This is a genomic window from Oribacterium sinus (genome assembly GCF_014202695.1).
GTDB lineage: Bacteria > Bacillota > Clostridia > Lachnospirales > Lachnospiraceae > Oribacterium > Oribacterium sinus.
This window is the reverse complement of sequence record NZ_JACHHH010000001.1, coordinates 57,672-115,342: the sequence shown is the minus strand read 5'-3', so window position 1 is coordinate 115,342 and position 57,671 is coordinate 57,672. Positions and strand designations below refer to the sequence as shown.

Annotated in this window: 57 protein-coding genes and 1 tRNA gene (2 of these 58 cut by a window edge); 15 read left to right on the top strand and 43 right to left on the bottom strand. The window is 42.5% G+C overall.

The window, feature by feature from the left end; genetic code table 11:
* The 4 genes from HNQ46_RS00475 to HNQ46_RS00465 all read right to left on the bottom strand — a co-directional run.
* A protein-coding gene (locus HNQ46_RS00475) for a hypothetical protein (protein ID WP_183681516.1) crosses the window boundary here: on the bottom strand, window positions 1–66 show its beginning. It extends 75 nt beyond the left edge of the window; 66 of the gene's 141 nt are visible here — the first part of the coding sequence; the start codon lies at window positions 64–66; its stop codon lies beyond the left edge, outside the window.
* Between the two features lie 233 nt (window positions 67–299).
* On the bottom strand, window positions 300–824 hold the full coding sequence (locus HNQ46_RS00470; RefSeq protein WP_183681513.1) for a GNAT family N-acetyltransferase: 525 nt from the start codon (window positions 822–824) through the stop codon (window positions 300–302).
* Between the two features lie 321 nt (window positions 825–1,145).
* Window positions 1,146–1,319, bottom strand: coding sequence for a hypothetical protein (locus HNQ46_RS11990; RefSeq protein ID WP_243155789.1), 174 nt, complete (start codon window positions 1,317–1,319; stop codon window positions 1,146–1,148).
* Between the two features lie 17 nt (window positions 1,320–1,336).
* Window positions 1,337–1,693 (bottom strand): alpha/beta fold hydrolase, encoded by a 357-nt coding sequence (locus tag HNQ46_RS00465; RefSeq protein ID WP_243155788.1) that lies wholly within the window; start codon window positions 1,691–1,693, stop codon window positions 1,337–1,339.
* Window positions 1,694–1,938: 245 nt separating this feature from the next.
* On the opposite strand from HNQ46_RS00465, the gene HNQ46_RS00460 reads away from it, so the two are divergent.
* Window positions 1,939–2,481 (top strand): type IV toxin-antitoxin system AbiEi family antitoxin domain-containing protein, encoded by a 543-nt coding sequence (locus HNQ46_RS00460; RefSeq protein ID WP_207719918.1) that lies wholly within the window; start codon window positions 1,939–1,941, stop codon window positions 2,479–2,481.
* Between the two features lies 1 nt (window position 2,482).
* The gene (locus tag HNQ46_RS00455; RefSeq protein ID WP_183681507.1) at window positions 2,483–3,283 is read left to right on the top strand and encodes a nucleotidyl transferase AbiEii/AbiGii toxin family protein; all 801 of its coding nucleotides are present in this window, start codon (window positions 2,483–2,485) and stop codon (window positions 3,281–3,283) included.
* Window positions 3,284–3,506: 223 nt separating this feature from the next.
* Here the strand turns inward: HNQ46_RS00455 and lysS are convergent, their stop codons facing one another.
* The 11 genes from lysS to HNQ46_RS00405 form a co-directional block, all read right to left on the bottom strand.
* A complete protein-coding gene (gene lysS, locus HNQ46_RS00450; protein ID WP_183681504.1) occupies window positions 3,507–5,462 on the bottom strand; it encodes a lysine--tRNA ligase in 1,956 nt (651 codons plus the stop codon).
* A 130-nt stretch (window positions 5,463–5,592) separates the two neighbouring features.
* Window positions 5,593–6,078: a transcription elongation factor GreA gene (gene greA, locus HNQ46_RS00445; RefSeq protein WP_007156635.1), complete on the bottom strand. Its 486-nt coding sequence runs from the start codon at window positions 6,076–6,078 to the stop codon at window positions 5,593–5,595.
* Between the two features lie 61 nt (window positions 6,079–6,139).
* Complete coding sequence (locus tag HNQ46_RS12145) at window positions 6,140–6,265, bottom strand: hypothetical protein (RefSeq protein WP_279287694.1); 126 nt, start codon at window positions 6,263–6,265, stop codon at window positions 6,140–6,142.
* A 107-nt stretch (window positions 6,266–6,372) separates the two neighbouring features.
* Window positions 6,373–7,521 (bottom strand): lactaldehyde reductase, encoded by a 1,149-nt coding sequence (fucO, locus tag HNQ46_RS00440; protein ID WP_183681501.1) that lies wholly within the window; start codon window positions 7,519–7,521, stop codon window positions 6,373–6,375.
* 31 nt (window positions 7,522–7,552) lie between these two features.
* A complete protein-coding gene (locus HNQ46_RS00435; protein WP_183681498.1) occupies window positions 7,553–7,984 on the bottom strand; it encodes an RbsD/FucU family protein in 432 nt (143 codons plus the stop codon).
* 164 nt (window positions 7,985–8,148) lie between these two features.
* The gene (locus HNQ46_RS00430; RefSeq protein ID WP_183681495.1) at window positions 8,149–9,267 is read right to left on the bottom strand and encodes an ABC transporter substrate-binding protein; all 1,119 of its coding nucleotides are present in this window, start codon (window positions 9,265–9,267) and stop codon (window positions 8,149–8,151) included.
* 13 nt (window positions 9,268–9,280) lie between these two features.
* Entirely contained in the window at window positions 9,281–10,255 is a 975-nt protein-coding gene (locus HNQ46_RS00425) for an ABC transporter permease (RefSeq protein WP_183681492.1), read from the bottom strand.
* Window positions 10,256–10,257: 2 nt separating this feature from the next.
* The gene (locus HNQ46_RS00420; RefSeq protein ID WP_183681490.1) at window positions 10,258–11,754 is read right to left on the bottom strand and encodes a sugar ABC transporter ATP-binding protein; all 1,497 of its coding nucleotides are present in this window, start codon (window positions 11,752–11,754) and stop codon (window positions 10,258–10,260) included.
* Between the two features lie 12 nt (window positions 11,755–11,766).
* The gene (locus HNQ46_RS00415) at window positions 11,767–12,426 is read right to left on the bottom strand and encodes an L-fuculose-phosphate aldolase (RefSeq protein ID WP_183681487.1); all 660 of its coding nucleotides are present in this window, start codon (window positions 12,424–12,426) and stop codon (window positions 11,767–11,769) included.
* A gap of 123 nt (window positions 12,427–12,549) precedes the next feature.
* On the bottom strand, window positions 12,550–14,331 hold the full coding sequence (locus HNQ46_RS00410) for an L-fucose isomerase (RefSeq protein ID WP_183681484.1): 1,782 nt from the start codon (window positions 14,329–14,331) through the stop codon (window positions 12,550–12,552).
* 47 nt (window positions 14,332–14,378) lie between these two features.
* On the bottom strand, window positions 14,379–15,788 hold the full coding sequence (locus tag HNQ46_RS00405; RefSeq protein WP_183681480.1) for a rhamnulokinase: 1,410 nt from the start codon (window positions 15,786–15,788) through the stop codon (window positions 14,379–14,381).
* Between the two features lie 225 nt (window positions 15,789–16,013).
* On the opposite strand from HNQ46_RS00405, the gene HNQ46_RS00400 reads away from it, so the two are divergent.
* Complete coding sequence (locus HNQ46_RS00400; protein ID WP_007156644.1) at window positions 16,014–16,772, top strand: DeoR/GlpR family DNA-binding transcription regulator; 759 nt, start codon at window positions 16,014–16,016, stop codon at window positions 16,770–16,772.
* Window positions 16,773–16,995: 223 nt separating this feature from the next.
* Here HNQ46_RS00400 and dusB read toward each other — a convergent pair whose 3' ends face one another.
* The 9 genes from dusB to hprK form a co-directional block, all read right to left on the bottom strand.
* Window positions 16,996–18,030 carry a tRNA dihydrouridine synthase DusB gene (gene dusB / locus HNQ46_RS00395; RefSeq protein WP_183681478.1) on the bottom strand — a complete coding sequence of 345 codons (1,035 nt, stop codon included), beginning with the start codon at window positions 18,028–18,030 and terminating at the stop codon, window positions 16,996–16,998.
* Window positions 18,031–18,186: 156 nt separating this feature from the next.
* The gene (locus tag HNQ46_RS00390) at window positions 18,187–18,549 is read right to left on the bottom strand and encodes a DUF6145 family protein (protein ID WP_183681475.1); all 363 of its coding nucleotides are present in this window, start codon (window positions 18,547–18,549) and stop codon (window positions 18,187–18,189) included.
* A 148-nt stretch (window positions 18,550–18,697) separates the two neighbouring features.
* A complete protein-coding gene (gene pfkA / locus HNQ46_RS00385) occupies window positions 18,698–19,675 on the bottom strand; it encodes a 6-phosphofructokinase (protein WP_183681471.1) in 978 nt (325 codons plus the stop codon).
* Window positions 19,676–19,893: 218 nt separating this feature from the next.
* Window positions 19,894–23,364: a DNA polymerase III subunit alpha gene (locus tag HNQ46_RS00380; protein WP_183681469.1), complete on the bottom strand. Its 3,471-nt coding sequence runs from the start codon at window positions 23,362–23,364 to the stop codon at window positions 19,894–19,896.
* A gap of 129 nt (window positions 23,365–23,493) precedes the next feature.
* Window positions 23,494–23,754 carry an HPr family phosphocarrier protein gene (locus HNQ46_RS00375; RefSeq protein WP_183681466.1) on the bottom strand — a complete coding sequence of 87 codons (261 nt, stop codon included), beginning with the start codon at window positions 23,752–23,754 and terminating at the stop codon, window positions 23,494–23,496.
* Window positions 23,755–23,915: 161 nt separating this feature from the next.
* Entirely contained in the window at window positions 23,916–24,617 is a 702-nt protein-coding gene (gene whiA, locus HNQ46_RS00370; RefSeq protein ID WP_183681462.1) for a DNA-binding protein WhiA, read from the bottom strand.
* A gap of 86 nt (window positions 24,618–24,703) precedes the next feature.
* Complete coding sequence (gene rapZ, locus HNQ46_RS00365) at window positions 24,704–25,540, bottom strand: RNase adapter RapZ (protein WP_207719930.1); 837 nt, start codon at window positions 25,538–25,540, stop codon at window positions 24,704–24,706.
* An 11-nt stretch (window positions 25,541–25,551) separates the two neighbouring features.
* Window positions 25,552–26,430, bottom strand: coding sequence for a UDP-N-acetylmuramate dehydrogenase (murB, locus tag HNQ46_RS00360; protein ID WP_183681457.1), 879 nt, complete (start codon window positions 26,428–26,430; stop codon window positions 25,552–25,554).
* Window positions 26,431–26,445: 15 nt separating this feature from the next.
* A complete protein-coding gene (hprK, locus tag HNQ46_RS00355; protein WP_040648658.1) occupies window positions 26,446–27,393 on the bottom strand; it encodes an HPr(Ser) kinase/phosphatase in 948 nt (315 codons plus the stop codon).
* Window positions 27,394–27,620: 227 nt separating this feature from the next.
* On the opposite strand from hprK, the gene murI reads away from it, so the two are divergent.
* The 6 genes from murI to HNQ46_RS00325 all read left to right on the top strand — a co-directional run bounded on the left by murI (window position 27,621) and on the right by HNQ46_RS00325 (window position 33,636).
* A complete protein-coding gene (gene murI / locus HNQ46_RS00350) occupies window positions 27,621–28,424 on the top strand; it encodes a glutamate racemase (protein ID WP_183681454.1) in 804 nt (267 codons plus the stop codon).
* 82 nt (window positions 28,425–28,506) lie between these two features.
* Window positions 28,507–28,579, top strand: a tRNA-Lys gene (locus HNQ46_RS00345).
* A 131-nt stretch (window positions 28,580–28,710) separates the two neighbouring features.
* Window positions 28,711–29,424, top strand: a complete 714-nt coding sequence (locus HNQ46_RS00340; RefSeq protein WP_007156657.1) for a response regulator transcription factor — start codon at window positions 28,711–28,713, stop codon at window positions 29,422–29,424.
* 2 nt (window positions 29,425–29,426) lie between these two features.
* Window positions 29,427–31,571, top strand: coding sequence for a sensor histidine kinase (locus HNQ46_RS00335; protein WP_183681452.1), 2,145 nt, complete (start codon window positions 29,427–29,429; stop codon window positions 31,569–31,571).
* Between the two features lie 7 nt (window positions 31,572–31,578).
* Window positions 31,579–33,156: a D-alanyl-D-alanine carboxypeptidase family protein gene (locus HNQ46_RS00330; protein WP_183681449.1), complete on the top strand. Its 1,578-nt coding sequence runs from the start codon at window positions 31,579–31,581 to the stop codon at window positions 33,154–33,156.
* A gap of 246 nt (window positions 33,157–33,402) precedes the next feature.
* Window positions 33,403–33,636: an HPr family phosphocarrier protein gene (locus HNQ46_RS00325; RefSeq protein WP_183681446.1), complete on the top strand. Its 234-nt coding sequence runs from the start codon at window positions 33,403–33,405 to the stop codon at window positions 33,634–33,636.
* Window positions 33,637–33,922: 286 nt separating this feature from the next.
* Here the strand turns inward: HNQ46_RS00325 and HNQ46_RS00320 are convergent, their stop codons facing one another.
* The 8 genes from HNQ46_RS00320 to pth all read right to left on the bottom strand — a co-directional run bounded on the left by HNQ46_RS00320 (window position 33,923) and on the right by pth (window position 42,800).
* Window positions 33,923–35,986 carry a glycoside hydrolase family 13 protein gene (locus HNQ46_RS00320; protein WP_183681443.1) on the bottom strand — a complete coding sequence of 688 codons (2,064 nt, stop codon included), beginning with the start codon at window positions 35,984–35,986 and terminating at the stop codon, window positions 33,923–33,925.
* A gap of 80 nt (window positions 35,987–36,066) precedes the next feature.
* A complete protein-coding gene (gene hpt / locus HNQ46_RS00315) occupies window positions 36,067–36,597 on the bottom strand; it encodes a hypoxanthine phosphoribosyltransferase (protein WP_183681441.1) in 531 nt (176 codons plus the stop codon).
* A 50-nt stretch (window positions 36,598–36,647) separates the two neighbouring features.
* On the bottom strand, window positions 36,648–37,676 hold the full coding sequence (gene tilS, locus HNQ46_RS00310; protein WP_183681439.1) for a tRNA lysidine(34) synthetase TilS: 1,029 nt from the start codon (window positions 37,674–37,676) through the stop codon (window positions 36,648–36,650).
* A 119-nt stretch (window positions 37,677–37,795) separates the two neighbouring features.
* Window positions 37,796–38,074 (bottom strand): septum formation initiator, encoded by a 279-nt coding sequence (locus HNQ46_RS00305; RefSeq protein ID WP_242650879.1) that lies wholly within the window; start codon window positions 38,072–38,074, stop codon window positions 37,796–37,798.
* A 26-nt stretch (window positions 38,075–38,100) separates the two neighbouring features.
* Entirely contained in the window at window positions 38,101–38,340 is a 240-nt protein-coding gene (locus HNQ46_RS00300) for an RNA-binding S4 domain-containing protein (protein ID WP_007156667.1), read from the bottom strand.
* A 4-nt stretch (window positions 38,341–38,344) separates the two neighbouring features.
* Window positions 38,345–38,617: an HU family DNA-binding protein gene (locus HNQ46_RS00295; RefSeq protein ID WP_007156668.1), complete on the bottom strand. Its 273-nt coding sequence runs from the start codon at window positions 38,615–38,617 to the stop codon at window positions 38,345–38,347.
* 180 nt (window positions 38,618–38,797) lie between these two features.
* Window positions 38,798–42,214 carry a transcription-repair coupling factor gene (gene mfd / locus HNQ46_RS00290; RefSeq protein WP_183681435.1) on the bottom strand — a complete coding sequence of 1,139 codons (3,417 nt, stop codon included), beginning with the start codon at window positions 42,212–42,214 and terminating at the stop codon, window positions 38,798–38,800.
* Window positions 42,207–42,800 (bottom strand): aminoacyl-tRNA hydrolase, encoded by a 594-nt coding sequence (pth, locus tag HNQ46_RS00285; RefSeq protein WP_183681432.1) that lies wholly within the window; start codon window positions 42,798–42,800, stop codon window positions 42,207–42,209. The genes mfd and pth overlap by 8 nt, the downstream gene beginning before the upstream one ends.
* Before the next feature lie 469 nt (window positions 42,801–43,269).
* Between pth and HNQ46_RS00280 the strand changes: the two genes are divergently transcribed.
* From HNQ46_RS00280 to HNQ46_RS00270, 3 genes are all read left to right on the top strand, one after another.
* Complete coding sequence (locus HNQ46_RS00280) at window positions 43,270–43,482, top strand: helix-turn-helix domain-containing protein (RefSeq protein ID WP_007156672.1); 213 nt, start codon at window positions 43,270–43,272, stop codon at window positions 43,480–43,482.
* 54 nt (window positions 43,483–43,536) lie between these two features.
* Window positions 43,537–44,040: a Csac_0668 family 2Fe-2S cluster-binding (seleno)protein gene (locus HNQ46_RS00275; protein WP_278183776.1), complete on the top strand. Its 504-nt coding sequence runs from the start codon at window positions 43,537–43,539 to the stop codon at window positions 44,038–44,040.
* A gap of 120 nt (window positions 44,041–44,160) precedes the next feature.
* The gene (locus HNQ46_RS00270) at window positions 44,161–44,478 is read left to right on the top strand and encodes a hypothetical protein (RefSeq protein ID WP_183682207.1); all 318 of its coding nucleotides are present in this window, start codon (window positions 44,161–44,163) and stop codon (window positions 44,476–44,478) included.
* Window positions 44,479–44,586: 108 nt separating this feature from the next.
* Here the strand turns inward: HNQ46_RS00270 and HNQ46_RS00265 are convergent, their stop codons facing one another.
* Window positions 44,587–44,943: a cupin domain-containing protein gene (locus HNQ46_RS00265; protein WP_040457867.1), complete on the bottom strand. Its 357-nt coding sequence runs from the start codon at window positions 44,941–44,943 to the stop codon at window positions 44,587–44,589.
* A gap of 28 nt (window positions 44,944–44,971) precedes the next feature.
* Entirely contained in the window at window positions 44,972–45,151 is a 180-nt protein-coding gene (locus HNQ46_RS00260; protein WP_207719916.1) for a DUF4261 domain-containing protein, read from the bottom strand.
* Between the two features lie 95 nt (window positions 45,152–45,246).
* Between HNQ46_RS00260 and HNQ46_RS00255 the strand changes: the two genes are divergently transcribed.
* Window positions 45,247–45,636 (top strand): hypothetical protein, encoded by a 390-nt coding sequence (locus HNQ46_RS00255; protein WP_207719914.1) that lies wholly within the window; start codon window positions 45,247–45,249, stop codon window positions 45,634–45,636.
* Between the two features lie 489 nt (window positions 45,637–46,125).
* On the opposite strand, the gene HNQ46_RS00250 is transcribed toward HNQ46_RS00255, so the two are convergent.
* The 3 genes from HNQ46_RS00250 to HNQ46_RS00240 all read right to left on the bottom strand — a co-directional run bounded on the left by HNQ46_RS00250 (window position 46,126) and on the right by HNQ46_RS00240 (window position 51,578).
* Window positions 46,126–46,965 carry a DUF6892 domain-containing protein gene (locus tag HNQ46_RS00250; RefSeq protein ID WP_183681426.1) on the bottom strand — a complete coding sequence of 280 codons (840 nt, stop codon included), beginning with the start codon at window positions 46,963–46,965 and terminating at the stop codon, window positions 46,126–46,128.
* 452 nt (window positions 46,966–47,417) lie between these two features.
* On the bottom strand, window positions 47,418–49,523 hold the full coding sequence (locus HNQ46_RS00245) for an efflux RND transporter permease subunit (RefSeq protein WP_183681423.1): 2,106 nt from the start codon (window positions 49,521–49,523) through the stop codon (window positions 47,418–47,420).
* Window positions 49,524–51,578: a coiled-coil domain-containing protein gene (locus tag HNQ46_RS00240; protein WP_183681420.1), complete on the bottom strand. Its 2,055-nt coding sequence runs from the start codon at window positions 51,576–51,578 to the stop codon at window positions 49,524–49,526.
* 229 nt (window positions 51,579–51,807) lie between these two features.
* Between HNQ46_RS00240 and HNQ46_RS00235 the strand changes: the two genes are divergently transcribed.
* Both HNQ46_RS00235 and HNQ46_RS00230 read left to right on the top strand, forming a co-directional pair.
* Window positions 51,808–52,422 carry a TetR family transcriptional regulator gene (locus tag HNQ46_RS00235; protein WP_183681418.1) on the top strand — a complete coding sequence of 205 codons (615 nt, stop codon included), beginning with the start codon at window positions 51,808–51,810 and terminating at the stop codon, window positions 52,420–52,422.
* A gap of 218 nt (window positions 52,423–52,640) precedes the next feature.
* On the top strand, window positions 52,641–53,165 hold the full coding sequence (locus HNQ46_RS00230) for a hypothetical protein (RefSeq protein WP_007156680.1): 525 nt from the start codon (window positions 52,641–52,643) through the stop codon (window positions 53,163–53,165).
* Window positions 53,166–53,262: 97 nt separating this feature from the next.
* Here the strand turns inward: HNQ46_RS00230 and HNQ46_RS00225 are convergent, their stop codons facing one another.
* From HNQ46_RS00225 to HNQ46_RS00200, 6 genes are all read right to left on the bottom strand, one after another.
* Window positions 53,263–54,201: a diacylglycerol/lipid kinase family protein gene (locus tag HNQ46_RS00225; protein ID WP_183681415.1), complete on the bottom strand. Its 939-nt coding sequence runs from the start codon at window positions 54,199–54,201 to the stop codon at window positions 53,263–53,265.
* A 236-nt stretch (window positions 54,202–54,437) separates the two neighbouring features.
* Complete coding sequence (locus HNQ46_RS00220) at window positions 54,438–54,971, bottom strand: hypothetical protein (RefSeq protein WP_183681412.1); 534 nt, start codon at window positions 54,969–54,971, stop codon at window positions 54,438–54,440.
* 193 nt (window positions 54,972–55,164) lie between these two features.
* Window positions 55,165–55,692 carry a VanZ family protein gene (locus tag HNQ46_RS00215; protein WP_183681409.1) on the bottom strand — a complete coding sequence of 176 codons (528 nt, stop codon included), beginning with the start codon at window positions 55,690–55,692 and terminating at the stop codon, window positions 55,165–55,167.
* A 376-nt stretch (window positions 55,693–56,068) separates the two neighbouring features.
* Entirely contained in the window at window positions 56,069–56,653 is a 585-nt protein-coding gene (locus HNQ46_RS00210; protein WP_183681405.1) for an MptD family putative ECF transporter S component, read from the bottom strand.
* A gap of 10 nt (window positions 56,654–56,663) precedes the next feature.
* Entirely contained in the window at window positions 56,664–57,368 is a 705-nt protein-coding gene (locus HNQ46_RS00205; protein WP_183681403.1) for an energy-coupling factor transporter transmembrane component T, read from the bottom strand.
* Window positions 57,358–57,671 carry the 3' portion of an ABC transporter ATP-binding protein gene (locus tag HNQ46_RS00200; RefSeq protein ID WP_183681400.1) on the bottom strand. It continues 1,204 nt past the right edge of the window, so the window shows 314 of its 1,518 coding nt (coding positions 1,205–1,518); its start codon lies off the right edge, out of view; it ends in the stop codon at window positions 57,358–57,360. Before HNQ46_RS00200 ends, HNQ46_RS00205 begins: the two co-directional genes overlap by 11 nt.

Sequence of the window (57,671 nt, the reverse complement as noted above, 5' to 3'; positions counted from 1 at the left end):
TCCCATTGATCCGAGAAGCTCAACAATATTTCCCTTTCCGTTAAGGTCTTCCATAACCTTCTTCATTAATGCAGCACCTGTAGATTCATTATCTGCTCCAACACCGGAACGAATTGTCGAAAACATTCTCGGTCAAGCAGTTTTCTTCTGCTGACGAAGAATGAAGTTCCGCAGGACGCACATACTCCCGATAGGAGAGTATAGAAGTGCACCCTTTAGTTCCTAAAGGGATTTTATCAGTTCGACAAACTGGAATTTGTTTGTACAATGTTCAAGATATAACTGTTATTATGTCTTGATTAGAGTACAAACTCATATAAGAGGAACTTCCTCGGTACTCCAATATCAACATATGTGATTTCAACCTTATCCACATACTTAAATCCAAATGACATATACATTTTCTGTGGAATATCATTTCCCTCTATGCAATCAAGACGAATTGATTTAAGCTTTCTTTCCCTTGCTGTGTCTATTGCGTGTTGAACTAACTGCTTCGAGTATCCACGACCTCCATATTCCGGAAGGACACGCAAGGCATGAAGAACTACTGTCTCATTATCATTTGCATCAATAAGCCATTTAACTGCGTGATACGCCTCATCACGATCATGATTCATAATATACGCCGCAACAATTCGACCATCTTCAATACCGATAAACTGATTTTTCTCTTTGATTGCATCTTTGATCATTTCATCCGGAGGGAAACCACCTTTATCTCCCTCCGGCAGAAAATCTTTTCCGCTCAAAACTTTACACATACCGTCATAAAACTGTCGCAATTCTATAAAATTTTTCTCTTCTGCATATCTGATAATCATAGAAATCTATCCCTCCAACTTCCGATTTGTTGCACAATTATCGTATTCAAATTATACTATAAACCTTGTGAACAATTCTACCGCAGCTTTGGACTATGATGGAGTAAACTTACTGTCAGTTAGCGAGCTTCAAAAATACACCTTGATAAAGGTCCTCAACTTTTCAATTATCTTATTATCATTTTTATGTCATATCAAAATTTTATAATAAACAGTAAGAATATTTTATTTTCTCCCATAAAAAAGGTTCTGCACCTCATTGCAATCACCTCTGTAATTATACTTTCTATTCATTGAAAATTTCTGTCCATTACAGCAGATTTACCTCAATGTTTGCAACATTAAAGACTTCTTTTTCCCTATCAAAATTGCGATCAAAGGGATAATGAAAACAGGTAAGAACATAATCTCCTCTTCTTCAAACATGGAGGACATCTTCTTCATACTAAGCTCCGGATCTGCAACAGCTTTCTTATGTTTATGCAGAAACACCATCCAGAGAATCCCCTCCATCAGCTTTGCGTTAGTGTAGAAACTGGTTCCCTCAAAAAATAGATGGTTGAATGCAATATCATCATATTTGAGAAGCTGTAGAAGAACCCCCCACCCAGTGAAGCTCCGTATTCGAAAGAGAGCTCCGTGATATTTTTTTCAGCCAAATACTCATGGATCTGTTTTGCCTCGTCAGCAGCACTTTTATAAGTATCCTTATCGGCATCGCCGTGCGCTGAGAGATCCGGTGCGAGATAACGGTATTCCTCTCCAATGATGTCAGCAATAAATGTCTTCATACCGTTTGCTGACGAAAGCATCGGATGAATCAGAAGAATCACGTCCTCTTTTTCGTTATTCCAATCATGCATTATCATTTTCGAAATACCTCACAAGGAATCCCATAGTTATTTGAATTCATTTCTGTATTATATTCCAATATCATACTGTTTTACATTAACAAATTCATTTTCTTGGTTTTACAGTAAAAATACATACAACAATTATTAGTGTGTATTTTTACTGTAATTAGTTCTTTATTTTTCCTTTGAATGAAGCTATAATTAAAGCTAAACTATACATAAAACAATATTGTGTGTATATATACTTTAAGGAGTTTATCATGATACTTTCCTATCAAGAATGCCTCGATAAATATGGCAGTGATTACAAGTTAAAAAAAGAACTTTCCGACGGAAAACTTTTCATGGAAGAAAAAGGATTGTACTCCACTAAGCGAAATGCCACCGAGCTGGATCTTATTATGAAAAAATATCCTAGAGCAGTCTGTACCGGATATAGTGCATTTTATTATCATGCTTTAACAGATGTTATTCCGGAGCATTATTATCTTGCAACAATTAGAACAGACACACGAATCCGAGATACTCGTATAAAACAATCCTATGTTAAAGAAGAACTCTTTAGAGCAGGTATCGATACGCTTAAATACAACAGTTCAACAATACGAATTTATAACTGTGAACGAATGTTAATTGAGCTCCTTCGATTCCGCTCCAAATTACCTATGGATTATTATAAGGAGATTATTCGAAATTATAGAAAGTTATCCTCAAAAATGGATTTTAACCTAGTGGAAGACTATGCCTTAAACTTCCGAAATACTTCAAGTCTGATGGATATGGTACAAAGGGAGGTGCTTTAAATTGAATTTGTACAACGAAATCAAGAAGATAAAAGAACGGGGTTACAACGAAGCCAGTGCTCAATCAAAGCTGGGACAAGATATTATTTTAAAGGCTATCCATGACAGCGGAATGGCCAAAAGTACTACCATCAAGGGTGGAGTAGTCATGAGAAGCCTCTCAAACAATTCTCGAAGAGCAACCCAAGATCTCGACCTTGATTTTATTTGCTATTCTATCGGCGAAGAATCTATACGGAAATTTGTAGAACAATTAAATTGCATTAAAGGACTTACAATTAAACTTACCGGCAATATCACAGAATTAAATCATCAAGATTATAAGGGAAAGCGTATCACCATTTCTCTTGTAGATACCGAAGAAACAACCATATCCTTAAAGATGGATATCGGTGTACAGAGGGATCTCTCCATGAAACAGGACGAGTATACCTTTGTACTTGATTTTCAGGAGGATACTATAAAACTACTGGTTAATTCTCCTACACAAATATTTTTAGAAAAGCTTAAATCTATACTGCGTTTTGGAAGCCAAAATACTCGATATAAGGATATATTTGATATTTGCTATTTAAGTGATTTTATTAAAATAGAGCAGTTAAATAGTTTTATGCCCAAATACATTTATGATGATCCTACATTACATATATCTTCTAAAGACGATATATTAAATCGTATCCATCGTATATTCCATAACTCACAATATTTAAACAATTTACAAAAATCCGAAAAGAACTGGCTTGATATAACCACCGAAGATGCTATAGATAAAATTCTAAAATGTCTTCAAAAATTAGATTAACGAAGAGGAAATGCAAATCTTTCTGTCTCTCTTCTTAATTCTGATTTCTTGATTTTTTTAATAATATCTAATATGCTAAAACAATCTTTATAGAATATTTTTGCCAAGTTTATACATTAAGGGATTGAGGTTGGCTATGAAAAAGATTGAACCACCCTACAGCCTTGATTTACAAGGGGTGTAGGGCGGTTTTTATCAATACGTTTTTCCTATAAGCCAACTCTTAATATAACTTCGCTCCTGCCGGAATATGGTTATCTACCATCAGCAAGTGCAACTCTTCCTCATCACTATCCTTCTTCTGGTTAATGGCGGAAAGTAGCATACCGCAGGACTCTACTCCCATCATTGCTCTTGGGGGAAGATTGGTGATGGCAATCAAGGTCTTTCCAACCAGCTCTTCCGGCTCGTAGTATGCATGAATTCCGGAAAGGATCGTTCTGTCGCTTCCGCTTCCGTCATCCAAGGTAAACTGTAAAAGCTTCTTACTCTTTGGAACAGGAACACAATCCTTTACCTTTACCGCACGGAAGTCAGATTTACTGAAGGTCTCGAAATCCACAGTCTCTTCAAACAATGGCTCGATTTTCACATTGCTGAAATCAATCTTATTATTTGGAGTAAAGAAACCGGTGTTGGCATTTCCTGCCTCGCCCTCTTCTCCCTTCTTTCCCTCATCCTTCTTCTCTAAGGACTTCATTGTGGGGAAGAGCAGTACGTCACGGATAGATGCCGCATCGGTAAGAAGCATTACCAGACGGTCAATACCGTAACCAATTCCTCCAGTAGGAGGCATTCCGATTTCCATAGCGTGTAAGAAATCTTCGTCGGTGTGGTTTGCTTCTTCATCTCCCGCATCCGCCAGAGCATCCTGCGCCTTGAAACGTTCTCTCTGGTCGATAGGATCGTTTAGCTCGGAATAAGCATTGGCCATCTCTCTTCCGTAGATAAAGAGCTCAAAACGCTCTACCTTGGATGGGTCAGATGGCTTCTTCTTGGTAAGGGGAGAAATCTCCACCGGATGATCCATAATAAAGGTTGGCTGTACCAGCTTCTCCTCACAGTACTCCTCGAAGAAAAGGTTTTCAATGTCTCCGATACCATGATGCTCTTCGTAGGCAATTTCCTTTTCCTTCGCAAGGGCTCTTGCCTCTTCTAAAGTCTTAATCTGATCAAAGTCAATGCCTGCATATTCCTTGATTGCCTCTGTCATGGTCAAGCGACGGAAAGGACTCTCCAAATCAATGGGAGTTCCCTGATAACTGATGTGCAGAGTCCCGCAAACCTTTTCTGCAAGATAACGGAACATGGACTCGGTCAGCTCCATCATTCCTTCGTAGTCTGTATATGCCTGATACAGCTCCATTAAGGTAAATTCCGGATTATGTCTGGTGTCAATTCCCTCATTACGGAATACTCTTCCGATCTCATAAACTCTTTCCATGCCGCCGATGATCAGACGTTTTAGATAAAGCTCTAAGGAAATACGAAGCTTTACGTCTTCATTTAAGGCATTGTAGTGGGTTTCGAAGGGACGAGCTGCTGCACCGCCGGCATTTTCCACCAGCATCGGTGTCTCCACCTCCAAGAAATCTCTTCCGGCAAGGAAGTTACGGATTTCCCGAAGAATCTGAGAACGCTTCATGAAAACGGTACGACTGTCCTCATTCATAATCAGGTCTACATAGCGCTGACGATAACGGGTGTCAGTATCAGTCAGTCCATGGAACTTCTCAGGAAGTGGGTACAGAGACTTGGAAAGCAGGGTAATCTTCTCTCCGTGAACGGAAATCTCTCCCATCTGGGTCTCGAAAACATAACCTCTAACTTCCACGATGTCGCCAAGGTCCAGCTTCTTAAACTTCTTATATTCTTCTTCCCCGAGACTTTCCCGGCTTACATAAACCTGGATTCTGCCGTCTCTATCCTGCAAATGCATAAAGCTGGCCTTACCCATGACACGCTTGGATAAAATACGTCCTGCAATCACAACCTGCTGATTCTCTAAGCTCTTGAAATTCTCTTTGATCTCAGTAGAATGATGGGTCTGTTCAGCTTTGGTAATTTCAAACGGATCTTCCTTAGCTGCCTGATACTCTGCCAACTTATCATATCTGGCCTTCAAAATGTGGTTCATGTCCACCGGTGCATTTCCCTTTTGCTTTTCCTGCTCTCCCATCCTTCTATCCTTTCTTTACACTGTTCTGTTGCTACTTATTATACTTTCACTAAATTATCCCTTTATAGAAGCATACCTTCTTTGAGACAATTATTTTGAATTGTTCTACTCCGAACGGCTCTTTACTGAACTATTCTTCGTTGGATTTTTCTACAGAAAGTACTTTATATTCCAAAACTCCAGCCTGGGTCTCTACGGTAACCTCATCTCCAACCCTGTGACGCAATAAAGCCATACCTACCGGAGATTCGTTGGAAATCTTTCCCTGTAAAGAGTTTGCCTCTGTGGAACCTACAATCATGTATTCCACTTCTTCGTCAAATTCCTTGTCGAACAGCTTTACCTTACATCCGATATTAATGGTGCCTTCTTCCGCATCATCTACTACTTCCGCATTTTTCAACAAGGACTCGATGGCAACGATTCTTTCTTCGATTTCTCTCTGCTCATCCTTTGCTGCATCATACTCAGCATTCTCAGACAAATCTCCCTGTTCCCGGGCTTCCTTAATCTTTTCTGCAATCTCTTGTCTCTTATTCACCTTTAAATTATGAAGTTCACTCTCTAACTTATTTAATCCTGCCCTGGTAAGGAGGTTTTTCTTTTCTTCAGCCACCTGCTATCCTGCCCTTTCTCTAAAACTGCAATGACGGCTTCTGGAAGACCCAGAAGCCGTTTCATCCAATGATTCGATGTAGTATTCTAGCAACGGAAGCTTGATAAGTCAATGATTTTCCTTGTTTCTTGCGGGATTTTCCAGCTTTTTTTATTCCTTCTTTCATCCTTTTTTCTTCCATTGCCATTTTAAAAAAATCTTTTTTTATTTTCGAAAAATACTAAGCTTTCTCCACTTAAAAGGAAGCGCAAAAACTGCAGTTTCCGCGCTTCTGATGCTTCACAGAAAGAATGATTATAATAAGCTCTTGAACAGCTCCTGAATATCCTCCAGCTTAGGATCTCTTGGGTTTCCGGGTCTGCAAGCATCATCCATGGCAGACTGAGACAGAAAATCTACATCCTCAAGCTTCACAATGTTCTTCAAATCTTTAGGAATACCTACATCCTCAGCCAGCTTCTTTACCGCATCAATCGCAGCCTTTTGGTACTCTTCCTTACTCATCTTCTCTGTATCGGCAACGCCCATAGCCTTTGCCACATCTCTTAACTTCTCTCCTACCGCATCCTTATTGTATTCCATAACGGTGGGAAGGATGATGGCGTTTGCCACACCGTGAGGAGTATCATATAAGGCGCCTAAGCCGTGCGCCATGGAGTGAACTATACCCAATCCGCAGTTAGAGAATCCCATTCCGGTGAGGTACTGCCCTAAAGCCATTCCCTCTCTACCCTCAGGAGTATTTTCCACTGCCCCCCTAAGGGACTGTGCAATCAGCTCAATAGCCTTTAAGTTAAACATATCGGTAATGGTATTGGCCCCCTTGGTGGTATAGCCTTCAATAGCGTGGGTCAGCGCATCCATTCCGGTGGATGCGGTAAGTCCCTTTGGCATACTGGACATCATATCCGGATCCACAAAAGCCACTACAGGAATATCGTGGGGATCTACGCAGACAAACTTTCTCTTCTTTTCCACGTCAGTAATAACATAGTTAATGGTTACCTCTGCTGCAGTTCCTGCTGTTGTGGGAATAGCAAAAATAGGTACTGAAGGCTTGGTTGTTGCAGACAATCCTTCTAAGCTTCTTACATCCTCAAAGGCAGGGTTGGCAATGATAATGCCGATAGCCTTGGAGGTATCCATGGAAGAACCTCCTCCGATAGCAATGATATAGTCTGCACCGGAATTTTTAAATGCAGCTACGCCGCCCTGTACATTTTCAATGGTAGGATTTGCCTTGATCTCGGAATAAATCTCATAGGGAAGCGCTTCCTTATCCAGTAAATCTGTCACTTTTTTGGTCACATTAAACTTAATCAAGTCCGGATCAGAGCAAATGAAGGCCTTCTTAAAACCGCGACGCTTTGCTTCCTCTGTAACACTTAAGATTGCTCCCTTTCCATGATAGGATACTTCATTCAGTACAACTTTGTTTGCCATATTATCCTCCTAATGAAATAAATAAATTCTTTTACACGACTCCCTTTTGCAACATAATATTGCCGTAGAGAGCCTTTTCCGATGTAGCGATAATCAAATAGCAGGTCTTTGCCTCTTCATAAAAAGCAAAGCGCTCAATGCTGCCAATGGATTTTTCTCTGGAATCATACTTTGTCACAATCGCCTTAAACTCCTCCCAGATAGGGGTAGCTACTTGATCTCCCGGTACCTTTTCCATGATTTTCACAGGGCTTTCCGTGTAAGTATCCAAGGGAAAAAGCTGTAAAATCGCATCCAAGATTTCACAAACTCCATGACCGTCCATACGAATCACATGGGCATTGGCTCCCACGGTATGGGAGGGAAAATTCCCATCCGCAATCAGGACTCTGTCTGAATGTCCCATCTCACATAAGCGCTTTAAAAGTTCCGGGGAAAGAATTGCAGGAATTCCTTTTAACATCTTTTCCTCCTTTTTTATAAACGAGGCATCGCCTTACGGCGATACCTCGTTTTCACTGCAGATTTCTAAGTGGAAAAGGACTCAGTCATAACCAAGTGATTTCTCTCTTAAAAGTCTGCCCTATTCCATTTTTAAAGAATGTACTATTTACCTTGTGTTTTAAATTACTCGTAAAGACATGGAGCAATCTTCTCATCTTCCATGTTGTCCTTGTTGTACCAAAGGGCACCGGTATCCACGTCAGATACGCTTTCTCCCTTTGCTGCCTTTACAGCAAGTTCCACTGCCTTGAATCCGATTTGTACAGGATCCTGTGTAACAGAACCAGCAAACAAGCCATCTCTAATAGCCTGTAACTGCTTGCTTCCTGCGTCAAATCCTACTGCAACAACCTTACCTTCACCAATCTTATCCAAACCTTCATTCGCTGTGATAATAGCATTTGCAGCGAACTCATTGGAGCCGTAGATAGCGATAAGGTCGGACTTCTCTAAGATAGCGGAAGCAACTGCAGCACCGTCAGCATCCTTAACTTCTGCAGGGATACCTACATCAATGATAACCTTTGCGCCGGACTTTTCCTTCTTCAAGCTGTCGTGTCCTTCTACAGAAACCTTATCTGCCCCGATAAGCTCTGTCATAGCCTCTACGAATCCCTTAGTTCTTTCTACGATAGACTGAGAGTTGGATTCCTGAGCAACTACACCGATTCTTACAGTATCAGATGCACCGTCAATCTTATCCTTGATTAAAGCATAAGTCTCTTTTGCAGCAAGCTTTCCTGCCTCATAGTTGTTGGTGGAAGCATTTGCCTTGATAGCACCTTCCGGAGCATCAGGTACACCGGAGTCAAATCCGATAATGGGAATGCCCTTATCCATTGCATTCTGGATAGATCCAATAGAAGCCTGAGTATCCAGTGCCGCAAGACAGATTGCTGTTGGTTGCTGAGCGATAGCTGCATCCAAGTACTCAACCTGCTGTGCAATAGCAGACTCATTGTCCGGTCCCTGGAAGGAAACTTCTACACCATATTCTTTTCCTGCCTGCATTGCTCCCTTTTCAACCGCCTTCCAGAACTGGTGCTGGAAGCCCTTGGCAATGACGTTAATCTTCTTACCTTCTCCGTCCATCTTGCTTTCAACGCTTTCAGCATTTTGCTCTGCTGCAGAGCTTCCTGCTGCTGCAGTAGTGCCCTCGGACTTTGCGGAAGAACCTCCACATGCTGCCAGAGACAGGACCATCATACCCGCCAGTGCAACCGCCATAATTCTTTTTTTCATCTTTCTTTCCTCCTTATACCTTTCTTTTTCTGTTTAAGATATCCATATACACAGCAAACACTAAAATGATTCCTGTGATAAAGAGCTGATAGTGAGACTGTACGCCGATATAGGGGAAACCGATTTTCAGTACTGTCATGATAAACACACCGATGATGGTTCCCAGGATGGAACCCACTCCTCCGGAAAGGGAGGTTCCGCCGATTACAACTCCGGCAATGGCATCCAACTCAAATCCGTTTCCGGTATTGGGCTGTGCTGTAGAGAATACCGCCACATAGGCAATTCCTGCCAAAGCGGCAAAGAAGCCGGAGAAAACATAAGCCAAGGTTTCATATTTCTTTACATTGATTCCGGAAAGTCTGGTTGCTTCCTTATTGGATCCGATGGATAGGATATATCTTCCAATTCTGGTCTTGTTTAAAACGACTGCCATGATAATGGCACAGAACGCCAAAAGCAAAAATCCTGTAGGGAAGTTTTTGGGGAATATCCCGCCTTCCTTCGTCACCATAAAGATTTCTCTAAACCATGCTCCCTCTGCAGAACCCTGGGGGAAGGAAATGGTTTTTGTCTTAGAAACGATGGAGCCCAATCCTCTGGATACCATCATGGTTCCCAAGGTGGCGATAAAGGCCGGAAGTTCCAAACGGGAAACCAAAATGCCGTTAATCAATCCAAACAAAGAACCGCAAAGCAGAATTACCAATAGTACCAATGGCATTGGCAAACCGTTTTCCATGAGTGTTCCGCCTATTAAGGCACAACAGATGGCTACCGTTCCGATAGATAAGTCAATTCCTCCTGTGGAAATAACAAAGGTAACACCGATTGCCATGAATGCTACATAGTAGGCAGACTTGGAAATGTTAGTAAAGGTGGTTCCTTGTAAGAACTTGTCTGTCAGTAGTGAGAAAACCACACATATAATGACTAGGGCAGCAACTACTACTGCCTGTTGGTTTGAAAATAACTTTTTAATCTTCACCTTTATTCCCCCTGTCTATTCGTAGCACAAGTCATAATGGCTTCCTGGTTGACTTCTGCAATATCCAAGCAACCTGTCACCCTGCCTTCGCACATAACGATGATTCTGTCGCTCATTCTTAAAATCTCAGGCAGCTCCGAAGAGATCATGATAATGGACTTTCCTTCGGAAACCAATCTTTCCATCAGCTCATAGATTTCGCTCTTGGCTCCCACGTCAATTCCTCTTGTAGGCTCATCAAAGATTAAAATCTCCGAATCCTTTAACAACCACTTGGCAATAACCACCTTTTGCTGATTTCCGCCGGATAATTTTTTGATGATTTGGCTAACACTCGGCGTCTTGGTTCTCAATTCTTCCACGTACTTTTCGCTTCGTTCCTTACACTTCTTTTCATCAATGAAGAAGCCCTTTTGGAACTTTTCCAGAGAAGCCAGACAGGTATTTTCCTCAACGGTCTTATCAACCAACAGTCCGTATCTCTTTCTATCCTCGGACAGATAGCCGATTCCTGCCTTTACCGCATCCTCTGTGCTCTGAATATCCACTTCCTTACCGTGAATATAAATTTTTCCGGAATCTCTCTTATCCGCACCGAACAAAAGTCTTGCCACCTCTGTTCGTCCTGCACCCATCAGTCCGGAGAATCCCAGGATTTCTCCCTTGCGAAGTTCGAAGGAAACATCCTTTACGGCCTTGCCCCGGCTTAAATGCTCACATTTTAGGACTACTTCCGCCCCTTCCTTCACCGCCGACTCGGTCTTTGGATCCATAAAGACGGTTCTTCCTACCATCATTTTGATGATATCGTCCTTGGTGCATTCCTTGGTTACCAGGCTTCCCACATACTCCCCGTCTCGCATAACCGTTACTTTATCGGAGATGACATTGATCTCATCCATTCTGTGGGAGATGTAAATGATGCCGGTTCCCTTTTCCCGTAAATCCCGAATGACCTTGAAAAGCTCTTCAATCTCGGAATTACTAAGGGCTGCGGTAGGTTCATCGAAAACAATGACCTTGGCCTGGGTGGAAATCGCTTTGGCAATTTCTACCATCTGCTGCTTTCCTACGGTAAGCTCTCCGATTTTAGCACTGGGCTTAATATGTACATTCAGCTTTTTAAAAAGCTCTTCCGCATCTCTTTCCATCTTCTTATCATCGATAAAGAAGCCGCTCATTCGTTCTTGACCGATGAAAAGATTTTGCGCTACCGTCAAATCATTCATCATATTCAATTCCTGATGGACAATAGCGATTCCTGCTGCTTCCGACTCGGAAACGGATTTATATTCCACTTCTTTTCCTTCAAAGTGAATGCTTCCCTCGTCCTTGGAATAGATTCCTGTTAATATCTTCATGAGGGTGGATTTTCCTGCTCCATTTTCCCCCATCAGAGCTACTACCTCTCCCTTATTTAATTCCAACTCGGCATTCTTAAGTGCTGCAACTCCGGAGAAAGATTTTTTGATATTTTTCATTGATAACAAAGCTTCCATAAAATCTCCCCCCTAGTCTTTTTTCGTGCTCACTCTCTGCCCGTAGGACTTGAATTTTTCAGCCATGAGAGTCATTTCCTCATGGGGTAGAATCACAGGTTCTCCAATCGCCTTAGCCTTGGTATATACCTCGGAGCAATACTCGATTTCTTCGATAATGTTAAAGGCGTTGAGTAAGTCGTTGGCTCCTGCCAAAATTCCGTGATTGGCAAGGATAACCGCCTTTCTATCCTTCATGGCCTCAAAGGCATTTTCCGCAAGCTCCTTGCTGCCGTAGGTAGCATACTTTGCCACCCGAACTGTCTCTCCTGCCACCGCAATCATGTAGTGGGTTGCCGGCAAATCCTCTCTTAAGCAAGCCAGCACAGTTGCATACATGGTGTGGGCATGAATCACCGCATCAATATCATCCCTATACTTATAAGGCATGATGTGCATAGCCCACTCGGAAGATGGAACTCTATTTCCCTCTACCGTATTCCCGTCCAGGTCAATGATAACAATGTCCTCAGGCTGAATCTCAAAAAAATCGATTCCGGAGGGAGTGATTGCTACATTTCCTGTAGCTCTGTCAAAAATACTAAGGTTTCCCCCTGTTCCCTTGGTAAGTCCCGCTTCTACCAATTTCTTTCCGTACTCAATAAGAAGCAGTCTTTCCTTTTCCATTAACATAAGTCTTCCTCTTTTCTTACCGATTCTCTAAAAAGTTTTATCCTCCATTTTCTTGCGAATAGAATAAAACTTCTATAATTTTTAAGCCCCGGCTCCCCTCTACGGGGAGCCTTCAGCATTTTTCTACTTATACAAAGGTCCGTAGTAAGCGCAGGCTCTGTAGTCCTGTCCCTCTAAATCCGCTGTGCCGAAGCCGTTGAAGGAGTGAGGTCTGAAGATTCTTCCCTCTTCCACGTTGTGGAAGGCTACGGGAATTCTCAGCATGGAAGCTAAGGTCAAAAGTCTGTCTCCCACATGACCTTCTACTGTTGCACCATGGTTTGCGCCCCACTTAGCCATTACGTTATATACGGAATCTGCCGCTCCAACCCCAATCTTTGGTGCAAACCAGGTGGTTGGCCAGGTCTTACTGGTTCTCTCATCCAAAATCTTATGAACTTCATCCTCCAGTACACAGGTATGTCCTTCAATCACCTGTAAAGTTGGTCCAACCCCCTCTACCATATTTACACGAATCATGGTTACAGGCATCTCTGCCGCTGTCTTGAAGTGGGAGGAGAATCCGCCGCCTCTAAAGTACTCATAGTCTGCTCTGCACCAATCGGTAGCTTCGCAGCAAGCCTTGATATCTTCCTTGGTAAGATTCCACCATTCCTTCATGGTGCCCTTTCCGTTTGCGTCCTTTGCCGCCGCACTGGCATCTAAGCAGCTTGCCCCGGAGTTAATCAGGTGGATAATTCCGTTCTTTGCATGGCCACTAAGCTCCTTACCGCTGACTCTCTTTACCGCATCCGGAGACCAGTAGGTTCTTACATCGGAGAAGATGGGAGCCTTTCCTGTGGAAAGCCATCCAAACATCATTGCCACACCGTTTAAGGTATCGTTCTCTGTGGCAAAGGGAGTGGGCATCTTCTTTCCGTTCCAGTTAAAACCGGAGGCCATGATTGCCTCGGTAAAGTCCGCATTGGGAAGCCAGTCTGTCCACATTCTCTGTCCCTGGAATCCGCCTGCAATAGCATTTCTTCCCAGGGCCTCTTCATGCCAGCCAAGGGCACTTAACTTTGGATTTCCGTAGAGAATATCTCTGACAATCAGCACATGCTTTACACAGAACTCCCACTGCTTGTCATCCGGAATATATCTGGACTTGGTGATAACTTCGGGGAAATTCTTTCCGGCATTGATATCCATACCTTCTTTACAGTATTCCTTTACCCAAGCCAATGCCTTCTCATATTCTTCATGGTCATAGATTTCCAGATTGATTCTGCGAAGAACCTCTGTCATGTCTACCCACTCTGTTCTCATTCCCAAATACTTTTGCAGGAAGTCTACATTTACCACACTACCTGCGATACCCATGGATACCGCACCGATATTCACATAAGACTTGTTCTTCATAATTCCTACGGCAACCGCAGCTCTGGCAAAGTCCAAAATCTTCTTCTGTACATCTTCTGTGATAGTAGTTTCATCCTTGTCCTGCACTTCGGTTCCATAGATGGAGAAGGCAGGAAGACCTCTTTGTGCGTAAGCCGCCATAACTGCCGCCAGATATACCGCTCCCGGTCTTTCTGTTCCGTTAAATCCCCAAACCGCCTTGATGGTATTGGGATTTAAGTCCATGGTCTCTGTTCCGTAGCACCAGCAGGGAGTAACTGTCAGGGTTCCCACTACATTTTCCTTGGAAAAATACTCCTCGCAGATTGCCGCTTCTCCACCGCCCCCGATGGTTGTGGGAGAAATCACTACCTCCACAGGCTCTCCGTCTGGATAACGAAGATTCTCCGAAATAAGTTTTGCCGCTCTCTTCGCCATGTTCATGGTTTGTTCTTCTAAAGACTCTCTTACGCCACCCCATCTTCCGTCAATGGTGGGTCTAATGCCGATTCTTGGATGATTCATATTGCCTCCTTTATAGTTAAAACACTCTATTACCTTAGATTCTCTTGTCAGAAAGAATACTCCCGAATTTCCGATGCCTCGTAAATCAGCCTTCTTCCCTCTTCCAAACTTCCAATCTCCCCTTCTTTTTGTAAAAGCAGGAGAATATTTCCCAGGGCGGAACTTTCATAAGGTCCTGCCTTGACCTTTAGCCTTAAGTTCTTGGCTATCTTTTCCGCCAGGTACTCTGACCTTGCCCCTCCTCCAATCATCTGAAGTTTGGAGAAAGTCTTGCCTAAAATGCCCTCTATATCCTCTTTCACTTCTCTGTATTTTTCCACCATGCTGGCATAAATCAGAGTAAAGTAGGAAAAGTCATCCTTAGGAGGCTGTCCACCCTTGGCTAGAAGATAAGCATCAATTTCTTGCTTTACCTTTATGCCCTCTCTTCCAAAAACTTCTGCGTCCATGTCCAGTAGACTTTCGGGCTCAGCATCTTTTTGTACAAAGGCTGTAATCTCAGAAAAAGCAATCTTTCTTCCCAGTCTTCCTTCCAACTCCTCCTTGTACTTTTCCAACAGATACAGTCCTGTAATATTTTTAAAGAAAAGAGTTTCCGACTGATAACTAAGCTCATTGGTAAGATTCCTCTCATAGGCTTCTTTACTGACCAATGCCTTCTCTACAGAAGTTCCGATTAAGGACCAGGTACCGCAACTTAGGAACAAGGACGGATTCTCTGCATCTCTTTCCGTCATCAAAAGGGCACTGGCTGTATCGTGTCCGCAAACCGGAATCACGTCTATGGATAAGCTTCTAAGTCTCTCCAGCCTTGCATTCTTGGTATTTCCCTTCCATTCTCCCGCTCGAACAATTTTGGGAACCAACTCCTTCTTTAATTGAAGTTTGGAAAATAGATGGTCGGAAACGGCCTTTTTCGATAAATCGTATAAACCTGTTGTAGACCAAATGCTTTCCTCTCCAATCTTTTCTCCTGTTAAAAGGTAGAAAAGCAGATCCGGAATCATTAAGAGCTTATCAGCCTTCTCATAAACTTCCGCTTCCAAGTTCTTTAAGGCCAGCAGCTGATAGACTGTATTGATGGTCATAATCTGATTTCCGCTGTTTTGGAAAAGCTCAAATTCCTCCATTAGGGCCTTGGCCTCTTCTCTGCCCTCAGAAAACTTTTCATCTCTGTAACAGTGGGGCGCTTGCAGCAGATTTCCCTCCTTGTCAATGAGGCCAAAATCCACGCCCCAAGTGTCAATCCCGATACAGGATACATCCGGATTTTCCAAGATGGTCTCCTCAATCTTTCCGGCAAGACTTTCCCAATCCCAGTAGAGTCTTCCCTCCCTTTTTTGAATCTTATGGGCCATTCGCATGACTTCTTTGGTGCAAAACTTACCATCTTCTATATAAGCTAAAATACCTCTGATGGAGGTAGCCCCCATATCAAATGCCAAAACCTTTTTCATAATCCTATCTCCAAATAATAGCTCTATATCCGAGAAATGCTTAGGAGTAAGCCCTTCCCCGCTACTCCTTATAAATGATTTTTCAAGTCATTTTTTAATATCCAGAATATAGCATATTTCATAAAATAATTATATCTTTGAACATTTTATTGGAAATATTTCCTATTTCTGTGCTATACTGTCCAAGAATGAACATTTTTGTTCATGGCGAATAAGGAGAAATAAATGGGGATAAATGAAAGAAAAAGAGAAATTGTAGAAAGCCTCAATCAACATAACGGCTTTGCCAGTATCAATTACCTAAGCAAGAAGCTTTATGCTTCCCGTTCTACGATTCGAAGAGACCTGATGTCTCTGGAAGAAGATGGCATACTGAAGCGTTCCCACGGTTATGTTTCTTTGGTGGTAAAGTCTGCGAAAGAAAGCCCTATCAGCATGCGGCAAATAGAAAATCTGGATAAAAAACAAATCATTGCAAGAAAAATGGAGCCGCTAATCAAAGACGGAATGGTAATCTTCTTGGACTCCTCTTCCACCGTTTGTCAGCTGGCTCCTATTTTAAAGACGAAGCAGCACCTTACCATCATCACCAATGGCATCAATATTGCCAATGAATTATCCCATGCGCAAAACCTTACCTGCTTTCTTTGTCCGGGCGTTCTGAAGCACAAGAGTCTTTCTATTGTGGGAGAGTTCACCTCCCAATTTATCAAGAATTTTCATGCAGAGCTTGCCATCCTTTCCTGCAAAGCTATTCAGGAAAAGGGCATTTTCGAAGGAGACGATTCCCAGGGTTTAGTCAAAAAAAGCATGATGGAAAATGCGGAAAAAACCATCCTGCTTTGTGATAGCACAAAGGAAAATGCTGTTGGCTTCTTTAAGCTGGCAGACTTTCACGCCCTGTCCTGTCTGGTATCGGATGCCCCCTTCTCCCCCTCCTTACAGAGGGCTTTGAAGGAGCAGATTCCAATGCTTTTTTACTAATATGAAATAGAAAAAATCAATCTTTTTGACAAATATAAAAGCTTTCCACAGCATAGCTTAAACGAGAGGCAATCTGAGCCCGTTGGCACTTGCGAAAAACAAATGAAATGAAGTTTTTCGCTTAGTGTCCACTACGAAGGCGAAGTTAGCGGGAGCGTGCCTCGAATTTAAGCTATGCTGTGGAAAGCTTGTTTACATAAGTCCACCCAAAATTTTTTATTTTCTATAGTTCCCTAACCATTTGGAACACCTTCTCCAAGTCATTTTCCGTATTCACCCTCTGTCTCCAGCGGGCAGCATTCTCCAAACCTTCCATATACCAGGAAAGGTGCTTTCGCATTTCCAAGAGGGCAAGATGCTCTCCCTTAATCTCCACCATCAGCTTTAGGTGCCGAAGCATCATTTCCTTTCTTTCCGAAATGCTCACCGGCTGAAGCTTCTTCCCTTCGGAAAGAAAACTCCTACATGCTCGAATCAAAAAAGGATTTCCTTGTATGCCACGGGCCAGCGCTATACCGTCTACCCCAGTGGAAAGGAGCATGGCCAGAGCATCTTCTTCTTGGAAAATGTCTCCGTTTCCAAAAACGGGAATCTTCACCGCCTCCTTGGCTTTCTTTATATATTGCCAATTGGCCTTTCCCCTGTAATATTGCTCTCTGGTTCTACCGTGAATGGTCACGGAAGCCACCCCGGAGGCCTCTGCCATTTTCGCAAATTCTACCACATTAATGGCATCATCCGTAAAGCCGATGCGAAACTTAACTGTGAGAGGCTTCTTCAAGGCTTTTGCCATTGTGCTTAAAACCTGTTCTGCCAAAGGAAGATTTGTCATTAAGGCTGACCCCTCCTGATTCCGTACTACCTTGGGAACAGGACAGCCCATATTTACATCTATACAGTCAAAGTCCTCTTCAATTCGGCAGGCCATTTCCGCCATCAAGGCTGGATCTGATCCGAAAAGCTGCGCCGAAACAAGCCCCGGCTCTCCCTTATGATAAAGCAGGGAATCCGTATTCTGATTCCCATAGTAAATGGCTTTTGCTGACACCATTTCCGTAAAGGATAAACTTAATCCCATTTCTTTACATAGAATACGGTAGGGAAGGTCTGTCACTCCCGCCATGGGAGCCATCAGAATATTACCGGGGAGCCTGCAATCCTTTAAGGAAATGGGCTGAAAGAGACTGTCTCTCCCCTCTTCTTCCCTCTTTTTCAAGGCCTCCTCATAGGAAAAGTCGGAAATCCCATGGCTTTTCACGATTTCTTCTATTTTATCTTTTTCTACAAAATATTTGATACTGTCCTTCTTTCTATTTTCCCGATAGCACAAGTTCAAACGTAGCTTCGGCAGAGCCCATACGGTTCTTTATACTATTCTCTATGCGGTTCTTTATACTGTTCTCCGAAATTTCTCTTATTTCTTCTCCAAATTCTTTAGTCCCGCATAATACTCTTCCAATTTGGAAAAGAGTTCCTTGTAGTCCTTTTGAATCTGCTTTTTCTTTAACTCTGCCCCTATCGGGTCATAAAGATAGTCTGTTTCTTCCGCAATACTGATAAGCTCCAGCCTTCCTTCTTCTCCGAATTGCATCAGAAACACGCCGCCGATTTCCTCCGTATACGTCACTGTTATTTTTTGCAGACTTTCTTGTACCTCTTTGGGCAGGAGGGAAAAGCGGGGATTGAAAAAATACTGTTCTCTATAGGAATTGGCCCCGCAGAGCACCTTCTCTTCTTCTCTTCTTAACGCTTCCTGATTCATATCCTTTTCGTCCATTTCCTTACTCCTTTCGGATTTTTAAACCTGCCCCATCATAGCATAAAATAAAAAAGAGGGAAAGAATGCAGAATCTCTTCCGACTTCTTCCCTCTATTTGCTATTCCATAGAACTAAAACAAAAATAAACGAAAATTATTTTTTCTTCTTATCTTACCAGAAGCTGAGCGATACGATACTGTTCTTCGGAAATATCCTTCTTCATACGTAAAGCTTCCTGGATGTCATAATCCACAAATTCGCCCTTCTTGTAAGCCACAAGGCGGTTGGACTTCCCTGCCAAAAGCAGTTCTACCGCTTTCGCTCCCATAATGGAGGCATAATAACGGTCCTTACAGGTGGGAGATCCGCCTCTTTGCATGTGTCCCAAAATAGTGGCTCTGGTTTCAATACCGGTTGCCGCCTCGATGCGCATAGCCATGGAGGAGGAATGTCCAATTCCTTCAGCATTGATAATGATGTAATGCTTCTTTCCTCTTTTTCTGCTTTCGATAATACGGTTAATGATGGCCTGCTCGTCTCCATCATACTTCTCCGGCAGAAGAATTTCTTCCGCACCATTTGCCACACCACACCAAAGGGCGATATAGCCTGCGTGCCTTCCCATTACTTCGATAATGGAGCAACGCTCGTGGGAGGTAGAGGTATCTCGAATCTTATCAATAGCCTGCATCGCAGTATTGATAGAGGTATCAAAACCAATAGTATAATCTGTACAGGCGATATCCAAGTCAATGGTTCCGGGAACGCCGATGGTGTTAATGCCTAAAGCGGAGAGCTTTCCGGCACCCATGAAGGAGCCGTCTCCACCGATAACCACAATGCCGTCGATGCCGTGCTTCTTACAGATTTCCGCACCTCTCTTCTGGCCTTCGGTTGTGGTAAACTCCTTACATCTGGCGGTATACAATACAGTACCTCCACGGCTTACTATATCGGAAACAGAGTGGCTGTCCAATTCTTTGATTTCTTCTTCTAAGAGTCCTGCATAGCCACGCATAACCCCCTTAACCTTTAGGCCATTGTGAATCGCGGTTCTTACCACGGAACGAATAGCCGCATTCATTCCGGGAGCATCCCCTCCGGAAGTTAAAACACCAATTGTTTTTACTGCTTTCCCTGCCATAACTGCCTCCAATCTACCTTACTGTTTTGATTTTATTCTTTACCGTTTCTCTATACCGGTTTTTCCACACACTGCACATTGTATGTACCCGGCATATATCCCGGTCATGCAACTTGCCCGAGTCTCTTCTTGTGATATACCATTCTTATCAATATCCGTTATGCAGTGTAACTCGTCATGTATTTATTTCTGAACAAGTACACTATATTACTCTATCCTTACGCATTTTTCAAGGATTTTAGCTGTTCTTTCACATTTTCCGGACCTACAATTTTTGCAAGATTTTCCAGCAATTCTTGGGAAGATTGTACAGCATATAGCTTCCCTAAGCGCTTAATGGCCTTCTCCTTCCGAAGGTAAATGGCCACGGTGCTTTCGCCCCCCTCTTGAGACAGACATTCCAAAACTTCCTTTTCCTTCTCCAGATAGGCCTCTTTGTCGGAAAATTGCAACCAAATTTCTTTCGGCAAATTTTCAAAAGCTATAATTTTTTCCGCAATCAATTTCCCGTTGGCTTCATCATTCATCTGCACTCTGCCGTAGACAAAAACTTTCTTGTCCTCCTGAATCAGCTCCTCCGTAAGCTCGTAGGTCTTAGGGAAAACCACCACTTCCATGGAGCCTGTATTGTCTTCCAATGTCACAAAGGCCATCATGTCATTTTTCTTGGTAATCCGCCTGTTAATTCCGGTAATCATTCCTCCCACGGTACATTGCTCCATATCGGAAAGCCGATTCTCCTCTTCCATTACCTCCAAGGAAAAATCTCTGGCTCTTCTGGTGCAGACCTGTTTCAAAAGGGCTCTGTCACTATCCAGAGGATGTCCGGAGAGATAAACACCTAAAGCATCCTTTTCATTTCGTAAAAGTTCTGCCTTGGGAAATTCTTCCAAATCCGGAAAAATCAGCTCAAATTCCTGTCTTTCCTCCGCCTCTTCTCCTAAAAGATCCAAAAGGCTCATCTGCCCGGCAATCTGGTCCTTCTTTCCCTTCTGCAAATCCTCCAAAACCTCCGGAAGCATCACCAGCTTTTCCCTTCTGTTTCCTTCCAGATTGTCAAAGGCTCCTGCATGGATAAAGGACTCCATGGCTCTTCTGTTAATACCTCTTTGACTTAGTCGCTGTACCAAATCTTCAAAATTTCTAAAGGGTCCGTTCTTTCGTTCCAGAATAATCTGTTCCGCGGCGGATCTTCCTACGCCCTTTACTGCGGAAAGGCCGTATCGAATCTTTCCATCCTTCACGGAGAAGCCCACCTCCGCCAGTTGAATATCCGGCGGCAGTATCTCTATTCCCTGTTCTCTGGCTACCTCGATATACTCAGCGGTTTTCACCGTGTTATCCATAAAGGAGCTCATGGTGGCGGCGTAGAATTCCGGAGCATAGTAATATTTTAGGTAGGCGGTTTGATAGGAAAGAAGAGCATAGCTTACCGCATGGGACTTATTGAAGGCATACTTGGCAAAGTCAATCATCTTGTCATAAATCCGATTGGCCACCTCTTCGGAAATTCCCTTGGAAATACAGCCTGCAATGCCTTCTTTTTCATTGCCGTAGACAAAGCTCTGCCTTGCCTCCTCCATGACGGAGGTCTTCTTCTTGGACATAGCTCTTCGTAAGAGATCTGATCCTCCCATGGTAAAGCCGGCCAGATCTCGCACAATCTGCATAACCTGCTCCTGATATACGATTACCCCATAGGTATTTTGCAGGATGGATTCCATTTCCTTACAATCGTAATGTACCGTAGCAGGGTTCTTCTTTCCGGCAATATAATCCGGAATAAAGTCCATGGGACCCGGTCGATACAGAGCCACTCCTGCAATAATATCATCCAAACAGGAGGGCTGTAATCGCTTCATAAAATTAACCATGCCTGCAGATTCCAACTGGAAGACTCCTGCACAGTCCCCCTTGGACAGCATGGTGTAGACCTTGGCATCATCATAGGGAAGCTTGTCTAAATCCAGCTTTATCCCGTGATTTTCCTCTATAAAATGAAGGGCATCCTGAATCACCGTCAGAGTTCTAAGGCCTAAAAAGTCCATCTTTAATAGCCCCAGCTCCTCTATAGTAGTCATGGTAAACTGGGTGGTAATGGAACCGTCGGAGCCTCTGGACAGGGGCACATAATCGGAAACCGGACTTCCGGCAATCACCACTCCTGCCGCATGCATGGAGCTGTGCCGGGGAAGCCCCTCCAAACGAAGACACATGTCTATCATTTGCTTGGTTTCCTCTTCCGTATCGTAGAGATTCTTTAATTCTTTACTGACACTCAACGCCTTTTCCAGAGTCATATTTAATTCGTTTGGCACAAGCTTTGCCAGCTGGTCACATTTGGCATAGGGAATATCCAGTACCCTGCCCACATCTCGGATGACTCCTCTTGCCGCCAGGGTTCCGAAGGTAATAATCTGGCTGACCTGCTCTTTTCCATACTTTTTTCCTACATAGTCAATAACTTCCTGTCGTCTTTCGTACTCAAAGTCCACGTCTATATCCGGCATGGTCACACGTTCCGGATTTAAAAAACGCTCAAAAAGCAGCTGATGCTCTATCGGGTCCACATCCGTAATGCCTATGGCGTAAGCCACAATAGAGCCCGCCGCAGAGCCTCTTCCAGGTCCCACCGCTATGCCATGGGTTTTGGCAAAATGAATATAGTCCCAAACCACCAAAAAATAGTCCACAAAGCCCATATCGGAAATGGTATTTAACTCATAATAGAGCCTGTCCTTATTTTCCTGCCAACTCTCCCCATAGCGTTTCTCCAAGCCCTTAAGACAAAGCTCCTCCAAATAGCTGTAAGCGGTATGCCCCTCCGGCACAGGGTATTTGGGCAAATGATATTCCCCGAAAGTAATATTCACCTGACAGCGCTTGGCAATCTTCCCGGTATTTTCTAAAGCTTCCTTCGCATAAGGAAACAGTTCTTCCATCTCCTCTTCGCTTTTGATATAGAACTGTCCACCGGGATAGCGCATCCTATCCTCGTCCATCAGTTTTTTACCGGTCTGCAAGCAAAGCAGGATGTCATGGGCCTTGGCATCCTCCTTATAAGTATAGTGAATATCATTGGTCACCACCAAGGGAATCCCGGTTTCTTCATGGAGGCGTAACATCCCCTGATTCACCAGTTTTTGCTCCGCATAGCCGTGGTCCTGCATTTCCAAAAAGAAATTTCCCTTTCCGAAAATGCCTTCATAGCGAAGTGCCGCCTGCTTTGCCTCCTCATATTGGGAAAGCCGAAGATTTCTGGACACCTCTCCTGCAAGACAGGCGGATAGAGCAATGATTCCCTCATGGTATTTTTCCAAAACCGCGTAGTCTACTCTGGGCTTATAGTAATAGCCTTCCGTGAAGCCCAAGGACACCAGCTTCATCAGGTTATGGTATCCTATATCATTTTCCGCAAGAAGCACCAAATGATAATATCTGGCCTCCCCCTTTTGGATAAAGCGTTCCTCCATGGAACGACTTAAATAAATTTCCGAGCCAAGAATTGGGTGGATTCCCTGTTTCTTTGCCTCTTTATAGAAGTCTATCACACCGTACATTACCCCATGGTCTGTAAGGGCAATGGAATCCATTCCCAACTCCTTCACCCTGGCAATCATCTCCGGAATCTTTCCGGATCCATCCAACAAACTATAGCTGCTATGTACATGTAAGTGTGTAAATGCCATGTTCTGTCCTTCTATCTGCAAGACCTTCATTCTAAACCCTTTATCCTACCCTCTATACTGTACAGGGTATTTTCCGGATTGCCTAGTCTTTCAGTATATAAAAAGGAGCCCGTTTCCGAGCTCCTCTGTTTAAATCGCTTCTCCAAGAAGATATCCGCTGATTGCTGAAATCGCATCCTCTTCATCTTCTCCCTCTGCAGATACATATAGCTCTGCGCCGTTATTAATGCCGAGTGCCATCATCCCCATAATGGATTTTGCATTTACCCTTCTGCTTCCCTCAGACATATAGATGCTGGATTGAAAACGACTGGCAATTTGTACGAGCATCGCCACCGGATGATCATCTGTTTTGTTTGTTAAGTTAACGGTTACATTACTGTCTTTCATGGTCTGTGCCTCCCTGGTGCATTTGAGCTCCCTAAACGCAGAGTGTTGCCACTCCATCCTCAGTTCCAAAGCTGTCTGTCTAAATTGTCTTGAAAATGCAGGCCTAACCAATGTACCTTTGCGAGGAAAGCTCCTCTTTTGCATATTTTATTTTTTTAATCCTATTTCTTATGCGAAGCGGATTGTTCCTCCCGAAGTTCTTTTGCAATTCTGGCCAATTTACGCAGGCGATGATTAACCCCGCTCTTTCCGATAGGGGGTTCCAATCCCTGTGCGAGTTCTTCCAAAGAAGCATCCGGATATTGCAAACGACGTTTTGCCACCTCTTTAAGAGCCTTCTCCAGTTGATCCAGTCCTAAGACCTCCTCGATGTATTGAATTTCTTCCTGCTGCTTTAAGCTGGCTTTTACTGTGCGATTAATGTTAGCGGCTTCAAAGTTTACGCGCCGGTTCACATTTTCGCTGACCTCCTTTAAAATGCGGGCATTCTCCAATTCCATCAAGGCATCCACTGCCCCTAAGAGTTTTAAAACATCTGCGATCTCCGAAGCATCCTTGAGATATACCATATGATTTTTGCCTCTTTTTCCCTGCTTTGGATGTAGAGAATAATGTCGTAGAATCTCTTCTACTTCCCTACCGTCCTCTGCTTTAGAAAAAACAAATTCCAAATGATATTCTTTTTGGGGATTAGTTAAAGAAGCGTTAGAAAGAAAAATCTGTCGTAGTTTTTCCCTTCTTCCCTTCTCATCATCCGTCCTAATTTTAAAGGTTTTTTCTAATGCTGTAAAGTCTATTCTCCTAAGCTCCTCCTTAACTTTCTGGGAAAAAGAGGCTTTTTTTGCTTGTTTTTCTACTGTCATCTCTCTTGTCTCTTGGCAAATTTCTATGTTATTTTTCCATAAATTTTCTATTTTTTATGGGATTTTTATGTTTTTTTCTATTTATATCATTTCCTTATATCCCTATGTTCCAGTGCTATCCCATAATCTGCAGTATCCTTTAGGGATTGATACAATTTTTCCGCCATAGTCACGGAGCGATGCTTCCCTCCGGTGCAAGCCAGCCCCAGTACCAGCTGGTTCTTCCCCTCCGCCACATAAAGGGGAAGGAGAAAATGAAATAAATCCACTAATTTGTCTAAAAAGATTTGTGCATTCCCATCCTGAAACACAAAGTCCTGTACCGCCTTTTCCTCCCCGGTATGGGTCCGTAAATCCGGGTCATAATAGGGGTTTGGTAAGAAGCGTAGGTCAAAAAGAAGATCCAAGTCCTCCGGCATTCCGTATTTAAAACCGAAGGAAAGAATGGAAAGCTGAAGATTTTGATACTTTTTCTCCTCCTGTACAATCTCCTTAAGCTGCTGCCGGAGATTTTTTGTTAAGAGTCTGGAGGTATCAATGATTAAATCCGCCTTCTTTCGAAGAAAGGCCATCTTCTCTCTTTCCTTTGTGATGCCATCCTGAATCCTGCCTTCTTTAGACAGAGGATGACTTCTTCTGCTTTCCTTATAGCGTTGAATCAGCACTTCATCACTCGCATCCAAGAAAAGAATTCGAAAGGGCACCTTCTTTTCTTCTCGCCAGTTTTCAATAATCTTTTCCAGCTCTGAAAGCTCTTTTCCGTTTCTGCTGTCAATCCCTAAAGCTGTCCTTTGTTCATTTTCCCTGCTGGAGAGCAAGAGTTCCAAAAAAGAATTCATAAGTCCTATGGGCAGGTTGTCAATACAGTTAAAACCGAAGTCCTCCAAATGCTTCAGACAAACGGTTTTGCCCGCCCCGCTCATACCGGTTACAATTAAAATTTCCCCCACAGCTTTACCTCTGTTTCTAAACGCACTCCCTGCTTTTCTTCCACAATTCGAATCACTTCCCTGATCAGTCGGTAAATCTCTTTGGCGTCGGCTCCTCCCAGGTTCACCACAAAACCGCAATGTTTATCGGACACCGCCGCTCTTCCCATTTGAAATCCCCTTAAGCCGCTGACTTCAATAAGGCGGGAAGCATAGTCCCCCTCCGGTCTTTTAAAGGTGGAGCCTGCTGAAGGCATATCCAAAGGCTGTTTTTCCTCTCTCCGTCTTTGATAATCCTGCATTTTTTCCCGGATTTCCGCAGGATTTCCTTTTTCCAAAAGAAAGCTTGCTTTTAGACAAATATCATTTTCCGAAAGACAGGAATGTCTATAGGAAAAATCCATTTCGGAAAGCTCTTTCTTTTGAAGCTCTCCCTTCTCATTTAAAAGGAGTCCCTGATAAAAGAAATCCTTAATTTCTCCTCCATAGGCCCCGGCATTCATTTTCACTGCCCCTCCAAGGGTTCCGGGAATTCCGGACAGCGGTTCAAAGCCGGTGTAGCCGGCTTCCATGGCAACTTCCGCCATTTCCTTCAGGGTACAGCCTGCCTCCGCCTCCAAAAGTCCCCGACCGTCCTCCTGCTCTTTTATGTTGCAAGAAGATAAATTATCCCTTAATAAAATAACTGCTTCTTCCACACCCTCGTCGGAAACCAGGAGATTGGAGCCGTTTCCCAAAATCAGATAAGGGCGACTTGCCCTGTATAACTCCTGTACCAGCTCTTGTACTTCTTCTATGGTAAGGGGAATATAAAAGTCCTTTGCCTTTCCGCCAACCTTGAAGCTGGTATAGTCCTTTAAGCTCTGTTCCGTTCTATGCTCCATCCTGCTCTCTTTCCTCTAAAAATCTTCCGCTTCCTGTTTTTTCATGTTGGCGGTTACTCGCTCATACAGCACCTGTGCCGCATTGTATCCCATCTTTTTAGCTCTGTTATTAATGGCGGCACACTCTACGATGATAGCCACATTTCTTCCCGGACGAATGGGGATATCATAGCTGATAATATTGTTGCCTAAAAATTCTATATAGTTATCCTTTAATCCAAGACGGTCATAGTCCTTCTCCTTGGACCACTCCGCCAGATTAATGACCATATTCAACGTTTGGGTGTCCTTCACCGATTCCACACCGAACATTTGCTTTACATCGATAATGCCGATTCCTCGAAGTTCAATAAAATGCTTGGTAATGTCCGGTGCCGTTCCCACCAGGGACTCATCGGAAACCTTTCTTAATTCCACCACATCGTCGCTGACCAGACGGTGTCCTCTTTTAATCAGCTCCAATGCGGCCTCCGACTTACCGATTCCGCTGTCCCCCATGATGAGGACACCCTCTCCATACACATCCACCAATACGCCGTGGACGGTAATCATCGGGGCCATCTTTACCTTTAACCAACGGATAATTTCTCCCTCCAGCTCCGTAGTAGGTCTCGGGCTGGATAAAAGAGGAATTCCGGCCTCCTGGCATGCGGAAATCATACAGGAATCCGGTTCAATGTCTCTGGCATAAATAATACAGGGGATAGGATACTTGGTAATCTCATTATATCTTGCCCTTCTCTCCGGTCTTTCCATCCGCATCAAATACGCCGTTTCCACATTTCCGATAATCTGCACACGCTCGGAATCAAACTGGGCAAAAAATCCTGCAAGCTGTAAGGCAGGACGGTTTACATCCGGAATCGTCATGTAAATCTGATCCGTATCTATTTCCGGCGTGAGATTCTTTAAATTTTCTTTTTTAATTAACTCCGATACACTCACCTTTTCCGCACTTTTCATGAAAACCTCCTGCTTTAGGGGGATGCATTGTCCCACTGTTTTTCTATCTTTTGCAGTATAGGTTTTTCAGGCTAAAATTGCAATCCCAAAGAAGCTATGCTACACTTCAAAATAGTCTTAATAAATAAGATGTCCCGGGCGTTTATACGCCATTGCTTTTGAAGAAATAGTTTATCAGAAGATAAAAAAGATAAAGAATATACCGGGGAAAGGAGGAGAAGGCGAAAATGGAGAAGGACAAGGCAATCGGTATTTTTGATTCCGGTCTTGGGGGACTAAGTGTCTTAAGGAATCTCAAGCAGGAGCTTCCGGGGGAAGACTTTATTTTCTACGGAGACCAAAAGCATGCCCCCTATGGAGAAAAATCGGAGGAAGAAGTGCGTTCTCTTTCTCTCTCCGCCTATCGCTTTCTACAGGAAAAAGGAGTAAAAGCTACTGTTATCGCCTGTAATACCGCCACCTCCGCAGCTGCCCCCTATCTTCGGGAGCTGTTTCCGGAGGACATCATTATCGGTATGGAGCCTGCGGTAAAGCCTGCAGTAGAAGCATTACAGGATGAAGCCGAACCGGGTAATACGAAAAAAAAGATTCTGATTATGGCTACAGAGCATACCCTTAAAGGAGAGCGTCTCCACCAGCTGATTTCCCGTTTTGGAGATCCTTCCCAATTTCTTCTCCTCCCCTCTCCCGGTATCGTCCGCCTCCTAGAGGCAGGGAAGGGAGACAGTCCGGAAATGAAAGACTATCTTTCTCAGCTTTTACTCCCCTATAGGAATGAAGCCGTTTCGTCTATTGTGTTGGGTTGCACCCATTTTCCCTTTGTAAAGGAACAGATTCAAAAAGCTCTGCCCTATCCTGTTCAATTCTTTGACGGAGCGGAGGGCACAGCCAAGGAAACCCGGCACCGTTTGGAAGAGAGGGGTCTTTTGAAGGAGGAAATGCAGAAGGGTCAGGTAGAGCTTTTTAGCAGTAACGAAGACAGCTCTTTGATGGAAGCTTTTTACCGGAAGAATTGCCTTCTTTTTTCTTAAAAAAAATTTTTTTAGAAAAGTTCTTGACAAGTTTCCGGAAGTTTTGTATATTGTACGGGTGCCGCGAAAACGGCAGAAACAAGCGCCCTTAGCTCAGCTGGTAGAGCAGTAGACTCTTAATCTATTTGTCCAGGGTTCGAGTCCCTGAGGGCGCAGTTCTGAAGAATGTTGGAAGAGCAACATTCTTTTTTTTTATTTTTTTCTAAAGACTTTTGCTTGTCCTTTCTCTTTCTTAAAAGCTTTGCTATACTCTGTAGGAAATAACTTTTGAGTAAAGGAGATTCTTATGCAAAAGATTTTAGTTTGCGATGATGATAAACAGATTGTAGAAGCCATTTCCATCTATCTTACCGGAGAAGGATATCAGGTGATTAAGGCATTTGACGGATATGATGTTTTAAAGATTTTGGAGAAGGAAAATGTGGATCTTATCATTCTGGACGTGATGATGCCCGGACTGGACGGTATCCGAACCACTTTGAAGATTCGAGAAAAAAGCTCCATTCCCATCATTATCCTCAGTGCCAAGGGAGAGGACACCGATAAGATTCTCGGCTTAAATATCGGTGCGGATGATTATATCACCAAACCCTTTAACCCCTTGGAGATGGTGGCCAGAGTAAAGTCCCAGCTTCGCCGCTACACCCAACTCGGCAATATGAATGAACAGTCTAAGGGAGAAGCCATTTACAGCTGCGGCGGTCTGGTGATTAATGATGACACCAAAGAGGTATCCGTAGACGGCGAGCTGGTAAAGCTTACGCCTATTGAGTACAATATTCTCCTTCTTCTGGTTCGAAATGCCGGTAAAGTCTTTTCCATTGACGAAATTTATACCTCCATTTGGAACGAGGAAGCCATCGGGGCGGACAACACTGTAGCGGTGCATATCCGTCATATTCGGGAAAAAATCGAAATCAACTCCAGAAAGCCTAAGTATTTGAAGGTGGTTTGGGGTGTGGGTTATAAAATTGAAAAGCAGGGAAAGAGCGAGGACTAAGCATGAAACGTCTTCTCCCCTTTTTGTTCCATTTTTTCATTTTATTTCTCTTTTCCATCAGTCTGGTGTTGCTGCATTTTGCCCCCAAGGGAAGTGATACCATTGCCTTTTTGCAGGAGAAGAACTATCTTTCTTCCTCCAGCTTTGACAGTGCTGTTTCTGAAAGCATCAATGATATCTTTGATTATATTGATCTTCGGGATCTTTTTGAAACCAGAGGAACCCTGGATCTAAACCATACCATAGCCCAGAGTGAAAGTAACGGTGCCACCCGTTCCTACAGTCTGGACTATTTGATTAAGTATGCCCGTTCCATGGGCTACTATTTAAACGAAAAAAATGAAATCATGGAGGACGGTCCCGCCACTGTTACCAAGGAACAGGACGAAAAAGAACACCAGATCAAAGTTATTTACCGTGCCTATCTTCCGGATTACCAGCCTGCCAGCCCTGCTGACGGTTTTATGAGCTTGGGAAGGCTGTCCAAGGAAGCACTGAGCTATTTGGCAAAGTACTATGCCATCCGCTCCCGATATTTTGATCAGGGCTCCAACTTCCAATTTTATGTGGCCTATAGCAACGGAAATAATTCCACCTATTATAATAATGAAAATGACGGCACTGCGGAAAAAATTCAAAAACTGGGGAAATATGTTTTTACAGCCTCTTCTTCTTTGGAAATCAAAAGCAATCTAAAAACGATTCCCTCCAATCTGGTACCTCTTTTGGAAGCCAGAGATCCTTATAAAGACGGTTCCTATGTCTTTGCTGCAGGGGTGGATACCTCCTTCCCTGTTCATGACCAATATAAAACCATGATGGAGGAATACAGCATTCGAAGAAACCTGAGTATTTTGGGCGTAGTGCTTTTCTTCGGAAGTCTTATAGCCTTTGTGTTTAGCTTTGCTTTTCTATTATTACATACAGGTCGGGGAGAAAATCGGCAAATGATTCTTTATGCCATTGACCGGGTGCCCTTAGAAGGCATTTTGGCTATATCTGTCTTTTGGTTCTTTTTTGCAGAAGTCTTCAACCGATATTTTTTCGACAGCTTGATTCTGGTATTGGGAAAATTGCCGGAGCCCCTCTTCTTTCATAGGATGGGACTTTTCGCCCTGCGCTACACTGTTTTTCTGCCTCTGCTTCTTTCCCTGGTACGGCAGATGCGGAAGGGAATTCTAATTTCCTCTTCCTATAGCAGACGAATTTGGAGTCTTCTGGAGAGTACACTTTCCGCCAGCGGCTTTACCCGTTCCAGATTATACAGTGTACTGCTCTTCGTCCTTCCGAATTTCCTGGGCATTGGGCTCTTCGGCTATAATCTTTACTGCTTTTTCCATCATAAAAGCCTCTTGCATCTGGGCTTTAGCTTACTACTGCTTTTCCTTTTAATTTCCATCGACTACTACTCCTACTCCATCAGTAGAGGATTGAAGGCAGCGGTAACGGAGCAGGTAAAGGCGGAGCGTTTAAAAACCGACTTGATTACCAATGTTTCCCATGATTTAAAGACCCCTCTTACCAGCATTATCAGCTATGTGGATCTTTTAAAGCGGGAAAATATTGAAAGTCCCAGAGTTCAGGAATATATCGCCGTTTTGGAGCAAAAGTCCGCACGTTTAAAGAATCTGACGGAGGATTTGGTGGAAGCCAGCAAAGCCAGTTCCGGAAATATCTCTTTAGAGCTTATCCCGATTCACTACACGGAGATTTTGCAGCAAAGTCTGGGCGAGTTCGAAGACAAATTGGCTGCCCGCTCCTTACAGGTGCTCACTACCCTCCCTCAGGAGGATATTCTGATTCTGGCGGATGGTCGACAGCTTTTCCGGGTATTGGAAAATCTTCTTAATAACTGTTGTAAATATGCTTTGCAGGGAAGTCGGGTCTATGTGGATTTGCAAAAGGGAGAAGAAGAGGCCACCTTTACCATGAAAAATATTTCAGAAGCCCCCTTAAACGTTTCCCCGGAAGAGTTAACGGAACGTTTTGTACGTGGAGACGTAAGCCGAAGCACAGAGGGCTCAGGTCTTGGCTTGTCCATTGCGAAAAGTCTGACCAAGCTGATGAACGGTAAAATGAAGATTGAAATTGACGGGGATTTGTATAAGGTTTCCCTTTCCTTCCCTTTAGTAAAAGAGGAATTGTAAATTGAAAATGATAAAGCAATCTCTGAAAAATAAACTGAGTCGTTACAGTAGAAACAGCCTATATTTTGTTCTGCTTTTTTCCATGCTTTTTTCTTTTGTGTTTTCTCAACAAGCTTTGGCGGATACCTGGCCCACTTGTGTAGACCAAATTGAGGCGGATGGTGCTTTGCTGATGGATGCCAAGTCCTCCACGATTCTCTATTCTAAAAACGAGAACACCCACTACTTTCCTGCCTCCATTACCAAGGTCTTAACGGCCATTGTCGTGTTAGAACATGTGGAAAATCTGGAAGAAAAGGTCACCTTTTCCCAGGAAGCCACCAGAGGAAATCTGGAAAACAATTCCACCGTCATTGCCGCATCTCCGGGAGATAAGTTAAGTGTTCGAGACTGTCTTTACTCCCTTCTGCTCCATTCCGCCAACGACTGCGCCAATGCACTGGCAGAGCATGTGGCCGGCTCTAACGAAAAGTTTGCGGAACTGATGAACCAAAAAGCTGCGGAAATCGGCTGTACAAATTCTCATTTTACCAATCCTTCCGGACTGAACAATCCGGAACACTACACCAGTGCCCTGGATATGGCAAAAATCATGCAGTACGCCATAAGCAATCCGACATTTTGTCAGATTGATGCCACTCAGGTCTACACTCATGGCCCCTTGATTAAGTATCCGGACCCCAATGCCCCGGAAAACACCATCTATGCTCACCATAAGATGATGAAGAAAAGCAATAAGGAGTATTATAGCGGTGTATTTGCCGGAAAGACCGGATATACCCTTCTTGCCGGAAATACCTTGGTGACAGCCTGCAAAAGAGGGGATACTACCCTAATATGTGTTATCTTAAACGGTCATAATTCCCAGTATCGGGACAGCAAAAAGCTCTTCGATTTCGGCTTTGCCAATTTCAACTCTTATCCTGCGGAAAGCAATGATAGGCGCTTTGCCCAGTTGGAAAATCCTTGGACGGTGGACGGACTTCCCTTGGTGGAGGCTTTGCATTTTACCGTAGGAAGAGATGAGCAGATTTGTCTTCCCAAAAATATTCCCCTAACGGATATTGCCTCTACCCTATCCTACGATATTAGCGATGAGGAAAAAGCCAGCGGCAAGATAGCCAAAATTCTCTATCAGTACGATGGAAGAACGGTAGGCACAGCTTATGTGTACCTGGAGGATTCTAAAAGAGAGGAAGACAACAAGGATCTTCCCAATACTTCTTTAAAGAAGGCGGAGAATATTCCCAAGCAGATCTCCGTAGCCATGGAAAATCAGGAAAATGAAAGCAAGGCGGAAGAATCCACAGCCATGGAAAAAATAAACCACGCACCCATTGTCTTCGATAAGAAGGCAGGAAAAATCATCCTGCAAAAGCCTATCCTACGGGTGCTTCAGATTCTTTTTGCTATATTCACTCTGGTGCTTCTTTCTCTTCTCTTTCTCTATTTTTTCCAAAGAAGGGAAGAATTCTACAGAGCCAGAAGAAGAAAAAGAATGTTAAAGCACACAAAGGATCTTAGCCGAGAACAAAAGGCGAAACGTGACCTGATGTTTGAAAAGCGAAAGAGGCAGAAAAAATAGTTGAACGGGAAGGCCTTTTTTGAATCTCGAAGGATTCATCTTGAGAAAAGCTATGGAAAAAAAATAGTTTTTTTAGGAAATATCGTAGAATTTTTAGAATATCTTTCTTGTTCTCCATAATACCGCGTGATAAAATCCATAATGCATTACTATTATTTTTTTCAGTAGTTTGTCGTAATACTATATGATTTTAATCACAAAGAAAAAAAGACGGAATATAGGAGCAGTTAATCAAGGAGGATAAGAATGGAAACATTACACATTATGATTCCCAATGCGGACAGTGTAAACGAATTTGTAGAGCTTACAGGAGAATTCAATTTTGATATGGATTTATGCGATGGAAACCGTTGCGTAGACGCAAAATCCATTTTAGGAATTCTGTATCTTGGGGTAGGAAAGGTTCATAAGCTTTCCGTACCGGAAGAGCGCGTAAAGTTCGTAGAGGATAAGCTCTCGACTTTTGTAGTATCCGAATAAGATTAATAAAACAAAAAGAGCTACAGAAAAGATTGTAATTCAGTTCTGTAACTGTATAGCCGGTCTACCGACAGGGGCAATCTGAGCCCGCGGGTACTTACGAAAAACGAATATTATGAAGTTTTTCGTTTAGTATCCCCTGCAGGGGCGAGCTTAGCGGGAGCGTGCCCCTAAGGTAGAGCCGGTATACAGTAAAGAACGAAATCTCTTCTGTAGCTCTTTTTTATTCTTAACGAGATATCGCACGCGTAGTGTGCGATATCTCGTTTTCTAATCCTTGTAAAGTCTAAAAATCAATCAGATATATCTTTCCGGTTTTTGCTCTCAGTCTACTGGAAAGGATACCATTCTCCGTATAGCGTTTGGTTTGTCCGGCATTGTAGCCTCTTCCATCGGTTTTCAGTACTCTTCGAATCTCCATCTTATCCGTAATGGATGCCCTCCACAGGGGGATATCCAAAGTACAGTCCTCATCTCCGCAGTATATAATAATCAGAGCAATTTGATTTTCACTGCATCGAAGATAGGATACCCAGTTTTTTCCACTTTTCAGGAGCATAAGATTTCCGTTTTTCAAGGCAGGTGAAGTCTTTCTGTGAGAAATCAAATACCGATGATATTCTAAAAGCTCCAAATCTTCCTTTCCCCAAGGATAGGGTCTACGACAATCCGGCTCAGTCCATCCGTATACGCCTACTTCATCACCATAAAACAGGGTAGGTGCTCCCGGCCAAGTAAACAAAAGCATACCGGCCAGACGGAAAAGCCCGTAGTCAATGCCGATTCCCGCATCATCAAAGCCATCTTTCATTCTTCCGGCTCTTCTGTTGGTTCTGGTTAAGAAACGGGAATGATCATGGTTGGACAGCTGATTCATCGCAGCATCCAAGGCATTTTCCGGAAGCTTTGCCATGTTATAACGCATGGTGTTAAAGAATAGTTCTCCATCTCCGAATTTCTCCGGCTCAGCCCTGTCGGAATGCTTTTCCATACCGGTCAGAAACCAGCTTACCGGCTCCATAAAGGCATCGTAGTTCATAATGCTGTCCCACTCCTGCCCTTTCAGCCAGGCACTGGGATTTCCGTAATGCTCTGCTAAAATTACCGCGTCTTCATTAGCCTCCTTTACGGCTTTTCGGAACTTCTTCCAAAATCTGTGGTTATAGGCTTCACTGTGCCCTAAATCTGCCGCCACATCCAAACGCCAGCCGTCACAGGAAAAGGGAGGACTAACCCATTTTTTGGCAATCCCTAAGATTTCCGCCTCCAGTTTGGGAGCATTTTCATAATTCAATTTCGGCAGGGTGTCGTTTCCCCACCACTTTTCATAGCTGTCATTTTCCGGCCAATCCGTCTCTTCTTCCTTTGAAAAATGAAAGTAATCCAGATAGGGACTGTAATAGCTTTCATAAGCCCCCTTGGGATAGGGTGAATCCTCCCCGGTTTTGTAGAAATAGGAAGCATTCATATAGCGATGGAAGGAACCGCAGTGATTAAAAACGCCGTCGATAATCACTCGCATCCCCCTCTTGTGGCAGGCCTCCACAAAAAGTAAGAACAGGGTATCACTGGCATCCAGATTCTCTTTATCCGTACTGCGAATGCTGTACTTGGAGGCTTCTCTATTGTCTGTTTCCCCCTTTGGAAGCACTTTACCTCCGTCATTCACAATTCTCCCCAAATGGGGATCAATATGGTCGTAATCCTGGGTATCATATTTATGATTGGAGGGAGACACAAAGAGTGGATTGAAATAAAGAACCTCTACCCCCAAATGTTCCAGGTAATCCAGCTTCTCCCAAACCCCTTCCAAATCGCCGCCATAAAAACGATGTACATCAAAGGACTCTACTGGCGCATCCCAATCTGAAACCGATACCACGGGACGTCCCAGATAAATATACTCCCTGTCCTCTACATTATTTTTTCCGTCACTGTTTCGGAAACGGTCCACAAAAATTTGATACATGGTGACACCTTTAATCCAGTCCGGAACAAAAAAATCCGGAAAAATAGAAAAAGCATATTGAATGTCCAAATCTTCCGTCACACCTAAACGATTGTAATGGATGACCTCTTCTCCCTTTTCAATACGAAAATAATAATGCAAAGGTTTATCCTTCAGTTTTATTTCCATTTCATAGTAATCAAAATAGTGATCACTGCTTTCCAACTGCATAGGATAAATCTGCTGTTCATCCGGAAGATAAAGCAAAACTCTATCTACATCCTCTCTTAGGGTACGAAAACGAATGGTCACATCCGAAAAGGCCGGGCTCTCCTCCGGCTCCCGATAAAACCCCTTTCCTATGCTATATAAGGCCTCTCGATTGATTCCTCTTTCCTCCATTTCGGAAATCCTCCTTTACTTCCCCAATCCTGAAAAAAGCGATACCGCCATTCCCGAATTCTTATCAAAACTTTTGAAACTTAAAGAATCACTTCTCCGATATAGTTTAATGCTCTATACTTCTGGGCATAGTCAATGCCGTAGCCTACAACGAAAACATCCGGAACACAGAATCCCTTGTATTTTACATCTACCTCTACCTCTCTTCTCTCGGGCTTATCCAAGAGAGTACAGATTTCCAAAGAAGCGGGACACCTTTCCCGAAGCAAATGCTCCAAATGGTGTAAGGTTCTTCCCGTGTCGATAATGTCCTCCACCAATAGAACATTCTTTCCTTCCAAGGGCTCATCCAAATCCTTTACAATCTTTACTACTCCGGAGCTTTGGGTTTGAGAACCATAGCTGCTAACTGCCATAAAATCCATGGAAACTCCGGGATTATTTAATTTTTTTGCCAGCTCGCACATAAAGGGAGCAGCCCCCTTTAAAATACAGACTAAGTGCAGATCCTTCCCGGCATAGTCTCTTCCAATCTCCTCAGCCAGTTCACTTACCCGCTTTTCAATTTCCTCTTCCGAAAACAGTACTCGGATTTTTTCTTCTTTTTCCATATTGAGTCCCCCATTTACTATTTTCCTATAAAATTCCGGATTACATGATTTTAAAACTTTTCTAAAAGCAGTCGTTTTTGCTCCACTCTTGCCTTTACACTTTTCGGAAGAGAAAGCCTTCCACCGTTTCCCCTTTTCAACAAGCGGTCAATTCCATGGTAATGTAGCTTCCCAAATTCTGTGGTATTGCCCCTTAACAAGAAAATGGCTTCCTTATAAATTTCTCTGCGAAAAAGGGCTTTTTCCTTTTTTAATTGAGGAATAGACAGAGAAATGCATTTTCCCGTAAAGCTTTCCTTCCGTTCTCCGTATCGTTCTATCCATTCTGTCGCCTTTTCTTGAAAATAGGCTTCCGTTTCCGAAAAAAGCTCCGCCGCCTCCAGCAAATGCTTAACCGCTCCGGCATTAATCTTCTCCAAAGCAGGTAAAATTTCTAAACGAAGATAATTTCTGGCATAGCTTTTGTCCCGGTTTGTACTATCCTCCCGATAGGGAATCCCCACTTCCTCCAGCCGCTTCAGAATCTCCTCTTTCCGTAAAGACAGGAGGGGGCGAAGAAGGGTAATCCCGGCCTCTGACAGAAGCTCTTCCGCCTTCATTCCGCTTATTCCGGAAAATCCCGCACCTCTAATCAAATGAAACAATATCGTTTCCGCCTGATCATCCATGTGATGCGCTAAGGCAATCTTAGTTTTTCGGCCACTTTCCGCCTGCCAACGAAGGGCTTCTTCTTTTAAGGCTTTGTAGCGAAGTGTCCTTGCCGCCTCTTCTATTCCCAGCCTATTTTCCTCGGCATAGTCCGGTACGGAACAAGTATATTCCAAAAAAGGCACTTGATATAGCTCTGCCTGCTGCCTTGAAAATGTGGCATCTTCTACAGCTTCATCCCCTCTGATGCCATGTTGCACATGCATGGCTCTAAGAGAAAAAGAAAGATGGTTCTGTAATTCCTTTAAAAAATACAAAAGATACATGGAATCCGCACCGCCGGAAAGAGCCAACAAAATCTGCTCCCCTTCCCGTATCCACTGCTGTTTTTTCACTTGTAAAAATAGCTCGGTATCGATTCCTTTTCTCATTTTATCCCTGTATACAAAGGAAAAACGAAAGAAGAATCTTCCTCTTTCGCTTTTCTCTAATCCTAACCCTATGACATAGATAAAGTCTACTATGACATACGGTTTTCCTCTTTCAGTCTTTACTCTTTCGGCCTTACAATAATCTCATCCGGCATCTGCAATCCAAATATCTCTCTTGCCTCTTCCATGATATACTCTTTGGTCTTCACATAGACTTTTTTCTCTTCCAGAGCTTTAGCTCGTTGCTCTTCCTTACTGTACTCCTCAGCCAAACTCTCTTCCATAGCAAGATAATTTTTATTTTTCTCCGTAAGCTCTCTGCCTCGAACAAAAATAACAATAGCAAGAAGGGCTACCACCATGAACAATCCCAGGACAGTAACCCCATGTTTAAACACTTTTCTTTTCTGTTTCTCTTGCTTTCTCATAGATATTGAAATAGCTCTGCCGCCTCATCCTTTCGCACAGTCTCTTGCACCGACAATACCTTGGCTTCTACTGCTTTTTCTCCGAAACGAATGCTGATGACATCTCCTACCTTCACGTCGTAGGAAGCCTTCTGCACTTTCCCGTTAACAGATATTCGACCGGTATCGCAGGCTTCATTAGCAATTGTGCGTCTTTTTATGAGACGAGATACCTTCAAATACTTATCCAGTCGCATGAAATTAGTTCACGCGATCCTTTAAAGCCTTACCTGCCTTGAATCTTGGAGCCTTGGAAGCAGCAATCTTCATAGTCTCTCCGGTTCTTGGGTTACGTCCCTCTCTTGCAGCTCTCTCAGAAACATCGAAAGTTCCGAAACCGATAAGCTGAACCTTATCCCCCTTCTCTAAAGCCTCAGAAATGGCATCAAAAACAGCCTCAACTGCTAATCCCGCATCCTTCTTAGATAACTCTGCCTGCTTTGCTACTGCGGAAACCAAATCTACTTTATTCATCTTTCATCCTCCATAATCGCCGATTTTTCGGCGTAGTCTTGTTACTTGGGGCACAACTCCCCACATACGAGTGCATTATAACTTTCTCCTTTTCTCCTGTCAATGAAAGCCTTGTATTTCCATGGATTTCCTATGTTTTTTCTCTATTTTTGTAAAAAATTTGATAGTTTTTCTTTCTTTTTAAGGGGAAAGTGGGAGAAGCAGGGCTTCTGCTATTTCCTTTGCTTTTTCCATGCTTTCCTGTATCTTAGGCAAATCCCGCAAATTCTTCTTTTTATATAAAAGCTTGGGACTCTCTCCATTTACAAAACGAATCTCCCCCCGGGACTCGGAAATCAAGGCAGGAATGGCAGCGGTATTGATTTTCGCCTTAGGGAAGAATAAAAAGTGAATTTCTCCCCTCTTGATCTTGCACTCCGTTACCCCTATTTTATGAAGCAAATTTCGAAGGCTTGCCACCTGGAAGAGATTTTCCACCTGATAGGGCAGGTCACCGTAACGGTCTGTCAGCTCATCCTCCAAATCCATCTTCTCTTCTTCACTGCTAAGTAAGGCAATCTTTTGATAAGCCTCCAGCTTCTGTTCCTCATTTTCCATATAGTTTTCCGGAATAAAAGCGTCCAAATCCACATCCAGCTGGGTTTCAAAGTCCTCCTCTTCCTGCTTTTCTCCCTTTTCCAAAAGCACCGCATGGCGAAGCAGCTTGGTATAGAGCTCATACCCCACCGCCTCCATGTGGCCGTGCTGCTCTGCTCCCAGCACATTTCCCGCCCCGCGGATTTCCAGGTCTCTTAAAGCAATACGAATTCCGGAGCCCAGCTCCGTAAATTCCCGGATAGCCTTTAAGCGCTTTTCCGACTCTTCCGTAAGGCTTTTTCCTTTTTTATAAAGTAAAAATGCATAGGAGGTTCTGTTGGATCTTCCTACCCTGCCTCGAATCTGGTAAAGCTGGGAAAGCCCCATCTTATCCGCATCTTGAATAATCAGGGTATTGGCATTGGGAATATCCAGTCCGGTTTCGATAATGGTGGTGGATACCAGTACATCTATTTCTCCGGCAATAAAGGAAAGCATGATTTCTTCCAGTTCTTTCTCTCCCATCTGCCCGTGAGCATAAGCAATTCTAGCCTCCGGAAGCAGTTTTTGCAGGCGAAGCGCCGTATCCTCTATGCTTTTTACCCGATTATGCACATAGTAAACCTGACCGTTTCGCCGAAGCTCTCTGGAAATAGCCTCCCGAATGGTGCCTTCCTCCTCTTCCATCACATAGGTTTGGATGGGAAGTCTATCCATGGGAGCTTCCTCCAGGATAGAAAGGTCTCGAATACCCACCAAAGACATGTGGAGAGTTCTAGGAATAGGGGTTGCGGAAAGGGTAAGCACATCCACATTTTCCTTTAAGGACTTGATGCGCTCCTTATGCTGTACCCCGAAGCGCTGTTCCTCATCCACCACCAAGAGCCCCAGATTTTTAAAATGCACATCCTTGGAAAGTAATCTATGGGTTCCCACTAAGATATCAATTCTTCCGCTGGCAAGCTGTTCCAGGGTCTTATGGACTTCCTTTTGGCTTTGAAAACGGGAAAGGATTCCCACTTCCACCGGAAAGCCCTTCATCCTCTCCACAAAGCCATTGTAGATTTGCTGGGCCAAAATGGTGGTGGGGCAAAGGTAGGCCACCTGCTTGGAGTCCTGCACCGCCTTAAAGGCTGCCCGCAGCGCTATTTCCGTCTTTCCGTAACCCACATCCCCACAAACCAGCCGGTCCATGATTTTCTCACTTTCCATGTCTTCCTTGGTGGCTTCAATAGCCAGAAGCTGATCTCCGGTTTCCTCGTAGGGGAAGGCCTCCTCAAATTCTCTTTGCCAAACCGTATCCTTTCCAAAGGGATAGCCTCTCTCTTCCTGCCTCTTGGCATAGAGAGCCAAAAGCTCCTTGGCGATTTCCCGCACCGCACCCTTAACCTTAGACTTGGTTTTCTGCCATTCTGAACCGTTTAGGCGATTTAATTTAGGAGCCTTTGCCTCCTTTCCGGCATATTTCTCAATACCGTCCAATTTATTTACCGGCAAATACAGATTCCCCCCGTCTCCGTAGAGAATCTTTAAATAGTCCTTGCTGACGCCGTCCGTTACGATTCGCTCAATGCCCTCGTAAATGCCGATACCGTGGCTTTCATGCACCACATAATCTCCCTTATGGAGCTCCGTCAAAGAACCGATATGGAGACTTTCCACCTGCTTTTTCTTCCGACGTTTTCTTCCTGCAAGACTTTGCCCATATAGGTCCTGCTCCGTCATTACCAGAAGCTTTTCCTTAGGTAAATAAAAGCCTTTTCGAAGATACCGGGGCAATACCCTTATGCTTCCCGCATTTTCCGTGTCCTCTCCCTCTTCCCTGTCTTCGGCCAGTCTATCCGGACAATAGGCGGAAAGCCCCTCCTTTCTTAGCTCTTCCGCCAGACGAGAGGCTCTGCTTTGAGAAGGAGAATACAAAGAAATCCGCACCTTCTCCTTCTTATACTTTTCCATATCCCCTTTAAACTGGGCAAATTGCTTACCGTAAAAGGGGATTTCTCTGCACTCCAAAGAAATGGATTTTAGCGGTTCTTTAAAGACCTCACTCCATTCGGAAATGCCTCCAAGGCTTGAAAAGAAGAAGATGGGGCGGGAAGCACATTCCTCCATGAGAGTCCTCACAGAGAAAAGGTCTAATGGCCTTTGATCCTTTTCCTGATTTGCTTCCGCTTCAGCCCTTTGGGAAAAGTAGGCGATAAATTCCTCCTCTACCCTTTTTCCCTCTTCCAAAACCCGCACCGGCTCATCCACAATCACCAGACAATCCTTAGGAAGATAATCCAAAAGAGAAAAAGCCTTTAAGGAAGAGGGCTTTCCCTGCTCGGACACCGGGTAAATATTGGCTTCCTCCACCTGTTCCAAAGAACGCTGGCTTTCCAAAGAAAAATACCGAAGGCTGTCCACCTCATCATCAAAAAATTCTATTCTAAGGGGCTCCTCCATTTGGTTGGAAAAGACATCCAGGATTCCTCCCCTAAGGGAATACTCTCCTCTGCTCTCCACCTGGTCCACCCTTTGATATCCAAGGGAATGAAGACTGTCTTGCAAACTCTCCAGAGAAAGAGTCTGTCCCAGCTGCACCGTAAACACCGCCTGGCGGAAGGCATTTTTTCCCTCCAACTTTTCCAGCATTGCCGGAAGAGTGGTCACCAGCACTCCCTCTTCCTCCTCCACCAGCTGCCTAAGGCACTCACTTCGCTCTCTACTGATATAGTTTCCTCTGGTATCTGCCTTATAAAAAAGGTAGTCCTTCGCCGGAAAAAGCAGGCAATTCTCCGCAAAGATTTTACCGTCCTGCAAAATCTCCTTTGCCCGCTCCTCCGTCTTACAAAGGTAAAGAATCCATTTTCCCCTAAAGCAAAGAGCCAAAAGAGACTTTAGGGAGTCAGAAATTCCCTCCACAAACAAGGGCTCCTTCTTTTCCAAAGCCTCCGTAAGTTCAAAAAAAATCCGGGTTTTACTCGCCGGATTTTTCGGTAGAAGAATGCCCTCCTCCGGCATTTTTTCCAGATTATGCATCAGCCTCTTCCTTTCCCTTCTTCTTTTGGTTGAACTCGTTCATAGCCTGATCAATGCCCTTTTCCACAATGGCAATGCAGGCTTTTGCCGCTCTCTCATAGGCATCTTCCATCTCCGCCTGTTCCGCCTTGGAAAATGGAGAAAGCACATGGTGGGCAAGATCTTCCTTCTCTCCCTTGGCACCCACCCCTAAACGGATTCTGGGAAACTCTTCACTGTGGAGGTGGGCGATAATATTTTTCAGCCCATTATGCCCTCCGGCAGAGCCCTTTTTTCGGATGCGAATGTCTCCGGGGGCAAAGGAAATCTCATCGGAAAGCACCAAAATCTGCTCCTTGGGAATCTTAAAATACTGAGCCAGAGGCACGATGGATTCCCCGGAAAGGTTCATATAGGTTAGGGGCTTTAAAAGAAGTACCTCTTCGCTGCCGATTCTGGTCTTGGTATAGGCACCACGAAATTTTGTGCTTTCCAAAGACAGGTTTCCCAGCTCCTTACAAAGCACATCAATCACCGCAAAACCGGCATTGTGTCTTGTGCCCACATATTTTTTCTCCGGATTCCCTAATCCTGCAATTAACCACATTTTCTTCCCTCTCTCTATTCTTAAGCTCGATTAAAGCACAAGGCGTATTATAGAGGGTTTTTGCAAACGAATCAAGGTGGAAGCCTCGTAGCGAAGAACTATAAGCGATATAGAGCCACGCCCTAATGCAGTATGGGCCTATAAGTGGGGCACGCTCCCGCTAACCTCGCCTCGTAGCGGATACTAAGCGAAAAATACAGTTTCTGTGTTTTTCGCAAGTACCGACGGGCTCAGATTGCCCCTTTTACAGGCCCATACTGCATCAATCGCTTCAGCTTTGGAATTCTTACAGTTCTTCACTGCTCTATGGTTCAGGGATTTGGAGCAGTTCCAAGTGGGACAAGGAAAAAAACAAGGACTATCTCAATAAATACTAACGCAAGCACAAGTATAAAATAGGCTAAAGTGACTTATCAGCCTATTTATGATATAATATATCTTAACAATAAAACGGATAAGGGGTAATAATATGGCAATTTCTTATAAACCATTATGGCACTTATTGGTAGAAAGAGAAATGAACAAAGAAGACTTAAAAGGAGCTGCAAACATAACAAGTAACATAGTTTCTAGAATGAGCAAAAACTCTTATGTGAACTTAGAATCATTAGAAAAGATTTGCCTGGCATTGGATTGCAGAATTGAAGATGTTATAGAAATTCATAGAAATGAGGTGGAATAAAATGAAGAAAATATTTTTTAGAAAGGAGGAAATAAAGTGAGTCAAGAAAATAAGATAAGTCAATCTTGCTGAGGTTCAATACAAAAAACCACTGGTACAGTGGAAGAAAAAGCAAATTGCCCCAAATGTCACAAAAGAGGAGAAAAGGTTAAGAATATAACTGTAAAGCATATGGTATCAGAAAACCTTATGGGAAAGGTTGTAGATGAAGAAACTTACTATTTATGTATGAATGAAGATTGTGATGTCGTGTATTATAACTTAAACAATGAAAGAGTTTTTTATAAGGGAGATGTAAAAGTTCCTATATGGTTTAAAAAGGATGCAAATCCCAAATATATATGCTATTGCAACCAAGTTACAGAGCAACAAATTATAAACGCTGTTTTAGATGATGGTGCAAAGAATATTAAAGATATTATTAGACTTACAGGGGCAATGAAAAATGGAAAGTGCGAAATTAACAATCCTTTGGGAAAATGCTGTAGTCCTTTTATTCAAGAAACCATCAATAAGGCATTAAAAAGCAAACAAAAGTTTGCGAAACATAATTTATAAAGTACGTCACAACAGTAATAAAATTAAAAATAATAAAAAACTATAGAATTAAAATTTTAACGGTTCAGATGTAAAAGTCTGGGCCGCTTTTTTATTTTTACCGGAAAGGAGGTCACCTATATGGTAAATGATGAAGTTAATAATAAGGCTATAAATATTGAGATAAAAGTGGCTCAGTATTCAGCAAAGGCTATTTTAAAAGCTATGAAAAAGATTATAGAAGATGCCGATGAAAAAAGCCAACCACTTGCAGATTATATTAGTGAAAAAAGAAAAACTAATTCAAGGAAACTTAAGGATATGGTAAAGAAAGGTCAGCTGGAAAATATTGATGAGCAAATCGAAAATAAATTCTATGCTTTTAAGGATTACGCATATAGGCGTAAAATAAATTGGGGGTTTGTTAGAGATAAAGATACAAGACTTTATATTATCTAAAATAGAAAAGGTATATTCACAAAGAATGACTGTATAAAATAAAAAGCACTTTATGGTATAACTCTATCTCTATTACAAGATAACAAAATACTATAAAGTGCTTTCATATTAATTAGTACTAACAGGGTCATAATCAGAAGGTACAGGAGCAACGATACTTACAAAGATAACATCTTCTGTTCCAGTATTTTTTGCGCCATGACATTCACCCTTTTTAGATACTATAACTTGCCCCTTTGTAAAAGGCACCTCCGTATCAGGCGTTGGATAAAATACCCCCTTGCCTTGCAATATAACCCATATATCATCAGAGTTATGATGGTAATGCTTTGGTAAGGTTTGACCAGGTTTAATAACCCATACTGAACCACCTGTGGAATCAGTTTGATAAAATGCTGTCTTAACAGCGTTCTCTAGACTTTCAACTTTCACAAGTTCCATGTCAAAAACACGTTGATCATTCATAATGCTCACACCTTTCATCAATTTCCAACTAGCGAGTGCCCGATGCATATTCACCCATATTAATATCTATAACAGTGCGAACAGGTTGAATTAAGGAATCCTCATATTGAACCTTCCATTTGATATCTGGATTCATATCTCCATTTTCTAAGCCTGCAATCGTTTGACCGTCATCAATAGGGTTATCGTGCTCAAAGATATAATACAATACACTAAGTTAAAAAGCAACCTAAAGTAGGTATAAGACCATATTATGTTGATGAATATGAACCAATAACAATTGAGGGAGACGATATAAAAATAGTGGGCATTATAACAAATGAAGTTACCTTGCCAAAAAATGATGGAACAAGAGGTTCTGCTTTGTATAGAATCCATTTTAGATTATCTAGCAAACCAACTAGCACATGGTCTGAATTGTTTTTAAGAAATTGGAATTACCCACCAAGTTTTACATCAATGCATAGACCTGGAATAGCTAGAGTTGAATCTGATAAAATCATTTTAGATGGAACAACAATCGAAGAGGTAAAACAATATCATAGAGATACCTTAATCTTGTGTGTAGAAAAAACAAATGAAGAAGAAAAACAATATAGAAGAAGAGAAGAACAATTAAAAAGAAAGAAGCAAGAAGAAATAGAAAATCATTATAGAAATATAGAAGATATTTCAAAAGACTTAAAATTTTAATTGTGACACTTTGAAAGGGATAGCAGAAATGATATCTCTTTTTTATTTTAACGAAAGACTAACTATTAATAGTCAAGCATAAGATTAAGATTTTTAGAATAAAATACGGAAACGTATTTTAGATAGATTAGTACATTGAAAACTGTATGACGAATAGAGCATCAGCGATGATGCTCTCAGAAAAGATTATGAGCTAATTTAACTTATAAAGGCTGATATGACGTATGGGTTATTTCCATCCGAAAGATGGTTCTGACAAGCTTTTTAATCACATGGCTTATTGCGACATAGTGAGATTCTTATAGTCCTTCATTGCTCTTGTGCTCAGTAAGTGCGGTGGACTGGATTGCCCCTTTTACAGGCCTATACTGGATCAATCGCTTTAGCTTTGGGATTCTTATAGTCCTTCACTGCCTCAGAGCTTAGAACGCTCCCATACTTTACATAGCTCCTTACCAACTTTGCTAATACTATCATTTGTTTTCATTGTTAAAGCGGTTCTACTGCAATATTTGCAGCCTCGAATACTTCTTTTACCTTATCAAAATCACTGCTCATAAGGTTAGCTTTTTTTAGATTTGGAAATTGCTGTAGTTCTTCCAAAGTGATTTCATTTAGGTCAAAACTGTCGTCTTCTCCATCCCACTGGGGAATAATGTTCATGTACACATCATTCCCGCCGTCCATGTAGAGCATTTCCACATAGGGGGCAAAGTTCTTTGGAATTTCCATTTCCTTAAAGAAATTCATCGCAGGTTCTATAATGGCATCACTGTCCGTATCGATATTTTTGCCTTTATATTGGTCGGCAAAAGCATAGATATCAAATTCCGGCTTCAGCAAATGCAGGTCATACATCAAGACTTGAATAATCGCTAATTTGAAATTCAAAGTATCAAAATGGAGAATATCGCTTTCACTTTCTTTAGTAAAACTTGGCAAAGCCGACTCTTTGCCAGCAGTATTTTCTCTACTGGTCACAATCTTAGCCAGTTCAGCTTTAAGATAATTATTTTTATAGCTAAAAGCAGCCGTCAAAGGGATTATAAAAACAGGTAAGAACACAATGATTCCTGTAAGTGCAAGACCTTGAGAGTGATTTCCCGTATGTCCGCCTTCCGAAATGCGATTCAAAAAGTCTGCTACCCTAGTGAAGATTTCTCCTCCTACAACGAATAGCAAAATGAACTCTAAAGTCAATAAGCCCAAAATGATAATCATCATTCTCTTTGCAGCCTTATCACATATTTCTATTTTGCTTTCTATGCTGATGGATTCAGCACCGGATATATTGGAAAACCACTTTTCTGCTCTTTCCTCTCTCGTCATAATGAATCTCCTGTGCATATACAACTTTTCACTGATTGTGCAACAGTATTATACAAAATTCATTTTATTCTCTCTATAGCAAAAGCCTCATGCCCTTTACAAATCCTCCGCGACAAATTGAAGGGCTGTAATAAGCCACCTAATGCAGCATATGTCTGTAGGTAGGGCAATCATAGCCCGTCATGACTTGTCGAAAGTGAGGAAGTGAAGGACTATAAAAAACAACAAGTTTCACCGACTGATGCAGCATATCCCTGTAAAAGGGGCAATCTGAGCCCGTCGGTACTTGCGAAAAACACAGAAACTGTGTTTTTCGCTTAGTATCCGCTACGAGGCGAGGTTAGCGAGAGCGTGCCCCACTTACAGGTCTATATGGCATCAGAGCGAAGATCTATAATGTATAGCCTTTCACTACGACAAACTAGGTTGGCAAGAGCGCCCCTAATACAGGTCTATACTACAACAGCGCCGGCAACTTTATTCTTCACCGCTTTCTTTCTCTTTTCTGCGAAAATCAGTACTCTATCCAAAATTCCCAATAGCGAGGGCATCAAGAAGATTACGAAGAAGAGGGAGCATACGGCGCCTCTTCCGATCAACTTTCCCAGCTGTCCGATGGCCGGAACGGAGGAGATAAAGGAAATCACATAGCCGACCACCGCCAAAATCGTTCCGGAAACAAAGAGGGAGGATAGGCTCTTTTCAATGGAGGCAATAATGGCTTCCTTTCTGCTCTTTTTCTCTCTTTCTTCCTTGAAGTGATCCAAGGTCAAAATGGCGTAGTCCACTGTTGCGCCCAGCTGAATACTGGACACGATAACATAGCCGATAAAAATCATATTGGTGCCTTCCAGGAAGGAGAAGGACATATTGCTCATAATGGCCAGTTCGATAGGAATCATGGCTACAATAGCAAAGAGTACCGACTTAAAGGAAAGCATAACCACAAGAAAAATCACAATCATAGACAGGGTATTCACCTTGGCATTGTCTGTTCGAAGGATATTTTCCATGTCCATAGTGGCGGTGGTATCTCCCACCAGATAGCTGTCTTCTCCGGTGTAAACCTTTAAAATCTGTCGAATGGTGCTTACCGCCTTATAAGACTCCTGACTTTCTCCGGGAAGATTTAGGGTAATAACCATTCTGCTGTAGCCGTCTTTTCTGACTAAATCTAAGGAGGACTTCGGTACCATAAACTCCGGTACTCCCTCCGGTAATAAGGAGCTTAAGGACTGCACATTTTCCACATAAGGAAGGGAAGTTAAAAGATTTCCCAAGGCCTTCTCTCTGTCATTTCTTCCCTCCGGATAAATAGCAATCAAAAGATTTTCTTCTCCGAAAACCCCATTGATTTCTTCTTCCATTTCAGAAATCTTTGTACCTTCTCCCTTTACCACCGCACCGTTACTAAAGCGGAAGTCATTCATCCCCTGCATGATATTTAAGGGATAAACTAAAAGAATAGTAAGAATCAGTACAAGAGGACTAAGCCTGTAGGCAAGCTTTGCCAATGGCTTAAAGGAGGGCACAAAGGGCTTATGTCTGGTCTTTTCCACAAAGTTCCACATCCGAAGCAAAAGAGCCGGCATAAAGAAAATAACCGTTAAAAGGCTGAACACCACACCCTTTGCCAATACGATTCCCATATCCTTACCGATTCCAAAGCTCATGGCACAGAGAGCCAAAAAGCCTCCCACAGTGGTTAGAGAAGATGCTAAAATCGTGCTTAAGGATTTTCCTACCGCATAGGACAGGGCTTTTTCCTTATCCATTCCTTTTTCAAGACCGGTTTCAAAGGAGTGAAGCAGGAAGATGGCATAGTCCATGGATACTGCAATCTGCAAAATTGCCGCAACGTTATTGGTGATAAAAGATACCTTTCCCAGAAACACATTGGTGCCCCGGTTTAGTCCCACCGCCAGCAAAATGGTAATCAGGAATAGGAAAGGCTCTCCGTAGGAATTGGTCATTATAATCAGAATCAGGAAAATAAAGCCAAGTCCCAGAGCTAAAATCAAGCCCATTTGGCTACTAACCTGTTCCTCCACCGTCTTACTTTGTACCGCAAGGCCTGCATACACCGCCTTGTCTCCCAAAAGGCTTTCGATTTCCCTAAGGGTCTTCTTTGTTTGTACGTCACTGTCTCCCTTTACAAAGACTACATGAAATAAAGCATTTCCGTCCTTATAATCTAAATCCTTTTCCTTCTCCTTTTCTTCCATAAATTCAGGAGCATAGGCACTTTTGGAGCCTGTGGAAAAACTCACCCGGTCTACACCGGAAATATGCTCAATCTGCTCCTTATAAGAGAGGGCTTCTCCCATGGAGACATCCTTTAGCATAATTCTTGCCGTTCCGGGATAGCCAAAACTATCCTCCATCTTCTGAATTCCCTGCTGAGTAAGGGAGGACTCCGGAAGATATTTACTCAAGTCGTAATTCACCTGCACAAAGAGGCAAAGAATCAGGGAAATGCCTAAGAGCCCCCAGAAAACTCGACTGATTTTTTCTCTATATTTAACAATAAAATCTGCACATTTTTCGCTAATACTCATTTACTTCCCTCCTTTGAAAATAGAGGTGATTCCTTTCCATACCTTGTTTGCCACTTGTCTCAGTCTATCCCAGAGACTAGGCTCTTTCGTTTCTTTAGTCTTTACCGTTTCTTCCTTTACCTCTTTGATTTCTTCGGTACGTAAGGTCACAGCCACATCCACAATATTATCATTTTCGGAAGGCATTAAGGACTCAATGGGTCTGTTAGGATCAATTTCCAAAACACTGGACTTTTCCCCTACATTTTCATCCCACTTCTTCTCCACAAGGGCTTCCAACTCTCCCTTGGCATTACGAACAGCTCCGGTAGAATCCAAAACAGCCTCTCCGTTTTTCAGCATTTTCTCGGTAGCATTTAAATTATTTTCAATAGAAGAATAGGCCTCCTCTCTCTTTCCTCGAAGGTAAGCATCCTGCTCTTGCAGGGTTCCTCGTAAATCCTCCATGGTTTTCTGACTGTTCTCCAAAAGCGTGTTTAAGTTCCTGCCGGTTTCCTCTCCCTTCTCCGCATAGCTTTTCAGGGTTTCCTGCAATCTCTTCACATCTTCAATGTTGTCTTCCAAAACGGAAAGACTCTCTTTAGAGTTTGTCAGTCCGGAATGGGCATTGGAGGAAAATTCCTTTAAGGCAGGACTTAGCTTTTCCATTGCAAGCTTCTGCATCTCCGCCTCTGTACCGGCCTCCTCTGCCTGCATAGAAATATATTCCTGCACCAGAGCCATAATCTGATCCTTCAAAGGAGAGCCCTCCAGCTTAGCCGATAAATTCGCTAAGCTGTTCTGTACGGATCCCTGCTTTTTTGCGGAAAGTAAGGCTTCCACCTGACTAAGACTCTGCTGTGCCTTATCAATTTCTGTCTGACCGGGTACATCTCCCCGAAGGGCTACCAAAGAATCCTCCAACTCAAGCATGGCATTTTGCAAACGATTCATATTGCTCTGGCTTTCGCTAATATTGTTCTTGGTATCTCGACTCAGTCCGTTGAAATCCTCCACATTTTCCGTAAGAGGGCTGATGCTGCTATTCACAGTCTCCATATCCTGATAGATTTGGTCTCTATTGTTTTGATAAGCTCTTCCCTCTTCCTGTGTCTTCCGAAGAAGAGCTTCACTGTTGTTAATGTTTTTCCGCATCGCTTCCACGGATTTCTGAGAGGCATCCAAGGAATCCAAAAGGCTGTTTCCTGCGTCCTTAAGGGCGCGGTAGGAGTCCTCCGACTCTTCCTTTGCCTCTCGTAAATCCGTAATTTTCTCCACCTGAGAGGAACGAAGGGGAGCCATCTGAAATTGTAAACCGGAAAAACTGAAGGAGTTGCTTCCCACCTCAATGGTAAAGTCGTCTTCCTCTCCGGGAAGGAGGACGAAAATCACTTCCTTCTTTTCTCCCAAAGATACCACCTGAGCCTTCTCTGCCTTTAGGGATAAAATGTCCTCTGCGCTAAAGCTACTTTTAGCCATCAGCACATAGTTTTTCGCTGCATAATCCTGGGCGTTGGGATTCTTTTTAAACTGCACATGAATTTTCACCAAGCCCTTCTCTCCCGCAAGAGTTTCCGGCTGTACCTCCAAACCATTTAGCTCGTAGCGAATCTGAATACTCCAAGGCAAGAGACTGTAGGGTTCTGACGTTTCCCCCTCCAAAAAGAGAGAGTCTACATTTCCCTTGGACAGGTCTAAGGTATGCTGATTTCCATTGGACTCTACCGCTACACTGTTGCTAAGATTTTTTACATTTTCATAAGTTCCGTAATCTGTAAGACTGGAATACCCCTTGGTTTCATACTCTCTTACCAAAGAGCCCTGCTTGAATTCTCCGGTGGGGCTTAATAAGGCATAGTAGTTCTCGTGATAGCGAGGCTTTTGCACCTCTGCCAAAGCCGAGATGGACAGGGCAAGGACCTGACTTAAACAAAGAGCAATACAAACTGCTCTTTTCCATTGCTTATTCCTTTCACTGCTCCTTTGCTTACCATTTCGAGTATTCTTCTGATTACCATTATGATTACCGTTTTGATTGCTTGCTGTTTCTCTATTGTAAATTTTCTGATTTTTCATGCTTGTACCCTCCTTGTTCTATACGATTCCAATGCTACTTTTGTCTTTAAAGCACTTCTGCTTTCAAAACCTTTCCCCATACTGTTTTACTCATACTATTTCAATGCTTATTTCTTTGTTTTTCTCCTTTTTTTGCTATACTAAAAAAAAAGCCATAAGCAACAGTAGATATCCTAAGCCTTTGGCAAAGGAAAAAAAACGGACAATATGGGACAAATGTGGTATAAAAATGAAAAAACAAGAGTGTAGGGAAAGAACCCAAAGACAGTTGGCGGAAGCCTTGGAATTTTATTTACAAAAAAAGCCCCTGGAAAAGATTACCGTTCGGGAGCTGATTGAAAAGGTCGGCATCAATAGAAAGACCTTTTATTATTATTTTCCGGATATTTACGGACTTTTGGAATGGATGGTAACACAAGAAAGTCAAAGATTGATTTTTGAAATTCAGAATCAGGAGGACTATGAAAATTCTCTTGCCCTGGTTTTTGATTCCATTGAGAAGAACCGTCATTTTGTAAACTGTGTCTATGATTCCATGGGGAGGGATGCTTTGGTTCGTTTCTTAAATAAGGACTTCCGTAAAGTAATCTCCTGGGCCATGGAAAAGGGGATGGAGGATGTCTTGAAGAGGAATGGGGGAAAAATAACGGAAACTTCCAATCCCTTAGGCATCGAGCAGAAGTTTTTGGATACGCTGGTGGACAGCTATATCGCCAGCATTGCACAAATCCTGCTCTTATATCTTCAAAAAAAGTCCCCCTTTAATAAGCAGGAATGTATTCGATTTATCTTGCGGTACCTGCAATCCACCATACCGGCGGCATTGGAGGAATTTGCGAAATAAGAGGGACCATAAAAAATCAACCCATAGCTTTTCCACACAATTTAAGTCTGCATTGGGGCACGTTCCCACTAGCTTCGCCACTTTTTCTTAAAAAATATTCTGTAATGGAACGCATTCTATTTATTTATTTATTTTACCGATAATATATTAAATGAAATAGCATGCTTAAGCCGCATGAAATTTTTTAAAGAAAGGGAGATAGATTAAGAGGTAAAACTATGACAGTAACTGAAATGGCGAATTATGCCCTTAAAAAACAGGATTATGAGAAAGCCACTTCTAAACAGGGCTCTTCAGATAGCGATGGGAATCAATCTATTTCCGACTTAGAACGATCCTATCGGAATGCAGAAGCCACAGGTGGAGACAGATGGTTATGTGGTTGGAACCCCGATGTGGAGCCGAAGCATATTGTACCTATAAGTAAAGATATTGAAGATTTAGTGAAACACCAAATCAGAGAAAGATATTTAAAGGAACAGGGTGGGAGCTCCTTTGAGAAAGTCCATAGTTATAACGAAAAATACAAGGCCTATGCAAAGACCAGGAATGGCCCGGAAAGAATGTCCGTTCTTTATACCATAGAGGAGTTAAAGTTTTCAGAAATGGATAAGATTATGGGATATATTAAAAGTAAGGTTCCGGGATGGCATCATCCTAAGCCCTTTGATCCGGCTATTGTGCAGGAGTACATTAATCAGGAAGAAGGAAAAGACAATAAGGATATTAACATTTCCGTATAAAATGTGAGTTCTTACGAGATAAAAGAATCCCTAAAATCAAGCGGTATGATTTCATTTCTGCCTGATTTTGGGGATTCTTTGGTGTCTACAAGAAAGCCTATTCCTTCTCTATCTTAGGAAGCATAATCCCTGCTGCCTTTTTATGTATTTCGATATTTCCTGTCTTATAGGCACCCCCGAACTCTCCGTCCAAAGTCCATTCCACCGGCTTTTGCCCTTGAAACTCCAGATACTGGGTTTTAAAAAAACTCACATAAGGGTGATCTTCCGGGATATCCCCCCGAAGCAGGGTTCCTGCAATCTCTCCCAGCTCTCCGATATTTTTCGGAGAACGAATCAGTAAAACCTCGAATTCTCCGTCCGCTAAATCTATATTCATCTTTTCCTGAAGGTTCTGTCCCGGCAGACCTGAAAAGCCTGCCACGGAATAGGAATTGGAAACGGCTCCGAAAATATACTCTCCCTCTTCGGAGAAATTTTCAGCAGAGATTTTTAAGGGAATGCTCTGGCTCATATTTTCCGGTAAGGTACGAAGGGATTCCAGCAAATATGCCAAATGCCCCAAATTGTTTTTTAATTCCTGATCTGTCCCATAGCTTACCTTGGTAAAGGCTCCAAAGGCCGCAATATAGTTAAAAAATCTCCCCTGAAGATTCCCCACATCATAAGAAAAACGCTCTCCTTCCACCATGGCTCGAAGATTCTCCTCTAAATCCTTGGGAATCCCTAAAGAATGGGCGAAGTCATTGGTGGAGCCGCAGGGAATATAGCCCATGGGAATATCCAGCTTCTCTTTCAGAATGGCATTCATAAGATAATGCAGTGTTCCATCTCCTCCTGCACAGACTAACAAATCGAAGTCTTTACCCAGTTTTTTTACCAGCTCTTCCGTTCGTAAGTCCTTATGCTTCGGCAGAATAGGAAAGACCGTTACCATACAGTCCAGTAAAGAAAGACCTTCTACCACCTGATAGCAAAGCTCCTTTCCCTTCCCCTGTCCACTCTGTGCATTCATTAAAAGCAATACTTTTTTCATGGTCTTTCCTCTTAGTTGATGCGTTACATGGGATAATCCTACCGTGTTGTTCTTTAGGATTTAAATAGACCTCCAAAGTGACTTCGGAATTATTTGTAGAATTACAATACAGATCCAAAGTAACTTCGGAATTATTACCTTACTATTATGTCGTACTCCTGACTAGTCACATAGTTTTTACTATTAAAAAAGAGGAATCCATCCGATTGGATATTCTTCCTCTCTTCCTTTTTTTATTATGCGGTCTTCTTAGCCGCCGGACCTAAGTCCTTCATCTTCTGTTCTAGGCGAGCTTCCTTTTCCTTCGCCTTAGCCTGGAAGTCCTTAAAGGTATTCTCTTCTACAACACCTACGAAAACTTCCTGATAGTCTGAACTACCCTTTTCCTGAATCCGCAACACATAACAATCGGAAAGTCCATAAAGTGTTCCCTCTTCTTCTGCATTCCGAAACTCTTCCTCAGGAATAAAGCTAAACTGCTCTCCGTCCTTTACAGTCTTCTTCCATAAACGATTGCGAACACCCTTGTCCTCATCCTGTAGGTAGGTGTTCTTGTAAGCTACAACTTCCACCTCACCCTTGCCGGATACAGAGAATACCGGATTCTCATGAACAATGTAAGCTACTCTGGCAGACTTGCTGACAGGATCGTTTACCTTTCCTTCCACATATTCCACATGAAGCTGTAACTGCTCCTTCGCGAAAGCCGAGAAGGAAAATAATAAAATGCCCAGTAGGCACATCATTAACAATGAAACTCTTTTTAACATAGAGAACTTACCCCTCACAATGAAAAATAAAGCCGGTATCTCACCGACTTTATCAGTATATCCGTTTTTCGTTACCATGACAATCCACGGGGAAAAAGATACAGGGTTTTGTAAAGTTTTTGTAAGAACTTAGAATCTTGAAATGCCCTTCACGAATTCAAGAAATTCTAATTCTTGAATCGTCTATTATACCTTAAGCTTTTTGAGTCCCAAGATGCCTGGACATATTGCTGTTCTGTAAAAGAAGGAACAGAGAGTATCCAATGAAATTTGCCAAAGTATACAAGACAATATCATTAACATCCACCACAAAAATCGGGGAATGGAATAGGATATTCAAAAGAAGCTGAATACATTCAACACCAAATCCAATCAATACCGCATAGAGAAGTACCTTCTTTTTCTCCTTCACTACGGAAAGGAGAACTCCCGGTAAGGGAAGAAATGATACTACAATTATAAGATTGGATAGCACGTTGTATCTCAAAAACAAGAACGGATTCAACTCAATATTCTGAAGGATCTGCGGGATGGATAAATCCCTATGGCTTATGCTATGAGGAATAAGATAAATCAGTACAAGCAATGCCATATAGCCAATCAATCCCCAGCGATGTCCTGAGCTATACGCTCTCCTCAGAGAAATAAAGTAAATCAGTCCAATTACCAAAGCCAAAATGAATACTCTACTATAAGGATATTGCAAAAGGAAACTAATCATAAGAATCACCCCTTTCAAATTTGTGGAAATAGATTGGAGATGTCCTTCCTTCCAAAATATAATCCAAACTTTCAATGCCTTCTCAATGAAGATAATTGTCCGCCGTACTTTTCACCCGTATGCTATTGTCTATTGTGATAGGTTTTAGCACTTAACTAAAAAAATTGCAATATAATTAAGTTTTCTAAAATATTAATTCTTTATTGACCTAAATTTCCAAGAAAAAATCACTTAGTGAAATTGTTTTTAATAAAGAAAAATGAAAGGACATGATTATTCCGGCTGAATATTCCGGTACGGCGGAGCCGCTATTCCGGAAAAGTGGAAAGCGCCTGTCCGGAATAGGAAACCGTTTTCCCTCACAAACAAAGATTGATTAAATCACTCCTGCTTTTTCAAAATGTTTTTTAAGTATCCTTGTTGCAACAAATGCTCCTATGCAAGCAAGAACAAAAGTTATCAAGCCAAATCCTACTGCCCACGAAACTTTGAAATAAGATAATGCTTCCTTTATTTGTGCTTCGCTCATTTTCCATTTTGATGCTCTTTCCACGAAAGAAGCTGTTCCGAATAAAATTACAGGAATTACTGTTCCTAAAAAATCTGCTAATGCAAATGTCCCATATCCAATAATCATTCGTCCCTTGCTCTCATAATTTCCTATAATCAAATCACATATAATTCCACCGATTACAGCAAAGACTGCATGAGGTAAATGTCCTCCTGACAACGCAATTAAACCAATAAGCGTTCCTGATATTGTAAATACACCCTTCTTTTTAACTTTTACAGCCATAAGAATATAAACGGTAGCAGCTATCATAAAGCTAACTCCTGAAGCAATAAATCCTCCTATAACTGTTGTTGCCATAGCAAATGCTACTGCCATGTATATGACAATTCCAATTGCATTAAAAATTCCGATGGTAATAAAATCACGGCCATTCAATTTGTTTTTCATAAGAGTTCTCCTAATAAATTTTCTGTATTACTATCACAAGAGCAATCATCAAAGCTCCTAATAGTCCAATCATTAAGTCTGTTTTTCTAAACCGCAATTCTGTTAATGTTACCCTCTTCTCATCACTATCAAGTCCTCTAATAAGTGCTGAAGCTGACAATTCGTCTGAAATTTTAATCATTCTCATTAACAGCGGAACAAGCGTATATTCCATATATTTAATTGGATGTAGCAACGGGAAAAATCTGCTTGTTATAATTCCTCGAATCTTCATATTCTCTTTTAATGCCTTGAGTTCTATTTTTATAGTTGGTACAAACCTAAGTAAAACACTAAAAGGTATACCAATGCTTCTTGGTACTTTCATTCTATTTAACGCTTCCAGCATTTCACTTACACTTGTAGTCTTTGTTATATATCCACCAAACATAGCGATTAAGGTCATTCTTGATGCAAAGTAAATAAACATATATATTGCAAATACGATGCTTGCTTTGCAAAACTTTCCAAGCCCTAACTCTATGCAGTATAAAAGCACAAAAAACAAGATAAAGCGTAATGCTCTTTTCCACATTCCACTGTATACATACAGAAAAAAGGCGAAGACAATCAGTCCGAAAAGTAGAATTGTATCGCTTATAAAAAAGGTCGTAAATCCAACAATGGGAAGTAGAGTAAGTTTTATTCTCGGATCTATAGTTTTTCTATCTGACAAGCTCCCTACCTCCTCTCATCTTGTCTAATATGAGAAATTTATTACTTTCACTCATATCTAAAACAGTTTCTATTTTTCCATCTCCCATTACCCAGAGCCTACTCACTGTGTTTACTAAAAACTCAAAATCATGACTTATTACCAAAACTGTTGTCCCAATTTTCAATTGTTCTTCAATCAGTTTTGCGACGGAAAGCATTGAGTCTTTATCACAACCTGATGTTGGTTCATCATAGATGAAAATCTTTGCCTGTTTCATCATTCCACAAGCTATTGTCAGTCTTTGTTTTTCTCCTCTTGATA

Bases quoted from the DNA above. Each gene is read 5' to 3' on its own strand.
- HNQ46_RS00470 (WP_183681513.1), bottom strand. From the start codon at position 824: ATGATTATCAGATATGCAGAAGAGAAAAATTTTATAGAATTGCGACAG.
- HNQ46_RS11990 (WP_243155789.1), bottom strand. From the start codon at position 1,319: ATGGTGTTTCTGCATAAACATAAGAAAGCTGTTGCAGATCCGGAGCTT.
- HNQ46_RS00465 (WP_243155788.1), bottom strand. From the start codon at position 1,693: ATGATAATGCATGATTGGAATAACGAAAAAGAGGACGTGATTCTTCTG.
- HNQ46_RS00460 (WP_207719918.1), top strand. From the start codon at position 1,939: ATGATACTTTCCTATCAAGAATGCCTCGATAAATATGGCAGTGATTAC.
- lysS (WP_183681504.1), bottom strand. From the start codon at position 5,462: ATGGGAGAGCAGGAAAAGCAAAAGGGAAATGCACCGGTGGACATGAAC.
- HNQ46_RS12145 (WP_279287694.1), bottom strand. From the start codon at position 6,265: ATGGCAATGGAAGAAAAAAGGATGAAAGAAGGAATAAAAAAAGCTGGA.
- fucO (WP_183681501.1), bottom strand. From the start codon at position 7,521: ATGGCAAACAAAGTTGTACTGAATGAAGTATCCTATCATGGAAAGGGA.
- HNQ46_RS00435 (WP_183681498.1), bottom strand. From the start codon at position 7,984: ATGTTAAAAGGAATTCCTGCAATTCTTTCCCCGGAACTTTTAAAGCGC.
- HNQ46_RS00430 (WP_183681495.1), bottom strand. From the start codon at position 9,267: ATGAAAAAAAGAATTATGGCGGTTGCACTGGCGGGTATGATGGTCCTG.
- HNQ46_RS00420 (WP_183681490.1), bottom strand. From the start codon at position 11,754: ATGGAAGCTTTGTTATCAATGAAAAATATCAAAAAATCTTTCTCCGGA.
- HNQ46_RS00415 (WP_183681487.1), bottom strand. From the start codon at position 12,426: ATGTTAATGGAAAAGGAAAGACTGCTTCTTATTGAGTACGGAAAGAAA.
- HNQ46_RS00410 (WP_183681484.1), bottom strand. From the start codon at position 14,331: ATGAATCATCCAAGAATCGGCATTAGACCCACCATTGACGGAAGATGG.
- HNQ46_RS00405 (WP_183681480.1), bottom strand. From the start codon at position 15,788: ATGAAAAAGGTTTTGGCATTTGATATGGGGGCTACCTCCATCAGAGGT.
- HNQ46_RS00400 (WP_007156644.1), top strand. From the start codon at position 16,014: ATGGGGATAAATGAAAGAAAAAGAGAAATTGTAGAAAGCCTCAATCAA.
- HNQ46_RS00390 (WP_183681475.1), bottom strand. From the start codon at position 18,549: ATGGACGAAAAGGATATGAATCAGGAAGCGTTAAGAAGAGAAGAAGAG.
- pfkA (WP_183681471.1), bottom strand. From the start codon at position 19,675: ATGGCAGGGAAAGCAGTAAAAACAATTGGTGTTTTAACTTCCGGAGGG.
- HNQ46_RS00380 (WP_183681469.1), bottom strand. From the start codon at position 23,364: ATGGCATTTACACACTTACATGTACATAGCAGCTATAGTTTGTTGGAT.
- HNQ46_RS00375 (WP_183681466.1), bottom strand. From the start codon at position 23,754: ATGAAAGACAGTAATGTAACCGTTAACTTAACAAACAAAACAGATGAT.
- whiA (WP_183681462.1), bottom strand. From the start codon at position 24,617: ATGACAGTAGAAAAACAAGCAAAAAAAGCCTCTTTTTCCCAGAAAGTT.
- rapZ (WP_207719930.1), bottom strand. From the start codon at position 25,540: ATGAGCGGGGCGGGCAAAACCGTTTGTCTGAAGCATTTGGAGGACTTC.
- murB (WP_183681457.1), bottom strand. From the start codon at position 26,430: ATGGAGCATAGAACGGAACAGAGCTTAAAGGACTATACCAGCTTCAAG.
- hprK (WP_040648658.1), bottom strand. From the start codon at position 27,393: ATGAAAAGTGCGGAAAAGGTGAGTGTATCGGAGTTAATTAAAAAAGAA.
- murI (WP_183681454.1), top strand. From the start codon at position 27,621: ATGGAGAAGGACAAGGCAATCGGTATTTTTGATTCCGGTCTTGGGGGA.
- HNQ46_RS00340 (WP_007156657.1), top strand. From the start codon at position 28,711: ATGCAAAAGATTTTAGTTTGCGATGATGATAAACAGATTGTAGAAGCC.
- HNQ46_RS00335 (WP_183681452.1), top strand. From the start codon at position 29,427: ATGAAACGTCTTCTCCCCTTTTTGTTCCATTTTTTCATTTTATTTCTC.
- HNQ46_RS00330 (WP_183681449.1), top strand. From the start codon at position 31,579: ATGATAAAGCAATCTCTGAAAAATAAACTGAGTCGTTACAGTAGAAAC.
- HNQ46_RS00325 (WP_183681446.1), top strand. From the start codon at position 33,403: ATGGAAACATTACACATTATGATTCCCAATGCGGACAGTGTAAACGAA.
- HNQ46_RS00320 (WP_183681443.1), bottom strand. From the start codon at position 35,986: ATGGAGGAAAGAGGAATCAATCGAGAGGCCTTATATAGCATAGGAAAG.
- hpt (WP_183681441.1), bottom strand. From the start codon at position 36,597: ATGGAAAAAGAAGAAAAAATCCGAGTACTGTTTTCGGAAGAGGAAATT.
- tilS (WP_183681439.1), bottom strand. From the start codon at position 37,676: ATGAGAAAAGGAATCGATACCGAGCTATTTTTACAAGTGAAAAAACAG.
- HNQ46_RS00300 (WP_007156667.1), bottom strand. From the start codon at position 38,340: ATGCGACTGGATAAGTATTTGAAGGTATCTCGTCTCATAAAAAGACGC.
- HNQ46_RS00295 (WP_007156668.1), bottom strand. From the start codon at position 38,617: ATGAATAAAGTAGATTTGGTTTCCGCAGTAGCAAAGCAGGCAGAGTTA.
- mfd (WP_183681435.1), bottom strand. From the start codon at position 42,214: ATGCATAATCTGGAAAAAATGCCGGAGGAGGGCATTCTTCTACCGAAA.
- pth (WP_183681432.1), bottom strand. From the start codon at position 42,800: ATGTGGTTAATTGCAGGATTAGGGAATCCGGAGAAAAAATATGTGGGC.
- HNQ46_RS00280 (WP_007156672.1), top strand. From the start codon at position 43,270: ATGGCAATTTCTTATAAACCATTATGGCACTTATTGGTAGAAAGAGAA.
- HNQ46_RS00270 (WP_183682207.1), top strand. From the start codon at position 44,161: ATGGTAAATGATGAAGTTAATAATAAGGCTATAAATATTGAGATAAAA.
- HNQ46_RS00265 (WP_040457867.1), bottom strand. From the start codon at position 44,943: ATGAATGATCAACGTGTTTTTGACATGGAACTTGTGAAAGTTGAAAGT.
- HNQ46_RS00250 (WP_183681426.1), bottom strand. From the start codon at position 46,965: ATGACGAGAGAGGAAAGAGCAGAAAAGTGGTTTTCCAATATATCCGGT.
- HNQ46_RS00245 (WP_183681423.1), bottom strand. From the start codon at position 49,523: ATGAGTATTAGCGAAAAATGTGCAGATTTTATTGTTAAATATAGAGAA.
- HNQ46_RS00240 (WP_183681420.1), bottom strand. From the start codon at position 51,578: ATGAAAAATCAGAAAATTTACAATAGAGAAACAGCAAGCAATCAAAAC.
- HNQ46_RS00235 (WP_183681418.1), top strand. From the start codon at position 51,808: ATGAAAAAACAAGAGTGTAGGGAAAGAACCCAAAGACAGTTGGCGGAA.
- HNQ46_RS00230 (WP_007156680.1), top strand. From the start codon at position 52,641: ATGACAGTAACTGAAATGGCGAATTATGCCCTTAAAAAACAGGATTAT.
- HNQ46_RS00225 (WP_183681415.1), bottom strand. From the start codon at position 54,201: ATGAAAAAAGTATTGCTTTTAATGAATGCACAGAGTGGACAGGGGAAG.
- HNQ46_RS00220 (WP_183681412.1), bottom strand. From the start codon at position 54,971: ATGTTAAAAAGAGTTTCATTGTTAATGATGTGCCTACTGGGCATTTTA.
- HNQ46_RS00215 (WP_183681409.1), bottom strand. From the start codon at position 55,692: ATGATTAGTTTCCTTTTGCAATATCCTTATAGTAGAGTATTCATTTTG.
- HNQ46_RS00210 (WP_183681405.1), bottom strand. From the start codon at position 56,653: ATGAAAAACAAATTGAATGGCCGTGATTTTATTACCATCGGAATTTTT.